The following is a 46,467-nucleotide window of genomic DNA, read 5'->3' on the forward strand; positions in this document are numbered from 1 at the left end:
GTTGTCGGTGTTGACCTGTACATCCTCAAAAAAGGCGTCGATCGGCCCGCGCAGGGCGGCCATGGCCGCCATCGCCGCGGGGAAATCCTCGGCCTGCAGCGCCGGGGTGATCCTGGCCTGAGCGGCGTCGAGCGCGGCGAAGAGCGCGCGTTCGCTCTCGGCCTCGGCGAACTTGGGATCGGCGCCGAAGGAATATTCCACCCCGTCCTTTTCCTCGGCCTGGGTCAGGATGTTGTGGGCGCGCTTGAAGCCCTGGATCAGGTTCTCGCCGTCCTCGGTGCCCAGCACCGCGCCGAGCGAGGTGGCGCGTTTGACCAGCAGATTCAGATCGTCGTGGCCGGGCATGGCGATGCAGGCGTCGATCACGTCGTGGCGCAGGCCCTGGTCGCGCAGGTAGACCTTGAGCCGGTCCTGCAGGAAGGCCATCAGGTCGGTCGAGAGATCCGGCACCAGGCCGCCGATGCTGCGCAGCAGCGACTGCTCGGAGGTGTCGACCTCGGGGTCGCCCGTGAGCCGGGCCAGCACGGCGCGGAAGGCGGCGCCGAAGACCCCGTGCTCGGCGATCTCGTCGTTGACGTCGCGCAGCGCGGCAAGCTGGCTTTCGTCCGCGTCGCGGTTGAGGTGGATCTTGTGGCGCAGGATCTGGGCGTCGATGTAGCGGTCGAGCGGCAGCCGCAGGTCATTGGCCAGCACCAGCCGGATCACGCCCAGCGCGGCGCGGCGCAGGGCGAAGGGGTCCTTGGAGCCGGTGGGTTTCTCGTCGATGGCCCAGAAGCCGGTCAGCGTGTCGAGCTTGTCGGCCAGCGCCACGGTGACCGAGAGCGGCGCGGTGGGCACGTCGTCGGAGGGGCCCAGCGGCGAGTAATGCTCTTCGGCAACGGCGGCGATGTCCGGGCCGTGACCGGCGGCGGCGATGTAATAGCGGCCCATAACCCCCTGAAGTTCGGGGAATTCATAGACCATTTCCGAGGACAGGTCGGCCTTGGCCAGATCGGCGGCCAGCTGCGCGGCGCCCTTGTCGGCGCCCACGGCAGAGGCCAGTTCGCGGGCCAGCGCGGCGATCCGGCGGATGCGTTCGCCCTGGCTGCCGAGGCGGTTGTGGAAGGTCACGTTTTCCAGCGCGCCGGTCCAGCTGCCAAGATCCGATTTCGCAACGCGCAGATCGTTTTCCCAGAAGAACTTGGCGTCCGACAGCCGCGCCGCCAGCACCTTTTGATTGCCGGCAAGGATGGTCTGCCCGTGATCGGCGGTCTCGCGGTTGGCGACGGTGACGAATTTCACGATGCGCCCCGACTTCGGATCGCGCACCGAGAAGAATTTCTGATGCTCGCGCATCGAGGTCTGCAACACCTCGGGCGGCAGGTCGAGGAAATCCGCGCCAATCTCGCCCATCAGGACCACGGGCCATTCCACCAGCCCCGCCACCTCGGACAGGAGGGCGGCATCCTCGACCACCTCGAGCCCGGCGGCAAAGGCGCCATTGGTGGCGTCGGCCCAGATGTGATCGGCGCGCTCAGCAGGCGAAAGCACCACGTTCGCACGCTTGAGCTTTGCCTCGTAATCATCGAAGGAGGTGACAGAAAACCGGCCCGGCGCCATGAAGCGGTGACCCTCTGTGCTGCCGCCGGCCCTGATCCCGTCCACATCCATCGGCACCACCTGCGCGCCGCTCTCGTCGGTCAGAATGCACAGGATCGAATGCAGCGGACGCACCCAGCGCAGGCTGCCCGCGCCCCAGCGCATCGCCTTGGGCCAGGGGAAATTGCGAATCGTCGCCTCCAGCACCTCGGCGACAATTTCGGCGGCCGGGCGGCCGGGTTTCTCGATGGTGGCGAAATAGACCGCGCCCTTGGGGGTGTCGCGTTCTTCCAGTGCCGCGCGGTCAATCCCCGCGCCGCGCAGGAACCCCTCGACCGCCTTGTCCGGGGCACCGACCTTGGGGCCCTTGCGCTCCTCGCGCAGGGCGGGCGATTCGGCGAGCAGCCCCTCGATGGCCAGCGCCAGCCGGCGCGGGGTCGAGAAGGCGGTGGCGCCGCGATAGGTGAGGCCCGCCTCGACCAGCCCGTCGGTCATCCGCTTTTTCAGATCCTCGCCGGCGCGGACCTGCATACGGGCCGGGATTTCCTCGGAAAACAGTTCGATCAGAAGGTCGGGCATCGGGGATCCTCGGGGGTTCGAGAGAGGCGGTCGGTCAGCGGATACAGGCGGAGGGGCGCGATTGGCAAGGGCGGGTCATCCGCCGGGTTCGGGCCGGGGCGGGCATTCCTCGCCCACCGGGGTGCCGTCATAGGCCTTGTGGCCGCAATCGTTCAGCTCTTCCCAGGCCCAGCCGTGGCCGTCGGGCGCGATGGCGGTGACGCGGTCGACACCGTAGGCGATGTTCTTGCGGGCGAGAAAGACGCGGATCTCTCCGGCCTCGATCCCCTTGCCGATGGCCTCGGCGTCGAAGCAATCGAACCAGCCGGGGGCGACGCGCGGCTCTCCGCCGTCAAGCTCGATGTAGGTGGCCGCGAGATCATCGGCGGACAGACCGGTAGTGAAGCAGGACCGGTAGCGGATCGGCGAACTGTCGGCGTCGATGGCCTGGAAATCGGCATAGGCGATGGGTTCGGACGCCCCGGTCGCGGTGGCGACAAGCTGCACGTCCTGCCCCGGCGTCGGGGTGACGCGGTAGTAATAGCCGTAGACCTGCAGGTAATAGATCGCCCCGCCCGCAATCAGCGCGCAGAGGACGATCAGGGAGGCGATGATCTTGCCGTTCATGAATGGATCTCCGCGCCGGGCGACCTCACGCCGCCGCGCCCCCTGCCTCGGTCAGCACGAAGGCATCGGCGCATTTCGTGGCCAGCGCCCGGACCCGGCCGATATAGGCCTGGCGTTCGGTGACCGAGATCACGCCGCGCGCATCGAGCAGATTAAAGAGGTGGCTGGCCTTGATGCACTGGTCATAGGCCGGGTGCGCCATGATGATCGTCTTGCCGGTCTTGGGATCCTCGTGCGGATGCGAAAGTATCGCCTCGCATTCGGCCTCGGCATCCTCGAAATGGCGCAGGAGCATCTCGGTCTCGGCCACGTCGAAGTTGAAGCGCGAGTATTCCTGTTCGGTCTGGCGGAACACGTCGCCGTATTTCATCGCGATCGGCGCTTGCGGGTCGTTGTAGGGCATGTCCATCACGTGGTCGATGCCCAGCACATACATCGCCAGCCGTTCGAGCCCATAGGTCAGCTCGCCCGAGACCGGCTTGCAGTCATGGCCGCCGACCTGCTGGAAATAGGTGAACTGCGACACTTCCATACCGTCGCACCAGACCTCCCATCCAAGACCCCAGGCGCCCAGTGTCGGGCTTTCCCAGTCATCCTCGACAAAGCGGATGTCGTGCAGGTCCATGTCAATGCCGATCGCCTCGAGGCTGCCGAGATAGAGCGCCTGAAGGTCCGGCGGGCTGGGTTTGATCAGCACCTGGAACTGGTAATAATGCTGCAGCCGATTGGGGTTCTCGCCATAGCGGCCGTCGGTGGGCCGGCGCGAGGGCTGCACATAGGCCGCCGCCCAGGATTTCGAGCCCAGCGCGCGCAGCGTGGTGGCGGGGTGAAAGGTGCCCGCGCCCACCTCCATGTCATAGGGTTGCAGCACGGCGCAGCCCTTGCCCGCCCAGTAGGTTTGCAGGCGCAGGATGATCTCCTGGAAGGAACGCGGGGGCGCGGGTTTGTCAATCATGGCGTGGGTCTTTCCTGTACCGTGCGAGGCGCGCCTTTCCTAGGCCCCCGGCGAACGGGGGTCAACGCGCAACAGGGGGAAATCGGCGGGTTTAAAGGCATGGCCAACGGGCATGTTTCCTGATTATGTGCCAGAAATATTCGAGTTTGCCAGAATAAGAGAGCGATAATGCAACGAGTGTTTGCCGCGTTTGTTTTCCTCACCTTTGCCCTGCTGCGCCCGGCGCTGGCGCAGGAGGCGGCCTGGGTCCAGGTCGAGGCCCATCCCAGCCTGCTCACCGCGCAGCAGCGCGCCAGCCAGTTCGCCGGCCGTCTTGCGGACGTGAACGGGTTCGCCCTGGGCGGCGGCTGGTACGGCATCGCCCTGGGGCCCTATACCCGCCCCGACGCGGAACGGGTGCTGCGGGTCTACCGGCTTCAGGGGCAGATCCCGCAGGACAGTTATGTCGTGGATTCGGGGAATTTCGGCCAGCAGTTCTGGCCGGTCGGCGACAATGCGCTGACCACCCAGGCGCCGCAGACGCAACTGGCGCAGGCCGAGCCGCGGCCCGAACCGGAGCCCGCCGACGAGACCCCGGCGGAGGCGCGGCGTGGCGAGCGGCTGTTGAACGCGGATGAGCGGCGCGCGTTGCAGGTGGCGCTGAAGGCGGCGGGCTTTTATGCCTCGTCGATCGACGGCGCCTTTGGCCGGGGCACGCGGGCGGCGATGTCGGACTGGCAGAGCGCGCGCGGGTATGAGCCCACCGGGGTTCTGACGACGCGCCAGCGGCAGGCGTTGATGGATGAATACAACGCGCCGCTGATCAGTGTCGGCATGCGCGCCCATACCGACGACCGCGCCGGGATCGCGCTGCAGATGCCGATGGGCGCGGTGCGCTTCACAAAATACGAATCCCCCTTTGCCCATTACGACGCCACCGGCGACCTGGGGGTGCGGGTGCTGCTGATCAGCCAGCCAGGCGACCGGGCCACGCTCTATGGTCTGTACGACATCATGCAGACGCTGGAGATCGTCCCCTTGGAGGGGCCACGGTCGCGCGACGGCGACAGCTTTACCCTCGAGGGGCGCGGCCGGGGCATCGTCTCTTACACCCAGGCGGAGCTGAAGGCGGGGCAGATCAAGGGCTTTACCCTGATCTGGCCGGCGGGCGACGAGGATCGCCGCAACCGGGTTCTGACCGAGATGAAGGCCAGTTTCGAGCGGCTGGAAGGGGTGCTCGACCCCGCCGCCGGGGCCGATGCCCCGCAAAGCGTCGATCTGATCTCGGGGCTGACGGTGCGCAAGCCGAAGATGTCCCGCTCGGGCTTCTATATCGACGCCGCCGGCACCGTGCTGACCGCGGCCGAAGCGGTGCAGGGCTGCACACGGATCACGCTGGACCACGATTATCCGGCGCGGGTGGTGGCGCTGGACGAGGGCGCCGGGCTGGCGGTGCTGCGCCCCGAGGTGCCGCTGGCGCCGATGGCGGTGGCGCGGCTGCGTCCGGGCGCGCCGCGGCTGCAAGCGGATGTCGCGGTTTCGGGCTATTCCTATGGCGGGGTGCTGGGCGCGCCGACGCTGACCTTTGGCACCGTGGCCGACCTCAAGGGGTTGCAGGGTGAGGAAGGGCTGACACGGCTGGCGCTTGCGCCGCTGCCGGGGGATGCCGGCGGGCCGGTACTGGACATTGGCGGCGGGGTTCTGGGCCTGCTGCTGCCTGTGCCCGCCGACGGCCAGCGCCTGCCCGACGACGTGAGCTTTGCCGCCGATACCGGGGTGATCCGCGCCATGCTGGCCGAGGCCGGGGTGATGATCGCGGAAGAGGCACTGGCGGGCGCGCCGCTGCCGCCGGACGATTTGAGCAAGCTGGCGCTGGGCATGACCGTGCTGGTGGGCTGCTGGGAGTGAGCACCGCGAAAAGATGACGACCAGACGCCCGGGCGGTTGTGAACGGCCCGGGCGTTTTCATTTCCGCCACCCGGTGCCCGCCCCGTTGCCCTGACGCCGTGGCGCGGCGCAAAGCCCCCTTTTCCCCGCGCGGCAAGCTGTTAGATTGACGCCGATCATCGAAGGGAACCCAATGCCCCGCTATGAATACAAGGTGGTTCCGGCCCCCGCCAAGGGCCGCAAGGCCAAGGGTGTGAAGACGCCCGAGGCGCGCTTTGCGCTGTCGGTCGAGACCGTTCTGAACCAGATGGGCGCCGACGGGTGGGAGTACCTGCGCGCCGAGCTGCTGCCCAGCGACGAGCGCAGCGGGCTGACCGGATCGACCACCCATTGGCGCAACGTTCTGGTGTTCCGGCGCCCGGTGGACCGCGTGGAAGAGTCGTTCCAACCGCGGCTGATCGAGGCGCCGGACCCGGCCGCCGCACCGCTGGTCGCCGCCCCCGACCCCACCGCGCCCGCGCCGCCCGAACCCGGCGCACCGGCGCCCTGGCCGGCCGATCCGGGCGAGCCGCCGCTGCAGGAAACACCGGCGGTGCGGGCGGATGACGACAACGGAGCAGAGGACAACGGGGTAGAGGATACCGAAGACAGCACCGGGCTTGGTGCGGCGCTGACCGCACGGGCCAGGAAGGCGCGGAACGAGGACGGCGGCGGGGACGGCAGCAGCGAAAGCTGAAGCGCCGCCGGATTCCAGCCGTTCCGGGTTCTAGCCGTCGATGTCGAGCGCCAGCGCGTGGATGCGCCCGACCAGATCGGCGCCCAGCGCCGCATGCACCGCGCGGTGCCGTTGCAGCCGGCTTTGCCCGGCAAAGCCCGGCGCGCGGATCGCGACGCGAAAGTGGCTCTCGCCGCCATCGCGATACCCGGCATGGCCGCGATGGCTCTCGCTTTCGTCGATCACCTCCAGCGCGGTCGGCGCGAATGCCTCCCGCAACCGGGTTTCAATTTCGTCACTTACACCCATATTCCGCTCATCCGGCAAAAAAACCGCCGCCCCCTCTTCTATCTCCCGCCACTTAGATTAAACTCTGGCGTCCGAGTCCAGAACGCCCCGTCGCAAAGGAGCAGCGCGATGTCAAAACCGGATCCGTTTGGCTTCGATATGTCCGTATCTTCCGCCAAGAAGCGCAATCCCCGCGGGCGGCGCGGCATGTCGGGGGCGTCGGAAACCTCAACCCGTGTCTGCGCTCACGAAGGGTGCAAGGAGGCCGGTAAGTTCCGCGCGCCCAAGGCGCCGGACGTGTTGGACGACTACCTGTGGTTCTGCCAGCAGCATGTGCGCGAGTATAACCAGAAGTGGAACTTCTTCGAGGGCACCACCGAGGCCGAGCTGAACGCGCAGCAGAGCAAGGACAAGGTGTGGGAGCGCGCCACCCGCCCGATGGGCGACCCGGAGGCGCGGGCCTGGGCCCGGCTGGGGATCGAGGACCCGCACCAGGTGCTGGGCCAGAACGCCACCCAGAACCCCGGACGCGGACAGGCCAAGAGCCGCCGCCTGCCGCCGACCGAACGCCGTGCGATCGAGATCCTGGAGGCCAAGGACGGCTGGACCAAGACCGAGGTGCGGCGCGCCTACAAGAAGCTGATCAAGGTGCTGCACCCGGACATGAACGGCGGCGACCGCAGCCAGGAAGAGCAGCTGCAGGAGGTGGTCTGGGCCTGGGACCAGATCAAGGAAAGCCGCAACTTCAAGGACTGAGGGCGGCGCGGAGCGCGGGCGTCAGGCCGGTTTGAACACCAGGCTCACCCCGTTGATGCAGTGGCGTTTGCCGGTGGGCGCGGGGCCGTCGTTGAAGACATGGCCCAGGTGGCTGCCGCAGCGGCGGCAGTGGCATTCGGTGCGCACCATCAGAAGCCTGCGGTCGCGCCGGGTGCCGATGGCGTCGGGCAGGCCTTGATAGAAGCTGGGCCAGCCGGTGCCGCTGTCGAACTTGTGATCGGAGGAATAGAGCGGCAGGTCGCAGCCCCGGCAGTGGTAGAGGCCGGGGTCGTAGGTCTTGTCGAGCGGCGAGGTGAAGGCGCGTTCGGTGGCCTCCTCGCGCATCACCGCATATTGCAGATCGGTGAGCATGGCGCGCCATTCGGCCTCGGTCCGGGTGATCTCGAAGACCTCTTCGGCGGCGGGGGCACGATCGGCCCGCAGCAGGGCGAGGCCTCCGGCCGCGGCGGCGGCGGTGACGGTCAGGAAGGTTCGGCGGTGCATGGCGGGTTCCTTTCGGCCTGCGGGATGGCGGCGCGTTAGGCCAAACATAGGCCATTCCGCCCCGCCCCGCGCATCAAACCGGCGTGAGCACCGCCCCCGCGCATCCCCCCGGCGCGCGCGGCGGGGGGACGCGGGGTTTCGCCGCCGCAAGCCTTCCCCTTGCCTCTGCCCGCGATATGATGCACCAGAGTGCGAACACGATGAGGGATCAAGGACTGGCAGATGGCGGACGGCACGATGGATTATGGCACGAAACCCACCGAGAGCATCTCGGTCCGCGATGTGTTCGGCATCGACACGGACATGACGGTAAAGGGCTTTGCCGAACGTGGCGACCGCGTGCCCGAGATCGACACCACCTACAAGTTCGATCCCGATACCACGCTGGCGATCCTGGCCGGGTTCTCCCACAATCGCCGGGTGATGATCCAGGGCTATCACGGGACCGGCAAATCGACCCATATCGAACAGGTCGCCGCCCGGCTGAACTGGCCCGCCGTGCGGGTCAACCTGGACAGCCACATCAGCCGGATCGACCTGATCGGCAAGGATGCGATCAAGCTGCGTGACGGCAAGCAGGTGACCGAGTTTCACGAGGGCATTCTGCCCTGGGCGCTGCGCAACCCGGTGGCCATCGTGTTCGACGAATACGACGCGGGCCGCGCCGACGTGATGTTCGTGATCCAGCGGGTGCTGGAACATGACGGCAAGCTGACCCTTCTGGACCAGAACGAGATCATCACGCCGCATCCCTGTTTCCGCCTGTTCGCCACCGCCAACACGGTCGGTCTGGGCGATACCACGGGCCTTTATCACGGGGTGCAGCAGATCAACCAGGCGCAGATGGACCGCTGGTCGATGGTGGCGACGCTGAACTATCTCAGCCATGACGCCGAAACCATGATCGTGCTGGGCAAGGCGCCGCATTTCAACTCCGAGAAGGGCCGCAAGACCATCGGCCATATGGTGACGGTGGCCGACCTGACGCGGACCGCATTCATGAACGGCGATCTTTCCACGGTGATGAGCCCGCGGACGGTGATCAACTGGGCCTGGAATGCCGAGATCTTCCGCGATGTCGGCTATGCCTTCCGGCTGACCTTCCTCAACAAATGCGACGAGTTGGAGCGCCAGACGGTGGCGGAATTCTACCAGCGCTGCTTTGACGAGGAACTGCCGGAAAGCGCGGCGAGCACCGCTCTGGTGTAACGCCCGGTCGAGGGACACGGACAAGATGGGCGCGGGCCGGGGACGGTCGGCGCCCTTTTTCTGTGCGGCCCTGCGCTTGCGGTTTGGCGTGGGTTGCCCCTAGGCTGGCGCGGCACGAGAAGGAGCTTTCCCATGCATATCGGCCTGATCGGGGGCATCGGCCCGGCGGCGACGGTGGAGTATTATCAGCGGCTGGTGGCGGGGTTCCGCGGGCTGGGAAAACCGCTGGAGCTGACCATCGCGCACGCGGATGTGACCACGCTGGCCGCCAATGCCGGTGCAGACGACCGCGCCGCGCAGGCGCGGGTCTATGCGAACCACCTTGAGCAGTTGAAGGGCGCCGGGGCCGATGTGGGCTCGATCACCTCGCTTGGCGGGCATTTCTGCTATGCCGAAACGCAGGCGATCAGCCCGCTGCCGCTGATCAGCGCGGTGACCCCGGTCGATGGCTATTGCGCCGCGCAGGGGTTGGGCTGTGTCGGGTTGATGGGCACCCGGCAGGTGACCACCAGCGGACTTTACGGGCAGATGCCGACCACCCGCACATTGGCCCCCGCCGACCCCGAGGCGGTGCACGAGGCCTATGTGCAAAGCGCCCTGTCGGGCCTCTGCACCGAGGACCAGCGCGCGCTGTTCTTTGCCGCCGGGCAGGAGATGATGGACCGCGGCGCGCAGGCAGTGGTTCTGGCGGGGACCGATCTCGGCCTTGCGTTTTACGGGTATGAACCGGGATTCCCGGTGGTCGATGGGCTGCAAGTGCATGTGGATCACCTGATCGCGCTCGCGACCGGCTGACGCCGGAATCCGGGTGGTACGGTCGCGGATCGAAGCCCGCCGGGACAGGGTATCGCCCGGCCTGCGGGCCGGAATCCGCCGCCCCCCTATGGTCAAGGCTGGCGAATGGCTCTAGGTTGCGCGGATATGCAAGCGACCGGACAAGACCCCGCATGAGCAAACCCTCCGACAACCCCGCCGATCCGTTCAAGAAGGCGCTGGCCGAGGCCACCAAGGTGATGGCCGACGACCCCGAACTGACCGTGAGCTACACGGTCGATCCCTCGGGGCTGTCGGGCGACTCGATGCGGCTGCCGCAGGTCAGCCGCCGGATGACCCGCGCCGAGGTGCTGCTGGCGCGCGGCACGGCGGATGCGCTGGCGCTGCACCGCAAGTACCATGACGAGGCGGTGCACAGCCGCTATTCCCCGCCCGGCGACATGGCGCGCGATCTCTATGAGGCGATGGAGACCGCCCGGTGCGAGGCGATGGGCGCGCGCGACATGCCCGGCACCGCCGGCAATATCGACGCCAAGATCGGCAATGAGGCGCTGCGGCGCGGCTATGACAGCATGACCGAGGCCTCGGAGGCGCCGCTGCCTGCCGCCGCCGGCTACCTGATCCGGCACCTGGCGACGGGGCGGCCGATGCCCGCCGGCGCGCAGAACGTGATGGAGTTGTGGCGCGGCTTCATCGAACAGCAGGCCGGCGGCACGCTGGAGGATCTGCAGGACAAGCTTTCGGACCAGTCGGAATTCGCCCGTTTTGCCCGCAAGATCATCAGCGACCTGGGCTATGGCGACCAGCTGGGCGAGGATCCCGACCAGCAGGATCAGGACCAGCAGGACGAGGCCGAGGAAGACGCCGAGGAACAGGCCGATCCCGACAGCGCCGGACAGGAGGACGACGACGAACAGGCCGCCGACGCCGACCCCGAGCAGAGCCAGGACGACCAGGACGATCAGGCCCAGGCCCAGGTCAGCATGGACGACAGCGCCGAGGAGGAGATGGGCGACGAGGCCGAGATGCCCGAGGGCGAGGCCCCGCTGGAGCCGCCCGCGCCGCCGCCGCCGTCCGAGGCCGACCCCGATTACCGGGTCTACCTGGCCACCCATGACGAGGAGATCGCCGCCGAGGATCTGGCCGAACCGGTCGAGCTGGAGCGGTTGCGCGCCTATCTCGACCAGCAGCTGGACCCGCTGAAGGGCGCGGTCGGACGGCTGGCCAACAAGCTGCAGCGGCGGCTTCAGGCGCAGCAGAACCGCAGCTGGGAGTTCGACCTGGAGGAAGGCACGCTGGATGCCGGACGGCTGGCCCGCGTGGTGGCCAACCCGACCACCCCGCTGAGTTTCAAGCGCGAGAAGGACACCGAGTTCCGCGACACGGTGGTGACGCTGCTGCTGGACAATTCCGGCTCGATGCGCGGGCGGCCGATCTCGATCGCGGCGATCTGCGCCGACGTGCTCGCACGCACGCTGGAGCGCTGCCAGGTCAAGGTCGAGATCCTCGGCTTCACCACCCGCGCCTGGAAGGGCGGGCAGGCGCGCGAGGCCTGGCTGAACGATGGCCGGCCGCAACAGCCGGGGCGGCTGAACGACCTGCGCCACATCATCTACAAGAGCGCGGATGCGCCCTGGCGCCGGGTGCGCGACAACCTCGGGCTGATGATGAAAGAGGGGCTGCTGAAAGAGAACATCGACGGCGAGGCGCTGGAATGGGCGCATCGGCGCATGGTCGGGCGGCGCGAGCAGCGCAAGATCCTGATGGTGATCTCGGACGGCGCGCCGGTGGATGATTCCACGCTCAGCGTGAACCCGGCCAATTACCTTGAAAAGCACCTGCGCGACGTGATCGCCATGGTCGAGAAGCGCAAGATGGTGGAACTGCTCGCGATCGGCATCGGCCATGACGTGACGCGCTATTACGACCGGGCGGTGACGATCACCGATGTGGATCAGCTGGCCGGCGCAATGACAGAACAACTCGCCGCGTTGTTCGACAGCGATCCGCGCGCGCGGGCGCGGATCATGGGGATCAAGAAGGCCAGCTGAGGCTGGCCTGCCTCCGGCGGGAGTATTTCGCAACGAGAAGAAGGCAAACGGATGCGCCGCGTCCGGCAGGACGTCACGCATCCCTGCCCTGCCCTTGCCAGTCGGGCCGGCTGCGGCCATGATCCGCGCCGCAGGCAGGATGAAACCGGCAGGAGGCCCCATGTTCCAGACATTCGACGTGACCGCGCGCCCGGACCAGGGGCCGCCGCGGCTGGCGCTCTTGCGGGCAGAGCTGGAGACCGAGGGGCTGGACGGGTTCCTTGTCCCCCGCGCCGATGCGCACCAGGGCGAATATGTCGCCGAGCACGACGCGCGGCTGGCCTGGCTGACCGGGTTCACCGGATCCGCCGGGTTCTGCGCCGCGCTGCGGGACGTGGCCGGTGTCTTCATCGACGGGCGCTACCGGACCCAGGTGAAACGGCAGGTGGCGCAGGAGTTCACCCCGGTGCCCTGGCCTGAGGTGCAGCTTTCCGACTGGCTGCGCGAGCAGCTGCCGCAGGGCGGGCGCGTGGGCTTTGACCCCTGGCTGCACACGGTGGCGGAGATCACCCGGACAAGCGAGGCGCTGGAGGGATCGGGCATAGAGCTGGTTCGCTGCGAGAACCTGGTGGACCGGATCTGGGCGGATCAGCCGCCGGCGCCGATGCAGCCGGTGAAACCGCATCCGCTTGAATTTTCGGGCGAATCTTCCGCCTCGAAATGCGCGCGTCTGGCCGAGGGGTTGCGCGCGGCAGGTCACCGGGCCGCCGCGATCACCCTGCCGGATTCGATCATGTGGTTGCTGAACATCCGCGGCGCCGACATCCCGCGCAACCCGGTGGCGCACGGCTTTGCCATCCTGCACGACGATGGGCGGGTGGATCTGTTCATGGCGGCCGGGAAGCTGAAGGATCTGGGCGATCACCTGGGCGAGGGCGTGACGGTGGCGGAGCCGGCGGATTTCCTCGACCGGCTGGCGGCGCTGGAGGGGCCGGTGCGGCTCGACAAATCGACCGCGCCGCAGCGGCCGGCCGATGTGCTGGGCGACAAGGCAGCCTTTGGGGCCGAGCCCTGCGCCCTGCCCAAGGCGCGCAAGAACGCGGCCGAAATCGAGGGCGCGGCCGAGGCACATCTGCGCGACGGGGCGGCGATGGCGGAGCTTTTGTGCTGGCTCGACGCGCAGGCCCCCGGCAGCCTGAGCGAGATCGACGTGGTGACCCGGCTGGAGGACTGCCGCCGCCGCGACAATGCGCTGCAGGACATCTCTTTCGAGACCATCGCGGGCACCGGGCCGAACGGCGCGGTGATGCATTACCGCGTGACCGAGGAGAGCGACAGCCGGTTGGAGGAGGGGCATCTTCTGGTGCTGGACAGCGGCGGGCAGTACCTTGACGGGACAACCGACATCACCCGCACCATCGGAATCGGCACGGTGGGCGCCGAGGAGCGCGCCGCCTTTACCCGCGTGTTGCAGGGCATGATCGCGATGTCGCGGCTGCGCTGGCCCAGGGGGCTCGCCGGGCAGCATATCGAGGCCATCGGGCGGATGCCGCTGTGGCTGGCGCATCAGGATTTCAACCACGGGCTCGGCCATGGCGTCGGCGCCTATCTGAGCGTGCACGAGGGGCCGCAGCGGCTGAGCCGGATCAGCGACGTGCCGCTGGAGCCGGGGATGATCCTGTCGAACGAGCCGGGCTATTACCGCGAGGGCGCCTTTGGCATCCGCATCGAGAACCTGATCGTGGTGCAGCAGGCCGCCCCCCTGCCCGGCGGCGATCCCGAACGCGAGATGCTGTGCTGGCGCACGCTGACCTTTGCGCCGATCGACCGGCGGCTGATTGTCGCGGAGATGCTGACAGGGGAGGAACGGGCCTGGCTGAACGCCTATCATGCGCAGGTCGCCAAAAAGATCGGCCCGAGGGTAAGCCCGGCGGCGCGGGCCTGGCTGGAGGAGGCCACCGCCCCTTTTTGACGCTTGCGAGAGAGGACGTAACGGACCCTTCGCGTGCAAGGCGTGGCGGGAGTGACACCGGCATGTTACAAAGCGCGGCCAATCAAAGAGACGAACGGGAACACAGGGGAAGGACGACAGATGGCTGAGCATATCAGGATTCGCAGGGCACCGGGGCTCTGGACGGTGCGCTCCGGCGGGGCGGTGCTGGGCGAGACGAGCAACGCGCTGGAGCTGAGCGAGGGCGACCTGGCCCCGGTGATCTATTTCCCGCGGGCGGATATCGCAATGGCCTTTCTCGACCGCACCGAGAAAGTGACCCATTGCCCGCACAAGGGCGACGCGCATTACTATTCCATCGTCAACAAATCCTCGGTGGCGGAGAACGTCGCCTGGACCTACGAGGATCCGCTGGAGGCGGTGGCCGAGATCAAGGATCACCTGGCCTTTTACACCGGCGAGAACGTGAAGGTGGAGCAGATCTGAGCCGTCAGGCAGCGCCGCGCAAGGTTTCAACGCCCCGGCCATCGCCGGGGCGTCATCGTTTGCCGGGGCGGCGTCAGGCGCTCAGGAATAGGGCAGCAGCCAGCCGGTGGCGGCCTCGAGCGCGACGACGGTGATGTCGTGGAGTTGGACCAGATCTTCGCCACCGGTGGCGAGGATCGTTCCGGTACCGGCGCCATCGGCCCTCAGCGTCAGCGCGTCGGAGAGATCCTCGGTCCGCCAGAAGATATGCTCCAACTGGTCGCGATCCCCGAGGTGGGCGGATCCCTCCTCCACCGGGTTGCCGGGGGTAAGGTTCGAAAACAGCGACAGCGTATCGCCCTCGCCCGGGTTGAAATCGAGGATCTCGGCGATGCCCTTGCCGGGCTGCATCCCCAGCACGAATGCGTCGGCGCCGGAACCGCCGGTCAGCTCGTCGTGATTGTCGGCCAGGAAACTGTCGTCGCCGGTGCCGCCGAACAGGCGGTCGGAGGGCGCGGCGGAGGACACGACGACCCCTGAGAAAAGGAAATCGTCGCCGCCGCCACCGCGCAAGACGGTATCGTTGCCCCACCGGTCGTATAGCTCGTCGCCGCCGCTGCCGCCCCTGAGGATTCCGCCGCCGATCAGCAGGTCCGCGCCGTGGCCGCCCAGCAACCGATCCTCGCTGTTGCCGGACAGACTGTCCTTGCCGCCGTCGCCGCGCAGCAGGTTGATCCCCTCGCCGCCGACCAGCTCATCGCGGCCGGCGCCGCCCCGGATCACGTCATCGCCGCGCATGCCATGGATGTAATCGTTCCCGGCTCCGCCCCAGAGGCTGTCGTTGCCATCACCCCCGCGCAGATCGCCGTCGCCGGCCTGCCCACGCAGGCGGTCGTCGCCCTGGCCGCCATCGAGGGCATCGGCCCCCTTTCCACCGAGTAGGCGATCGGTGCCGTCGTCGCCCGCCAGACTGTCGGCGCCGATGCCGCCCTTGAGAAGGTCGTCGCCCAGGTCGCCGGTGAGGACATCGGCGCCGTCGTCGCCAAACAGCCGGTCGGCGCCGTCATGGCCCCAGATCGTGTCGTTGCCATAGCCGCCCTCGGCGTAATCGTCGCCGGGACCGGAGGACAGGATATCGGCGCCCAGGTGACCGCGCAGCGTGTCGTTCCCGCCGGCGCCGTTCAGGAAATCGTCGCCAGCCCAGCCACGCAGGCTGTCGTCCCCGCCGTAGCCGCGCAGCTCGTCGTCGCCGTCCCGGCCACTCAGCTCATCCTCGCCGCCGGTGCCGTTAAGCAGGTCGTCCGCATCGGTTCCGATCCCCACGTAGGGGCCCGCGGCGGGGACGGGAAACAAGTCAAGATCAATGATCGGCGCGCGGCGGGACAACAGCGGCATGGGCAGGGTCCTTTTGCCGGATGTGACGGTTGAGCCGGCCGACGCCAAGCAGGCCCGTTTTGCACATCTTTAGGGTGATTTTCAAAAAATTCCCCTCAATGCCAGGATGAGTGCGCCGAGACACGTGTCCAAATAGAAACAATCCCGACCATTGGACGGGATTGTTTCTGTCTGTCATCAATGTCGCGGAAATGTCGCCGCGCGGGGTCAGGCGCTGGGCAGGAGCCAGTCGCTGGCGGCGTCCAGCTCCACCACGGTGACGCCGGTGATCAGCGCCACCGCCGTGCCGTCGTAGGACACCACGGCGCCGTCCGCGCTGTCGGCCAGGGTCACGTCATCGGCCAGGTCTGTCGCGGTGAAGCCCTTGCCGGCGGTATCGAAGAGGCTCAGGGTCTCGTCGCGGTCGAGGTTGAAATCGGCGATCTCCAACACTGCGCCGCCGGTTTTCACGTAGACGAAGAAGTCATCGCTGCCAGCGCCGCCGATCAGCCTGTCGCCGTCGTCGCCGCTCAGCGCATCGTTGCCGCGGTTGCCGCGCAGTACGTCCGAGGCACCGAGGACTGTATCCACCGCGTTCAGGTCGTCGCGCCCCTTGCCGCCGAACAGCTTGTCGACGCCGTAGCGGTCGCTGAGAATATCGGCCCCGTTGTCACCGCGCAGGGTGTCATTGCCCACGCCGCCGCGCAGGGTGTCGTCGCCCTGCCCACCGCTCAGGGTGTCGTTTCCGTCGTCCCCGGAGAGCGTGTCGTTGCCAGTATTGCCGTTCAACTCGTCATCGCCGTCGCGGCCCGACAGCGTGTCGTTGTCGGCATTGCCGAACAGGCGATCGTTGCCCGGACCGCCGTCGAGAATATCGTTGGCGTCACCGCCGGACAGGAAATCGTCGCCGTCGTTGCCAAACAGCTGGTCGGCGAAGAACTCGCCATAGAGCCGGTCGTTGCCGCCATGGCCGACCAGCCGGTCCTGCCCGTAGCCGCCCCAGAGGATGTCGTCGCCGGGCCCGGCAAGCAGGGTGTCGTCGCCCAGGTGCCCGCGCAGCTCGTCGTCGCCGCCGGCGCTGCGCAGCACGTCGTCGCCATTGCCGCCGCGCAGGCTGTCGTTGCCGCCGAAACTGCGGATCTCGTCGTCTCCGTCGCCACCGTTCATCTGGTCATCGGCGCCGGTTCCGATCATCTCGTCGTCACCGTCCGTACCGGTGAACTTGGCTGCGGCCTCTTCCCCGAAGGTAAAGGTAACGGACTGGGGGAGCGGGGAAAAAACGGGATTGGTCATGAAATCTCTCCTGAGTTGCGTCATCGGGACGTCGCTCTCGTTAACCGAATGCTAACTTCTTGGTAACAAATCATTAACGATTATTAACGGATTCGCCGGGGTCAGCTAGGAAATTCGCCCGGGGCGCGGGAAACCGCCGGATCGCATGGCGACATTGCCGGGTCCGTGGAAACGGTCCCTGACAGGGGTGTCCATTGTTTCTGAATTTTCAGGAATGCTCTTCCGCCGCCGTCGTCGCCAGGGCGCGGTTGTACGCCTTGAGCGCATCGACCTGGTACAGCGCACCGAGAATCTCGGGCGGCGTCTCGCCCGCGCTGCGCAGGATCACCGGCAGGAAGTCCACCTCGGCGCGGTCGAAGATCGGCATCGCCGCCTCCAGCGTGGCGCTGGCCTCGATGCAGAGCCCCTGCTCGACCATCTCGCGGCATGGCCCCTCGTCGGCGCAGCGGGGGTCGGAGGCCGGGCGCATCACCGCGCCGGCGCGCAGCATCGCCAGGAGGTAGGCCTGGGGCCCGGCAGCCAGGTGGATGCCGCGCCGCTCCAGCTGGGTCAGAAAGAAGGAACGGTCGACCAGCCGGGAGGCCAGCGCGGTCGAGAGGCTGACCGAGGCCATCACCGCGATCCCGGTCTGCCAGTCGCCGGTCAGTTCGAACACGATCATGGTGGTCGAGATCGGCGCCCCCAGAACCGCCGCCGCCACCGCCCCCATGCCGGCGAGCGCATAGAGCGTGTGGGTGCCCGAAACCTCGGGCAGCAACCCGGTGGCGACCAGCCCGAAGGCCAGCCCGGTCAGCGCGCCGACCATCAGTGACGGCGAGAATACCCCTCCACCCATGCGCCCGCCAAAGGTGATCGAGACCGCAACTGCCTTGATCACCGCGAAGACCACCGCGTCGCGCAGGGTGAAGACCCCGGAAAGCGCCAGGCTGGTGGTCTCGTAGCCGACGCCGATGATATGCGGAAAGAAGATCGCCAGCGCCCCCAGCAGCCCCCCGGCCACCGCCGGGCGCAGCCAGCGCGGCAGGCCGATGCGGGCCTGAAGGTGGCAGCCGATGTCCTCGGCAAAGAAGATGCCGCGCATCAACATCGCCGCGACCCCCCCGCAGATCAGGCCCAGGATCAGGAAGGCGGGCAGCTCGACATAGAATTGCAGCGCGCCAGGTGAGGCCAGGACAAACTCGGTGACATTACCATATTCCAGCCGATTGATTACCGTGCCCGCGATCGAGGCGATGACGATCGGGGCAAAGGCGTGCACCGCGAAATGGCGCAGCACCACCTCGAGCGCAAAGAGCGCCCCGGCGATGGGCGCGTTGAAACTGGCCGAGACGGCGGCGGCCACGGCGCAGCCCAGCAGATCGCGCCCGGTGATGCCGTCGGCGTCGATGCGGGTGCAGATCCAGGTCGAGATCACGCCCGCCAGATGCACCACCGGCCCCTCGCGCCCCGAGGAGCCGCCGGAGCTGAGGGTGATCAGCGAGGCCGCCATCGAGGCCAGCCCGGCCCGGGTTTCGACCCGCCCGTCACTGGTCGCGGCCCCTTCGATCACATCGGCGACCGCGCGCACCCGCCCGTCAGGGGTGAAACGGTGCAAGATGAGCCCCACGATCAACCCCCCGGCAACCGGAATCAGCAGGATCCAGTACCACGGCAGGTGTTCGGCATAGGTGTGCAGGCGCTGCACGTCCTCGGTGCCATAAAGCCAGGCCTGCAGCAGCTCGATCCCCTTGCGGAACCCCAGGGCGGCAAATCCGGCGGCGACGCCGATGGCCAGGGCGATGAACCAGAACTGGATCTGGCTGGGGCCGCGATGACGCAGCACATGCCAGCCGTCGCGGCAGGCGGTCACGGCCTGGTCGAACTGCTGGACGAGGATCGGGCGGCGGGGTTGGACCATCATGTGCCTTCGCTGGCGTCCCCCCCTGTTTAGGACAATGCGCGCGCGGCGAAAAGGCATCTGCAGACGGCACCGGGGCGGCTGCTGTGGAAAAACCCGGATTCGCGTGCCGGGCCGACAGGTTGCGCTGTGGAAATGATCCGATCTTTGAGGCGACGGCGGGCGACCCCGCGGCCTCAGGCCTCGAGCAGCGCCCGGGCCGCCGCCCGCGCCTCGTCGGTGATGGTATCGCCAGCCACCATGCGCGCGATCTCGTCGATGCGCGCGGCACGGGGCAGCGGGGTCACGGTGGAGAGCGTCACCCCCTCGGCGACCCGTTTCTCGACCCGCCAGTGATGCGCGCCGCGGGCGGCCACCTGCGGCGAATGGGTGACCACCAGGACCTGCCCGCCCGAGGCCAGCGCAGCCAGCCTGCGGCCGACCGCATCGGCGGTCGCGCCGCCGACACCGCGGTCGATCTCGTCGAAGATCATGGTCACGCCGCTGTCGCTGCCGCGCAGGCAGACCTTGAGCGCCAGCAGAAAGCGGCTGAGCTCGCCGCCGGAGGCGATCTTGTTCAGCGGGCCCGCAGGCGCACCGGGGTTGGTGGCCACGGTAAAGGCGACCGCATCGGTGCCCTCCGGCCCCGGTTCGGCGGGCGACAGGTGGGTTTCGAACACCGCGCGCTCCATCTTCAGCGGCGCCAGTTCCGCCATCACCGCCGCGTCGAGCCTTTGCGCGGCCTCTCTGCGGGCCGCACCAAGTGCCCCGGCGGCGGCGTCATAGGCCGCCTGCGCCGCCTCAAGCGCGGCGCGCTTGTCCTCCAGGTCGCTCTCGCCGGCATCCAGCGCCGCCAGCCGCGCGCGCAACGTGTCGGCAAATCCCGCCAGATCATCCGGTTGCACCCCGTGCTTGCGCGCCTGCGCGCGGATCTCAAAGAGCCGCTCCTCGGCCTGTTCCAGATCGGCCGGGCTGAACTCCAGCGCCGACAGGCAGCGCTCCACCCCGTCCTGCGCCTCGCCCAGTTCGATCATCGCCCGGCCAAGCGCGGCGATCGGCGCCTCCAGCGCCTCGCCCGCCTCTTGCGTCACCCCTTCGAGCCAGCGCAGCGCCTCGGCCATCGTGCCCTCGGCCCCGTTACCGCCCAGCAGCGCAAAGGCGCGGGCCACGTCGTCGCGGATCCGCTCGGCGCCCTGCATCCGGCGGCGGGCGGCGTCGAGATCGGCGTCCTCGCCCGGCTGCGGTGCAAGCTGGTCCAGTTCCTCGACCGAATGGCGTAGGAAATCCTCTTCCGCGCGCACCGCCTCCAGCGCCGCCCGGGTTTCCTCCACCGCCTTTCTCACCGCCTGGAGCGCACGCCAGGCGGCGCGCACGCCGGCCACGTCGAGACCGGCGAAGGCGTCCAGCATGGCGCGGTGGCCGCGCGGGTTCAGCAAACCGCGATCATCCTGCTGGCCGTGCAGTTCCACCAGCGTGTCGGACAGCGCGCGCAGCACCTCGCCGGAGCAGCGCCGGTCGTTGACCCAGGCGGTCTTGCGGCCATCCACCGTGTTGATCCGGCGCAGGATCAACTCGTCCGCCACCGGCAGACCGGCCTCATCCAGCACCGCGCGGGCGGCATGGCCGGGGGCCAGTTCGAACACCGCCGTCACTTCGCCCTGATCGGCGCCCTGGCGCACCAGCGCGGCGCGGCCGCGCCAGCCCAGCACGAAGCCCAGCGAATCGAGCAGGATCGACTTGCCCGCGCCAGTTTCGCCGGTCAGCACGTTCAGCCCCGGCTGGAACGCAAGCTCCAGCCGGTCGATGATCAGCATGTCTCGGATGTCAAGCGAGCGCAGCATCGCCCCTGCCCCATTTCCGGATGGACCGCATCGGGCTCAGAGCCATTGCCCCTTGACCGACTGGCGGTAGATCTGGCTGAGCCAGTTGTTGCCGATGCTGCGCATCTTCAGACCGCGTTCGGTCAGCAGCTTGTAGCTGTCCTCGTACCACTCCGAGCCCTGGTAGTTGTAGCCCAGGATCGCGCCGGCGGTCTGTGCCTCGTCGGTGAGACCCAGCGACAGATAGGCCTCGACCAGACGATGCAGCGCCTCGGCGGTATGGGTGGTGGTCTGGAAATCCTCAACCACAACGCGGAACCGGTTGACCGCCGAGGAAAAATGCTTCTTGCGCAGGTAATAGCGGCCGACCTCCATCTCCTTCGCCGCGAGGTGGTCGAAGGCGAGGTCGAATTTCAGCATCGCGGGCGTCGCGTATTCGCTGTCGGGATAAACCTCGATCACGGTGCGCAGCGCCTGCAGCGCCTGGAACGTCAGGCCCTGGTCGCGGCCGACCTCGTCGATCTGGTCGTAATAGCTCAGTGCCAGCAGGTACTGGGCATAGGCGGCGTCCTCGTCGGTGGGATAGAAATCGATGTAGCGCTGCGCGGCGGCCCGGCTTTCGGGATAATCCTGCCCCTTGTGATTCGAGAAGGCCTGCATGATCAGGGCCCGCTTGGCCCAGGAGGAATAGGGATACATCCGCTCGATCTCGGAAAAATACCAGGCCGCGTCGCCGGTGCGTCCGCGGGTCAGTTCGAATTCTCCGCGTTCGTAGATCTGGTCCGGCGTGAACCCGTCGAGGTTCTGCGACCTGTCCACAGGTCCGCTGCCGCAAGCGGCCAGAACCGCCATCAGAATGAACGCCCCGATGACTCTGATTCCCGACCTGCCGCCGATCATGCTTGCCAATCCTCACCGATCTTGCCGGGCATTCCGCCCGTTTGGGCATCGGTCTAGCACAATAATTTCCGGTGCAAAACGCCTTAAAACGCCCCCGGTCAATGGCCCTGGCGGCAGGCCGCGCGCTCAGGCGACCTGGGGGATCTCGTGCAACGCCAGCCCCTTGCCGGGCAGCCGCGCGGAGATGCTCGGATCGCACAGGACCGGGCGCACCGCATCGGGCGCGGCAAAGAGCGCGCGCAGCAGCGCGTTGGTCAGCGTGTGGCCCGCACGCTCGCCGGTGTAGTGGCCCAGCAGCGGCCCCCCGGCCAACGCCAGATCGCCGAGCGCATCGAGCATCTTGTGGCGGACCGCCTCGTCGCGGTGACGCAGCCCGCCCGGAGTCAGGATGGTGTCGCCATCGACAACCACGGCGTTTTCCAGCGTACCGCCAAGCCCGAGCCCGTTCTCGTGCATGCGCTGGACATCGTCGTAGCGGCAGAAGGTGCGGCTGTCGCAAAGCTCGCGCGCGAAAGACCCGTTGCCCATGTCCAGCCGCTTGCTCTGGCGGCCGATGGCGGCATCGGCGAAGTCGATGTGAAATTCGATGATCAGGCGATCGGCCGGGGCCAGGGTCGCGCGGGCGCCGTCGCGTTCGACCGTGACCGGCCGAAGCACCTGGTAAGCGAGGATGGGCTCAAGCTGTCCACGCAGGCCGCGCGCCATGATGCCGCGCACGAAGGGGGCAGCGGAGCCGTCGAGGATCGGAGCCTCGGGCCCGTCGATCTCGATCAGCGCATTGTGCACGCCGCAGCCCGCCAGCGCGGCCATGACATGTTCGACGGTGGAAACCGAAACACCGGCGGCGTTGACCAGCCGGGTACAGAGCGGGGTCTGTTCGGCGGCATGGTAGAGCGCCGGGATCATTGTATCGCCGAGCGCGATATCGATCCGCTTGAACCAGATGCCGCTGCCGGCAGCGGCCGGGCGGATCACCATTCTGACCGGTTTGCCCGAATGCAGGCCGACCCCGGTGAAGGTGACTGGCGTTCTCAGCGTATGTTGCAAAAGCGGCCTCTCAGCGTGGCTCCGGCCATCCCCAGTGCCGGTGCATCCGAAGTAATGTTCCGCCGTCCATGGCTCAACTCAATCTTTGTAACTGAATGAAACATCATTGAAACATTCCGGCAGATCCCCGCCGATCTTATTCCAATCTTTTGTTTTTAAAAGAAAAAGACCACCCCAAGGGGTGGTCTTACGTTGCGGAACTGTGTCCGTATTCAGTTTGCCTGGCGCCGCAGGAAGGCGGGAATCTCGATCCGCTCCTGGTCAGGATCGGCCTCGGGTTGGACGGCGCTTTCCGGTCGCTGCACCGGCGGCTGTTGCCGGGCCGGCTGGGCCCCGCCCGAGGGGGTATCCCCGGCGTGCCCGGTCATCCGGTCGATCAGACGGTTGAAACCAAAGCGGCTTTTCTCCGGCGCCGGTGGCTGTTGGGAAACCGATCCCTGCTGCGGTGCGCGCGGCGCGTTGCGGGCGGCGGCATGCAGCCGGGCCAGCGCCTCCGGCGAGGGGGTGCCGGGCGCGGGCGCCCGGGGCGCGATGAACTGTTCGCTCTCGTCCTCTTCAACCTCGGCGCGCGGCTCGAACACCGGCTCTTCCGGGCGGTAGGCGGGCGGCGGCAATCCGTCGTCCTGCCAGGCTACCTGCTGCTCCTGACGGAGTTCGCCGTGGTCCTGGGGCGCGGCCTCCTGCGCGGCGGTCTCCTCGATACCCTCGAACAGGCTGGGCTCCGGGGCCGGTTCGGCGGCGACCGGTTCGGGTGCCTGAACCGGCTCCTCGGCCTGGGTGACCTCGGCAGCGATCGGCGTATCCAGCTCCAGCGGTGCCTGCGCGCGGCTTTCCTCGGCCGAGACCTTCTGCTTGAGCGGCTGCGACAACGGGCGGCGCGGCACCGGAATGTCGCTGTGCACGTCCGTCGCGTCGATGCCGGTGGCCACGACGCTGACGCGCATCATGCCCTGCATGTCGGTGTCCAGGGTCGAGCCGACGATGATGTTGGCCTCCGGGTCCACCTCTTCGCGGATGCGGTTGGCGGCCTCGTCCAGTTCGAACAGGGTCAGGTCATGGCTGCCGGTGATGTTGATCAGCACACCGCGGGCGCCCTTGAGGCTGATTTCATCCAGCAGCGGGTTGGCGATCGCCTTTTCGGCGGCCTGGATCGCGCGATCCTCGCCCTCGGCCTCGCCGGTGCCCATCATCGCCTTGCCCATCTCGTCCATCACCGCGCGCACGTCGGCGAAATCGAGGTTGATCAGGCCGGGGCGCACCATCAGGTCGGTCACGCCCTTGACGCCCTGGTAAAGCACGTCATCGGCCAGCGAGAAGGCCTCGGTAAAGGTGGTCTTTTCGTTGGCGAGCCGGAACAGGTTCTGGTTCGGGATGATGATCAGCGTATCGACGACCTTTTGCAGCGCCTCGACGCCATCCTCGGCCTGGCGCATCCGCTTGATGCCCTCGAACTGGAACGGCTTGGTCACCACGCCCACAGTCAGCACGCCCAGTTCGCGCGCGGCCTGGGCGATGATCGGCGCGGCGCCGGTGCCGGTGCCGCCACCCATGCCCGCGGTGATGAAGCACATGTGCGAACCGGCCAGGTGATCGACGATCTGCTCGATGCTTTCCTCGGCGGCGGCGGCGCCGACAGAGGCCCGCGCCCCGGCGCCCAGCCCCTCGGTCACCTTGACGCCCAGCTGAACCCGGTTTCCGGCGTGGCTTTGCTGCAGCGCCTGCGCATCGGTGTTGGCGACCACGAACTCAACGCCCGAAAGCGATTTTTCGATCATGTTGTTGACGGCATTGCCGCCCGCGCCCCCGACGCCGAAAACGGTGATCCGCGGTTTCAGTTCGTCCTGTCCGGGCATCGAAAGGTTCAATGTCATGCTCTGTCCGCCTGTTCACAATCGTTTACGTCACGCTCCGCCTCTGCCGGACGGGTCTGCCTAATAAGAACAATAGCGGGATCACAGCCCAAGGTCACCAAGAAAACAAGTGATTCATACCAAATATGGCAAAAAAATTACGTGTACCGGCGTCATATGGCCGAGCCCTCTAGATGTTGCGGGCAATGGCACACGCAACAATAGGGCCCCGGCGATGATCCGGCGCGCATGTTGGGCACACGCAAGATGCGCGGTCCCTGAGTTGTCTTCGCGGGGTCCCTGCTCGACCCTCCCGGTCACCTCTCGTCGGGGTGACTTTCCTGAAGATTAGCATGCGGTTGCCGCGCGGGCCACAAAAAACGCCGGAATCCGCCCTGGCCTCCGCCGGCCGGCAAAGACCTCACCAGTTGTCGCGGAACCATTTGACCGCGCGCTGCAGCGAACGGCCCGGATAGCGATCGACCGGGATCTCGAAATCCCACCATTCGTCCTGCGGATGGGCGGCGAACAGCGCCAACCCGACCGCGCCCGCAAAGCCCGGACCGGTGGCCGATTGCGGCAGCCCGTGCACCCTGAGTGGCCGGCCAAGCCGCACCTGCTGGCCGAGGATGCGGCTGGCCAGCCCGTCGAGTCCCATGATCTGGCTCGACCCGCCGGTCAGCACGATCTGCTGGCTGGGCAGGTGCTCGAACCCCGCCGCGTCGAGCCGCACGCGCACCTCTTCGAGGATCTCCTCGACACGCGGCCGCATGATACCGATCAGCTCGGCGCGGCTTACCGTGCGGCGGTCATGTTCCCAGTCGCCGGTGTCGCCGCCGATGTCGATCATGTCGCGGTCGTCGGCACCGGTGGCATGGACCCCGCCGCAAAAGGTCTTGATCCGCTCGGCATTGGTCATCGGAACACCCAGGCCCATGGAGATATCGCCGGTGATGTGATCGCCGCCCATGCGCACGCAATCGGCATAGATCATGTGCTTTTTCAGAAAGATCGAGATGCTGGTGCTGCCGCCGCCCATGTCGATACAGGCCGACCCGAGTTCCTGCTCGTCCTCGACCAGCGCGGAAATCCCCGAGACATAGGCGGATCCGGCGATGCCCGCCAGTTCCAGGTCGCAGCGCTTGATGCAATGGACCAGGTGCTGGATCGCGGCGGCGTCCACCGTCAGCATGTGCATATCGACGGCCAGGTTGTGCCCGAGCTGGCCGCGCGGGTCGATCAGGCCCGAGCGGTTGTCGAGCGCGAAGTTCACCGGCTGGGCATGCAGCACCTCGCGCCCGGCGCCGTATTCGGGCACCTCGCAGGCCGAGAGCACGCGGGCGATCTCGGCCTCGGTGACCACCTGCCCCTCGAGCTCGACCGTCGCGTCGAGCCCGTAAGAGCGCGGGCTGGCACCGGAGAAGCAGGCGATCACGTGATCGACACGGATCTCGGCCATCTTCTGCGCCGCCTGCAGGGCGGTGCGGATGGCGCGCTCGGTCTCCTGCATGGCGGTGATCTCGCCGAACTGCACCCCGCGCGACCGGGTCGTCGCGGCGCCGACCACGCGGAACCCGCTTTGCCCCGCCAGCGAGCCGATGGAATTGTCCTCGCTCAGCTTGGCGGTGCCGTCGAACCGCAGGATCAGGCAGGCGATCTTGGAGCTGCCCACGTCAAGGACGGCGATCACCCCGCGCTGCATCGCCTGGCGGCGCATTTGCCGCATCGCCCGTTGGGATTGGTAGAGGTCCGTCATCTGTTACTGCCCGTATCCGTTTATTCTTCTTATTTTCCACCAGTCCTCGACCGCGTGCTCGGTCATCCGCACCGTTGGCCGCGCCCGCAGACGCATGTCGACAACGGTCACGTCGCGCTCCAGCAGGTCGCGCACCTCGTTCAGCGCCAGCACCCGTTCAAGCGCCCGCACCGGCCGGTCCGGCGGCAGCAGGATGCGCTGGCCGCGATCCAGGACCACGTCCCAACGCCGCTCGCCGATGCGGACCAGGCCGCGCAGTCGCCCGGCAAGCGGTTGCGCCGCGGCAAACAGCGCCAGCGCCTCGCCGACCGCGCGATCGGCGCCCTGGCCGGCGATCAGTGGCAGCTCGGGCCGCGTGGTCCGGGCCGGCAACTGGTCCACATGGGTGCCGCTTGCGTCCAGCATCGACAGCCCGGCGCGGCTGCGCCAGATCACCGAGGGCTGGCGTTCGACCACGTCGACCTGGAGGATGCCGCCGGGGCGGATGCGCACGCTGGCCGCCTTGACCGGGTCGAGCCCGACGATCCGCTCGCGGATCTGTTGCAGGTCGAGGTCGAAGGAACTGACGGGGAAATCCAGCGCCACAGCCTCGCGGATATCCTCCGACAGGTTGCGTCCGGCGCCGTCGATCGCCATCAGCCCGACCATGAATTCGGGCCGCTCCTGGATCGAGACGCGCAGGTCGGACAGGAACACCGTCAGCGCGTCGCGCCGCCCCTGGTCAGCCATGAAGAGCGAGCCCAGCGCAAAGCACAGGGCGAAGGGCACGAGGGTGCGCAGCCCCAGCCGGATCCCCGGCGTCAGCATCCAGCGCTGCACCCGGTAATTCAGACGCGAGGGCGCCGGATCGGGGCGCGCCTGGGGGCGGGGGCGGATCACCTGTTGCACGCGGCATCCTCCACCATCCGGCAGTCGCCGATCACCATATCGGGAGAAAAACCGCGCAGCCGTTCGCCGAGGTCCGGGCCGGCATCCGGCCCGACCACCTCATAGCCTTCGCCCCGCAGCGCGGTGGCGCATGCGCGCCCACAGGGCAGCGAGACCTCGCGTTCGGCCGAGGCGCCGCCCATCAATACCGCAACAAGGGGGGTCTTTCCGCTCGCGTGACCCACGTTGTGCCTCAATGTCCCCGGGCCTTTGCGACCCGTGTTTGTTCCCGGTTTTCGCGCCCCCTTATGTGCCTGCGGGGTGTCGCGTTCGGGTGTTATTCCGCGGATCGTCAGCTTTCTGCTTCGCCGATCCGCATGATTTCCCATTCTAGCGTTATGCCGCTGGTCTGGTAAACCTTTTTTCGCACCGCCTCGCCCAGTCCCTCCAGATCCGCGGCGCTGGCGCCACCGGCGTTGATCAGGAAATTGGCGTGTTTCTCGCTCATCTGTGCGCCGCCCAGACGGGCGCCGCGCATTCCGGCATCCTCGATCACCTTCCAGGCCTTGAGGTCATGCACGTCGTCGGCCCGCCCGGTGCTGGAGAACCCCGCCGGGTTGCGAAAGGTGGAGCCGGCGCTGCGCTCTTTCGTCGGCTGGCTCTCGTCGCGCCTGCGCAGCTGCTCGTCCATCCGCGCCAGCAGCGCCCTGGGGTCGGCTGACGGCCCCTCGAAGGTTGCCTCGACGATCACCATCCCTTCGGACAGATCGCTCTGCCGGTAGCGGAAGTTCAGATCGCGCGCAGTCAGCGTGACGATTTCGCCGCGCCGTGTCACCGCGCGGGCCGAGACGAGGACATCGGCCACGTAGGAGCCGTAGCAGCCCGCGTTCATCCGCACCGCGCCGCCGATACTGCCCGGGATGGTTCGCAGGAAGGTCAGGTCGACCCCCGCCTGCGCCGCCCGTTTCGCCACATGCGCATCCAGCGCCGCCGCCCCTGCGGTCACCCGGTTGTCCTCGACGACAATCCCGTTGAAGCCGCGCCCCAGCCGGATCACCACCGCGCGCAGCCCGCCGTCGCGCACGATCAGGTTGGACCCGACGCCCATGGGAAACACCGGCACATCCGGGCGCAGCGCCGCCAGGAAGGCCGCGAGATCCTCGATATCGGCGGGCTGGACCAGCACGTCGGCCGGCCCGCCCACGCGCAGCCAGGTCAGCTCGGACAGCGGTTTGTTGCGGGTCAGTCGCCCGCGCAGCTGGGGAAAGTCATGCTCCATGCGCCTCTGCTACCGCCGCCCCGGATCGAGAACAACCCGGCCCCGTCCTCTGACTGCAAATACTCCGGGCCGTGGCCTCACCCGTCGCCGCGCGCCGCCCTGCGCCATCGCCGCCACCAGCCGATACCGCCGCCGATCAGCACGCCCAGGATCGCCGGGGCCGCCATCAGCGCGGCGAAGATGCCATATCCGATCGCATCCCAGCCCTGGTGCTGTCGGCCGGTCCAGATCGCCCAGACCATCAGCATCGCCAGCAGCAGCGCCGCCAGCGGCACCACCCAGCCCACGCGATTTCGCACCGCCACGACCCCCAGGATCAGCGGGATCACAAAGCACAACAGCGGCATGACATAGACCATAGGCAACTCTAGCCCCGTCCGCCTGCATCCGTCCAGCGCGCCGAACGCCTCAGCGTACGCGCCGACGCAGCCAGCGGGCCAGGTAGAGCACCGGCCAGCGCAGCACCGACATCCCCGCCGCGAGCACCAGCAGCCCGATCCACGGCCCGTTCTGATAGGTGACCCAGCCCAGCAGCGGAATGCCCAGCGCGATCAGCCCGTAGGCGCGGCGCCAGTGGTTGTCACGGCTGGGGAGCATGGCGCTCAGATTTGCCGCAACGGCCCAGAGGCAGGCCAGGATCAGCGACGGCGTCATCGCCGCCCCCACGCCCGGCGCAACAGCTCACGCAAGGGCCGGCGGAACATCGACAGCACCGCCAGCAGCGCGGCCAGCGCGATCCAGATCCCGTGCACCGCCCCGAGCCAGACCAGCAGCCCCGGCGCGCAAAGCAGCAGCAGCCCGCCGGGCAGGTACTGGTACCGCAGCGGCAGAAACGCAACCATCGCCCCGGCCAGCACCCAGAGGCTGGCGGCGATCACCGGCGCGCTCATCCCGCCCTCACGCGAAGGAGGCCGCGAAGGCGGCGACGCAGGCGGCCATGCCCAGCCAGGGCACATAGGCGGGCACCACGAAAGGCCCCTCCGGCTCGCGCCGCTTGACGCCCACCAGCGCGGCATTGACGATGGCAAAGACGATCAGCAGCGCCTGGGTGGTGATTTCGGCCAGCACCGCCACCGGCAGGGTCAGCGCCGCCGCCGTCGTCGCCGCGCCGACCACCAGGGTGCCCAGAACCGGCGTGCCGAACCGCTTGTGCGCGTGGCGGAACACCGACAGCCCCGGCGAGCGTTTGCCGAGCCCGAACAGCACCCGCGCCGCCATCACGATCTGCGCCAGCACGCCGTTCATCGCCGCCGCCACCGCGATCGCCGAGAGAAACAGCGCCGAGGTTCCGGTGCCTGCCTCCCAGACCAGCGCCAAGGGCCGCTCCGAAACGCCCAGCAGTTCGCGCGGGACCGAGCGCACAGCGGCCATCGACACCATCGCGTAAAGCAGCGCGGTCAGCGCCAGCGCCCAGAGGATCGCGCGCGGCATCGAGCGTTCGGGGTTCTTGGTCTCCTCGACCACGTTGACCATGTCGTCGAAGCCGATGAAGGCGAAAAAGCCGAAGACGGTGGCGGCGGCCACCCCGCTCCATTCCGGCGGCGGCGGTGCGCTCCAATCGGCCACCGGGGCGGCGGCAAAGCCGGCGCCGGTGACCAGCACCAGGCCGACCACCTCGACCAGCGTGAGGATCGCGGCGAAGGCGAGGCTTTCCAGCACGCCGATCAGGGCGATGACGGTCATCGCCGCGCCGAAACCCACCACGCCCCAGACAAAGGGGACATCGACGATGGCGGTCAGGTAGCCGACCCCGCCGCGCAGCACCGCCGCCGCCGCCACGGTGCCCGCGACAATGTTGATCCAGCCCACCAGCACCGCCAGCCCGTGCCGACGCAATCCGACCTCGATGTAGGAACTGTCACCGGCCGCCTCGGGGATGCGCGCCGACAGCTCGGCAAAGGCCAGCGCCGAGGGCACCGCCACCAGCCCGGCCAGCAGGAACGACAGCGGCGCCCAGACCCCGGCCACCCCGGCGGCGATCCCGGTCAGCACGTAGATCCCCGCACCGACCATGATGCCGACGCCATAGGCGGTCAGCAGCCCGGGTCCGATACGGCGTTTGAGATGGGGTTCGGTCATCCTAGCAACCCGTAGAAATTCCCTGACTCGACCTGTGTCCAGAATTCTGTGACCCAACCTGCCCCTTCTGTCCCGAACTCCTGAACCGCATCGATGCCCTTGTCCAGCTTCGCGAGTTTGTCCGCACCATCGACCACCTTTTGCAGGGTCGACTTAGCCTGTTTCGGCGAGGCTTCTTTCATGTCCGACGCCCGAATCGCGCGTGCCCCGCGCGGAATGGCTGCCGTCATGAAATACCAAGCAGATTTCGTTTCCTCTTCACTGCTCTCCGGATCGAGGATTTTCTGGATCGCAAGCGCAGCCGCGGCATGCAGCACACCTTCACTATCCGCCGCCATCCCGGCGCACAAACGCAGCGCCATTGCGCGTTGTTCGTCCGTGTAGCGGGCGACACGAACCGCCAGCCGGTTGCGCTGGGTCTCCGCCACGTCGGGGACCGCGACGCAAATATCATCCTTCTGGGTTTCCAGTGCATCCACCAGACGCGCGAAGGGGCCATCTGCTGAGAAGCCCTCGTTTTTCGCGATCCGTTCCAGTTCCCGCTGCGCCAAAGACACATGGTCGAACATGGTCAGTGGATCGGATCGGTAGCGCCGGAGATCGCGGCGCAGGTCGGAAATGACCGGCGCGAACATCGTATTCATTTGGATTCCGAGCCGATTGGCCGATTTGTCCTTGCGACAACGGGCGGTGAAGTCTTTCAGCGCCTGCCGGATGGCGGCCTCGATCTGGCTCAGGTCCGGGGCATTCCGCGACGACGCGACAAGCCGCCCGCATTTCGCATCGACCTCGATCTTGTGGGCATAAGGATTCTGGCGGATGATCTCATCGACACTGGCATGCTTTTCGACGATCTCTGCAATCATCGCATTCACATGCGCCGGTCCCTTTGCCCAATCCGCATCCGGGATCAGCGCGATGTCGGTCAGCAGGGCACGGTTTTGCGGACGACCGGCGAGAAGGTTCTCGTACCAATTGATCCAGAAGGACCAGTCTACCAGTAGGCCTTCGCGTCCATCATTCTGAACAAGGCTTGCCATCAACGAAATTGCCACTTCTTTCCAAAACTGTTCAAATTCTGCGCGCCACTCTTCCGGCCAAAGCGGCCGCGCATGGGAAAATTCTCCTTCCCCAGAAAGAAACTTAACGTCATCCGCCAAGGCAGAATTAACGGCGGGATCGATGATTGAATTCGCGGCTCGAACGGCAGCTCGAGTGGCGTCAATGTTGCCGGAAATTGCAGCGTGGGCGTTAATCGCAGCCTCCGTTGAAGCTAAGGAAGCTCCAAAAAAGGAAGCATTGACGCTTCGGGCAACTCCCTCTTGGGCGAATTTCGCAGCGGCGTCCCCGGCGGACTTGAGCTCGGTCGTTGGCCAGATACTCTCAATTCCTGATAGCAACGCCAATCGACAACAATACAAGAATGCGAGATCAAGCTCATGTTTTGGAGAGCTTAAGTTGCGAAACATGTCGGGCAGTTGTCGCGCAGCGATCCGCGACGCGATCCAAGCAGCCTCCTGAACGCGAGCCTTCTCGGGCCGAGAGTTGAGCCAAGCTTCCAACCGCTCTTGCGTCATCTCCTCCCCGGCCATGTCCCTACCCCTTCAGCCGCTCCGGCAGGTTGTTGGCCCAGGCGCTGATGGTGCCGGCGCCAAGGCAGACCACCATGTCGCCCGGCCGGGCCTCGTCGCGCACCATCCGGGTCAGGTCGTCCTCGGACAGGACGGCGCGGGCGTGGCGGTGGCCGTGGCGGATCAGCCCGGCGACCAGGTCGTCGCGGCTGGCGCCGGGGATCGGATCCTCTCCGGCGGCGTAGACCTCGGCGATGCCGACCACGTCGGCCTCGTTGAAACAGCCGCAGAAATCGTCGAACAGCGAATGCAGGCGGGTATAACGGTGCGGCTGGTGCACGGCGATGACGCGGCCCTCGGTGGCCTGTCGCGCCGCCTTGAGCACGGCGGCGATTTCCACCGGGTGATGGCCGTAGTCGTCGATCACGGTGACGCCGTTGACCTCGCCCACCGTGGTGAAGCGCCGGTTGACCCCGCCGAAGGCGGCCAGCGCGGCGCGGATCTCGGCCCGCTTCATGCCCAGGTGCCGCGCCACGGTGACCGCAGCCAGCGCGTTCGAGACGTTGTGATCGCCCGGCATCGGCAGGGTGCAGCCCTCGATCATCTGGCCTTCGGTCTGCAGCGCGATGTCAAAATGCGCCACGCCGGCCTGATACCGCAGGTTCACCGCGCGCACGTCGGCCTGGGCGTTGAAGCCGTAGGTGGCGACGCGGCGGTCGGTGACCCGGCCGACCAGCGCCTGCACCTCGGGATGATCGGTGCAGCAGACCGCCAGCCCGTAGAACGGGATGTTGGAGACGAATTGATAGAACCCGTCGCGCAGCTTATCGAAATCGCCCCAATGCTCCAGGTGCTCGGGGTCGATATTGGTGACGATGGCGATGGTGGCGGGCAGCCGGTTGAAGCTGCCGTCGCTCTCGTCGGCCTCGACCACCATCCATTCGCCCTGCCCCATCCGCGCGTTGGAGCCGTAGGCATGGATGATGCCGCCGTTGACTACGGTGGGATCGAACCGGCCGGCGACCATCATCTCGGCCATCAGCGTGGTGGTGGTGGTCTTGCCGTGGGTGCCGGCGACGGCGACGTTTGATTTCAGCCGCATCAGCTCGCCCAGCATCTCGGCCCGCTTGACGATGGGCAGGCCGCGGCGGCGCGCCTCGTCGAGCTCGGGATTGCCCGGCTTGATCGCCGAGGAGATCACCACCACCTCGGCGCCTTCCAGGTTTTCGGCCCGCTGCCCCTCGAACACCTGCGCGCCCAGACCGGCCAGCCGATCAGTGATCTTCGAGCGTTTCAGGTCCGAGCCCTGCACCCGGTAGCCCAGGTTCAGCAGCACCTCGGCGATGCCCGACATGCCGATACCGCCGATGCCGACGAAATGGATCGGCCCGACATCGGTGGGCAGTTTGGTGGCGGGGGTCATGCGCGCTCCTTCTCGGGCCGGGCTTCGGCCAGCTCTTCGACCAGCGCCGCCAGCCTCTCGGTGGCGTCCGGCATGCCCGCGCCCAGTGCCGCCGCGCTCATCTGCTGGGCGCCGGCGGGGTCGGACAGAACCGCGGTGATCTGCGCGGTCAGGCTGGAAAGGTCAAGCCGCTTTTCCGGGATCAGGATCGCCGCGCCGGCCTCGACCAGGCCACGCGCGTTGGCGGTCTGGTGGTCACCGACGGCGGCGGCATAGGGGATCAGGATCGAGGGCCGCCCGATCACCGTGAGATCGGCGATGGTCGAGGCCCCGGCGCGGCAGATCACCAGCTGCGCCTCGGACATTCGCGCCGGCACGTCGTTGAAGAACGGCTGCACATCGGCGTCGATCCCCTGTTCGGCATAGAACGCCGCCACCCGCGCGCCGTCCTCGTCACGGGCCTGGTGGCTGACCCGGATGTTGCGCAACACCTCGGACGGCAGTGCGGCGATGGCGGCGGGCACCACGTCGGACAGGATGCGCGCGCCCTGGCTGCCACCGATCACCAGGATCGACATCGGGTAATCGCCCGGCGCGATGTATCCCGCGCCCGCCCGCGCCAGCACCGCCGCGCGCACCGGGTTGCCGACAGGCACGCCCTGCGCCCCCTCGGGCAGCTCGGTCGGCCAGACGCCGCAGGCCACCTGCGCCACCCGCTTGGCGAAGACCCTGTTGACCCGGCCCAGCACGCCGTTCTGTTCGTGGATCATCCGCGGCAGGCCCAGCAGCGTCGCCGCCCCCAGCGCCGGGATCGACGGGTAGCCGCCAAAGCCCACCACCGCGTCGGGTCGGTCACGCTTCATCGACCAGGCGGCGGCCAGCACGCCGGCGGCGATCTTCGGGCCTGCCAGCACCTTGGCCAGCGCCCCGCCACGGGCAAAGGTCGCGCTTTGCACCTGGGTGATCTCGGTCGAATGGGGAAAGCCGCCGGTATAGCGCGCGCCGCGCGCATCCGTGCTCAGCTTGACCCGCCAGCCGCGTTTCAGCATCGCCTCGGCCAGGGCCTGGGCCGGGAACATGTGGCCCCCGGTGCCGCCGGCGGCGATCATCAGCAGCTTTTGTGGCATGGGCGTTGTCCTGCGTTTGTCTTCGGTTTCGGGGCGCGGGCCCCGGCCATCGCGCAAATCCCCGCGCACCGCCAGCCCCTCAGGGACGGCCGCGCAGAATCTCGCCGATCTCGCCCTGCGGCCGGGTCCGGGTGAAGGCCAGCAGCATGCCCAGCGCGATGCCCCCCGCGATCAGCGACGAGCCGCCATAGCTGACGAAAGGCAGGGTCATCCCCTTGGCCGGCAACAGCCGCACCGCCACGCCCATGTTGATCATCGCCTGCACCCCGAAGATACAGGCCAACCCGGTGCCGGCCAGCCGGATGAAGGGATCGCGTTCGCGCATCAGCCGCAACAGCGAGCGGACCACGATCGAACAGTAAAGCGCGATGATGATCAGCACCAGGATCAGACCGTATTCCTCGGCCGCGACGGCGATGATGAAATCGGTATGGGCATCGGGCAGCGACCATTTCACCTGCCCCTCGCCAACTCCGACGCCAAACAGCCCGCCCTCGCGGATCGCGTTGGTGGCATAGCCGAGCTGGGTCGTGGGATCGACCTCGGGGCTGAGAAACCCGTCGATGCGGCGCGCGAAATGCTCCGAGCTGGAATAGGCCACGGTACCACCCAGCACCACCGCCAGCACGATCCCCACCAGCAGCGTCATCGGCGCCCCGGCGACGAAATACATCACCCCCCAGCCGAACAGCACCAGGCAGGCCTGGCCGAAATCGGGCTGCATCACCAGCATGCCGACGATGGTCAGGCACAGCAGCGCCGACCACGCCGTGCCCGGCGGGCCGTTGATCTGCTGGCTTGCCGCCAGCATCCAGGCCGCCACCACGATGAAGACCGGTTTCATGAATTCCGAGGGCTGCACGCTGGCGAATCCCAGAGAATACCAGCGCATCGCGCCCTTGCCGAAATCGGTGCCCAGCACCGGCAGCAGCGCCAGCGCGACGAAGGACGCGGCAAACCCCAGCACCGCCAGCCGCCGCACCAGCGTCGGCGTCATCATCGAGGTCAGCAGCATCGCGGTCAGCGCCAGCGTGCCGAACACCGCCTGCCGCTCGACATAGTGAAACGGATCGAGCCCGTTGCGCGAGGCCAAGGGCGGAGAGGCCGCCAGACCCAGCAGCAGCCCGATACCGGCCAGCACCAGCACACAGGTCATCGACCACTTGTCCAGTGTCCGCCACCACTTGGGAAGAATGGGTTCGCCCCGTTGCGCGGAAACCGCGCCATAGACCATCTCGGTCATGGTAATCCTGCCGTTTGCTGCCTCTGTCCGCCCGGTTTTCCGGGTCTGGGTCGAACAGTACCGCGAAACGGGCTTTCATTCCAGCCCGTTCCTCTTGCCATCCGCCGCGATCCGGGCCAAGCGGCGCGGATGGAGTTCGAAACGGTCATCCTGGGCGCCGGAGCCGCCGGCATGATGTGCGCCGCCCACGCGGGTCCGCGCGTGCTGGTGATCGACCATGCGCGCAACCCGGGGGAAAAGATCCGCATCTCGGGCGGCGGACGCTGCAATTTCACCAACCTTCACGCCGCCCCCGAGAACTTCCTGTCGGCAAACTCGCATTTCTGCAAGTCGGCGCTGGCCCGCTATACCCAGTGGGATTTCATCGACCTGGTCGGCCGTCACCGCATCGCCTGGCATGAAAAGACGCTGGGCCAGCTCTTTTGCGACGGCAAGGCGACGCAGATCATCGCCATGCTGCGCGACGAGATGGCCAGGGCGGGCGCCGCGCTGTGGCTCTCCACCGCGCTTGTGGATCTGTCGAAGACCGACGGCGGCTTCGCGCTCACCCTCGACCGTGAGGGCAAGCGGGTCGATCTGACCTGCCGCAATCTTGTGCTGGCCACCGGCGGCAAGTCGATCCCCAGGATGGGGGCGACCGGGCTGGCCTATGACATTGCCCGGCAATTCGGGCTTGATGTGACCGAGACCCGGCCCGCGCTGGTTCCCTTCACCTTTCCCGAGGGGCGCTTTGCCCCGCTGGCCGGGGTCTCGCTACCGGCGCGGTTGTCGAACGCCCGCGCCGGGTTCGACGAGGCGCTGCTCTTTACCCATCGCGGCCTCTCTGGCCCGGCGGTGCTGCAACTGTCGTCCTACTGGCGCGAGGGCGAGGAGATCGCGGTCAACCTGATCCCCGATCTGCCGCTCTACGAGACCCTGAGGGACCAGCGGCAACAGGCCGGACGCCGGGCACTGACCACCGAGTTGGCGCGCCACCTTCCAGCCCGACTGGTGGAGTTCCTCGCCCCGGAGCTGGACCTGAACGGCAATCTCGCCGACCAGTCCGACGCGGCGCTGCAATCGCTTTGCGACCGTCTCGGCGATTGGCGCCTCATCCCCTCGGGGAGCGAAGGCTATCGCACCGCAGAGGTGACGCTGGGCGGCATCGACACCGACGCGCTGTCGTCGAAAACCATGGCGGCAAAAGCGGTGCCCGGGCTCTACGCCATCGGCGAGGCGGTGGATGTCACCGGCTGGCTTGGCGGCTACAACTTCCAATGGGCCTGGGCCTCGGGCCATGCCGCCGGAACGGCCATCGCGGCGAAGGGGTGAAATACCGCCCTCCCCCGCCCGAATAGCGCGCAACGCGCGCCGGGCGAGCGCCTGCCCGTCCCTGCGGGCTGGCGCTTTGGCAACCCGGGCGCTCCGTTCGCAGGAAAGATGAATTTGGCCAGGATAAAGCGCACCGCTCATCGGTTGCAGGCGCCATCCCACGGGCAGGCGCCCGCCCTCTGTCGCGCATGACGGCAACGGCCCTAGTCGAGCCGCTTTTGCACCTCGGCGGTAAAATCCTCGCCGCGCCGCTCGAAATTGTCGTATTGGTCGAAGCTCGCCGCCGCCGGGGCCAGCAGCACGGTATCGCCCGGAACGGCCTCTTCCATCGCACGCGCCACCGCTGCCGCCATCGTGGTGCAGACCTCGGCCTCCACATCGAGCTGCATGGCAAACCCCGCCGCCTCGCGCCCGATGACATAGGCCTTGGCGACAGCTCCGGTCGCGCCCTTCAGCGCGCCCAGACCGCCCTCTTTCTCCAGCCCGCCGCAGATCCAGCGGATACGGGCAAAGGCGCCCAGCGCCTTGGCGGCACTGTCGACGTTGGTGGCCTTGCTGTCGTTGACGAAAACCACCCCGTTCCGCTCGGCGATCACCTGGCTGCGGTGCGGCAAGCCCGGATAGCTGTGCAGCGCCGCCTCGATCATGCGCGGCGGCACCCCCAGCGCGCGGCAGGCGGCATAGGCGGCGCAGGCGTTCTGGTGGTTATGCGCACCGGGCAGCCCGGTGATGCCGCGCAGATCGATCGAGGCGATCTGCTTGCCCTTGCGGGTCTCGGCCAGAAACCCCTTGCGGGCGAAGACCTGCCAGCCCGGCCCGGTCAGCTTTTGCCCCGAGGAGATGCGGATCACCCGATCATCGCTCGGCCCCTCGGACAGCTGCCCGGCCAGGAACCGCCCCTCGACCTCATCGACACCGATCACAGCGCGGTCCGGCCCACCCTCGGCAAACAGCCGCCGCTTGGCCGCGAAATAGCCGCCCGGCCCGCCGTGCCGGTCCAGGTGGTCGGGCGAGAGGTTGGTGAAGACCGCCACATCCGGGGTCAGCGCCCGGGCCAGATCGGTCTGGTAACTCGACAGTTCCAGCACCACCACCGCGCCCTCGCCCGGGGGATCGAGATCCAGCACCCCGCGGCCGATGTTGCCGGCCAATTGCACCGGCCGCCCGGCCTCTTGCAGGATATGGTCGATCAAGGCCGCCGTGGTCGATTTCCCGTTCGATCCGGTCACCGCCACCACCCGCGGCAACCTGTCCAGCGCATCCCAATCCGCCGTCGCCAGCGAGCGAAAGAACAGCCCGATGTCATTGTCCACCGGCACCCCGGCCGCCAGCGCGGCGGCAACCACCGGGTTGGGCGCGGGATAAAGATGCGGGATTCCGGGCGAGACGATCAGCGCCGCGATGCCGTCGAATCCGCCCGACCGGGACGGATCGGCACAGGTGAACCCCTCGCCCTCGGCCCGCGCCCGCGCCTCGGGGTTGTCGTCCCAGCAGAGAGGCTCCGCGCCGCCCGCGCGCAAGGCCCGCGCCGCCGACACACCTGTGCGCCCCAGTCCCAGAACGGCAACCTTGGCGCCCTCGTATCCGCGTACCGGTATCACCAGCCCAGCTCCTTCTTGTCGCGGAAAAATCCGCCCGTCGGCCCCTCCGCGCCCAGCCGTGCCAGCCAGAGCGCGGTTTCCGCCCCCTGCGCCGGGCTGCGCGGCGCAGCCTCGCCGCCCATCCGCGTCGCCACCCAGCCGGGGCACATCGCGTTGACCTTGACGCCCTCGGGCAGATCGCGCGGCAGCGCGTGGGTCAGCGCGTTCAGCGCCGCCTTGGCGACGCCATAGGCGCCCGGCCCCGCCAGCCCCTCGGAAAAACTGCCCCAGTCCGAGGACAGGTTGACGATCCGCCCCCAGCCCCGCGCCGCCATATGCGGCAGGCAAAGGCGGATCAACTCGTAGGGCGCATGGAACATCACCTGCATCGAGCGCGCCACGCCCTGCGGATCGGCGATCATGTTGCTGTCGATCAGGATGCCCGCGTTGTTGACCAGCACATCGATCCCGCCGATCCGCTCCAGCGCCGGGGCGAACCCCTCGGGCGCCTCCAGGTCCAGATGCACCCAGCCACAGCCCAGCGCCTCGGCCGCCTCGCGGCCCGCCTGCCGGTCGCGCACCCCGATCACCACCCGGTGATCGCGCACAAGCCCGGCCGCGATGGCCCGCCCGATGCCGCGGTTGCCGCCTGTCACCAATGCCGTTTTCATCGCGCCCTTGTTCGTCTGCAAATGCCCGCGCACCCTGCACCCGGGGCGCGGCGTTTTGCAAGCCGGCTCAGCGCACCTTGAGCGTCGCCAGTCCGATCATCGCCAGGATCAGCGAGATGATCCAGAACCGGATCACGATGGTGGGTTCGGCCCAGCCCTTTTTCTCGTAGTGGTGATGGATCGGCGCCATCAGGAACACCCGTCGCCCGGTGCGCTTGAAATAGAGCACCTGGATGATGACCGACAGCGCCTCGACCACGAACAGGCCGCCGACGATGGCCAGCACCAGTTCGTGCTTGGTCGCCACCGCGATGGCGCCCAGCGCGCCGCCCAGCGCGAGGCTGCCGGTATCGCCCATGAACACCGCCGCCGGCGGCGCGTTGTACCACAAAAACCCCAGCCCCCCGCCGAAGAGCGCGGCGGTAAAGACCAGGATCTCGCCGGTGCCCGGCACGTAATGCACGTCGAGGTATTCAGTAAAGTCGGTGCGCCCCACCGCATAGGCGATGATGCCCAGCGTGGTCGCCGCGATCATCACCGGCATGATCGCCAGTCCGTCCAGCCCGTCGGTCAGGTTCACCGCGTTGGCCGCCCCCACGATCACGCAGACCGAGAACGGCACGTAGAAAAACCCTAGATTGACCAGCGTGTCCTTGAACACCGGCAGCGCCAGCTGGTTCTGCAGGTCTGCCGGGTGGTTCCACGCCGCCCAGAGCGCGGCCACCACCGCGATCACGATGCCCAGCCCCAGCCGCAGCTTGCCCGGCACCCCCTTGGTGTTCTGCTTGGAGACCTTGGCGTAATCGTCGGCAAAGCCGATGGCGCCGAAGGCCAGCGTCACGAAGAGCACCAGCCAGACAAAGGGATTGTCCAGCCGCGCCCAGAGCGCCGTTGCGGTCACCAGCGCGCCGACGATCAGCAGCCCGCCCATGGTCGGCGTTCCGGCCTTGGACAGGTGCCCCTCTGGTCCGTCGTCGCGGATCGGCTGGCCCTTGCCCTGGCGGCGGCGCAAGACGTTGATCAGCGGCGGTCCGAACAGGAACCCGAACAGCAGCGCGGTCAGAAAGGCCCCACCGGCACGGAACGTGATGTAGCGGAACAGGTTGAAAAAATCCCCCCCGTCCGACAGCGCGGTCAACCAATAGAGCATGTCAGCCGGTCCTATTCTTCATCTTGTGAATTGGCCCCTTTCGCGGTGTACCGGGGCGCGCCTGCCTTGGCCGATTTCGCGCAGGGCGTCAACGCTCTTTGCCGGGCTCATGCCGGGCGCCCGTCCAGCGCGGCGACCGACACGCTGGCCTGTTCGGCATCGTCAAAGGGCAATATGTCGTCGCCGACGATCTGCCCGGTCTCATGCCCCTTGCCCGCGATCAGCAGCGCATCGCCCGGTCCCAGCGCATCGACCCCGCGCAGGATCGCCTCGGCGCGGTCGCCGACCTCGATCGCCTCCGGCGCCCCTTCCATCACGGCGGCGCGGATGCTGGCCGGGTCCTCGCTGCGGGGGTTGTCGTCGGTGACAAAGACCAGATCGGCATGGTCCTGCGCCGCCGCCCCCATCAGCGGCCGTTTGGCGCGGTCGCGGTCGCCGCCGGCGCCGACGATGGCCACCAGCCGACCCATCACATGCGGGCGCAAGGCCCGCAGTGCGGTCGCCACCGCGTCGGGGGTATGGGCGTAATCGACGAAGACCGCCGCGCCGTTACCGCGAGTCGCGGCCAGCTGCATCCGCCCGCGCACCGTGGTCAGCTCCGGCAGGGTGCGGAACACCGCCTCCGCCTCGGCGCCGCAGGCGATGGCGAGCCCGGCGGCAATCAGGACGTTTTCGGCCTGAAACCCCCCGATCAGGTCGAGCCGCGCCTGATGGCTCTGGCCTTCCCATGTGAACCGCAGATCCTGTCCGGTGGCGTCGAACCGCTGTGCCAGGAGACACAGGTCGCAGCCGCCACGGCCCACGCTCAGCACCGTCTGCCCGCGCGCGGCGGCGATGGCGCGCATCTCGGGTCCGCGCGGATCCTCGATGTTGATCACCGCGGTGCCGTCGGGCGGCAGCACCCGGCGGAACAGCCCGGCCTTGGCGGCGAAATAGGCTTCGAAACTCTCATGATAATCCAGGTGATCCTGGGTGAAATTGGTGAAAGCCGCCGCCGCAAGCTGAACCCCGTCCAGCCGCCGCTGCTCCAGCCCGTGTGAGGAGGCCTCCATCGCCGCGTGAGTGATGCCATGCCCGGCCGCCTCGGCCAGAACCCGGTGCAGGGTAATCGGCTCCGGCGTGGTATGCTGAAGCGGCGCGCTCCAGGCCCCCTCGACCCCGGTGGTGCCGAGGTTGATCGCCGCGTGCCCCAGCCCGGCCCAGATCTGGCGCAGAAATGTGGCGACCGAGGTCTTGCCATTGGTTCCGGTCACCGCCGCCATCACCCCGGGCTGGGCGCCGAACCACAGCGCGGCGGTGCAGGCCAGCGCCTGGCGCGGATCCTCCACCACCACCAGCGCGGCCTGCGATGCGGCCAGTTCCGCCTCGGCCAGCGCCGCGCCCGTCGCGTCGGTCAGCACCGCCGCCGCGCCCATGCGCAAGGCATACTGGATGAATTCGCCGCCATGCACCCTTGTGCCCGGCAGCGCCGCGAACAGGAAACCATCGCGGACCTGGCGGCTGTCCACCGCCAGCCCGGTGATCTGCGGATCGCGCCCGCCCCGGGCGGTCAGGGCCAGCTGGCTGAGTGATTTGGCCAAGATGCCCATGATGCCCCGCCCCTGCGCCCCCGTGATCAATGCGTTCTCAATTCGACGTGAGCGTTATAGCAGCGCGCGGGCCGGGTTCAACGTCGGGCCGCAGCCCCAGAAGCGGCGCCAGGCGCCCGATCATCTCAGCCGCCACCGGCACCGCGGTCCAGCCGGCGGTGCGCCGTTCTTCCTGGTAGGCCTGGACCGAGGGTTCGTCCAGCGTGACCACCAGCACGTATTTCGGATCATGCGCGGGAAAGATCGACGCGAAGGTGGCGATCACCTTGTCGTCATAGTATCCGCCGCGCGGCTTGGGCTTGTCGGCGGTCCCGGTCTTGCCGCCCACCGCATAGCCCGGCACCTCGCCGAAACTGGCGGTGCCGTCGGTGACCACCTTGCGCAGCATCCGCCGCGCATCGGCGGCGGCCCGTTCGGACAGCACTCGCGGCCCGTGCTGCGGACCGTCCTGGCGCAGCACCGTGGGGCTCACGTAATGACCGCCGTTGGCAATAGTGGCATAGCCGGCGGCAAGGTGCATCGGGCTGATCGACAGCCCGTGACCATAGGAAATCGTCACCGTGCTCAGCTCGGTCCAGCGCTCCGGCACCAGCGGCTGACCGCCGTGCGCCTCGACGATCTCGAACGGGGTGGGGTCGAACATGCCCAGCGCGCCCATAAACGCCTTTTGCCGCTCCGGCCCGATCTCCAGCGCCAGCCGCCCGGTGCCCCGGTTGGAGCTGTGCACGATCACGTCGGCGACGCTGAGCTTGCCGTAGTTCTTGTTGTGAAACTCGCCAATGGGATAGCCCGACACCTTCATCGGCCCCGAGGTGTCCACGATGGTCTCCGCCGACACCAGCCCGAGATCGATGGCCTGCGCGGCGGTGAAGATCTTGAAGGTCGAACCCAGCTCGTACACCCCCTGGACCGCCCGGTTGAACAGCGGGCTGTCGCTGGGGTCGCCCGAGACCGGCGGCCGCGGCCGGTCGTTGGGGTCGAAATCGGGCAGGCTGACCACCGAGACCACCTCGCCGCTGTGCACGTCCATCAGGATCGACGAGGCGCCCTTGGCATTCATCAGCTTCATGCCCCCGGCCAGCACCTGCTCGGCCGCCGCCTGCACCGTCAGATCCAGCGACAGCGCCAGCGGCTGGGCGCCGTTGGCCGGGTCGCGCAAATAATCGTCGAACTGCTTTTCCACCCCCGCCACGCCGATCACCTCGGCCGCGTTCACCCCCTCGCGGCCGAACCCGGCGCCGCCCAGCACATGCGCGGCCAGCTTGCCATTGGGATAAAGCCGCATCTCGCGCGGGCCGAACAGCAGCCCCGGATCGCCCAGGTCGTGCACCGCCTGTTTCTGCTCCGGGCTGATCCGCTTTTTGATCCAGACGAATTTCCGCTTGCCGGAAAAATCCCTGATCAGCCGCGCCTCGTCCAGATCGGGAAAGATCCGCACCAGACCCCTGGCCGCCGCCTCGGGATCGACCAGCTCGGGCGGCTGGGCATAGAGCGAATGGGTCTCGAAATTGGTCGCCAGGATGCGGCCCTTGCGATCCACGATGTCGGCCCGCTGCGCCGCGATCGAGGCGCCGTGGGCACTGGCCACCGGCTCCTGCGGCTCCGAGGTCGCCATCACCGCCATGCGCCCGCCCACCACAAGGAAGGCACAGAAAAAGAACAGCCCCAGCACCAGCAGCCGGCCCTCGGCGCGCACCCGCGCCCGGTCCTGCATCTCGGCATGGCGCTGGCGGATGTTCTCGCGCTCGATGACCGCGGGGTTCTCGCCCTTGGCGCGGGCCGGCAGGATGCGCGCCAGCGGGCGCAGCGGCGTGCGCGTCATGGCTGCTCTCCCTCGGCCATGGTCGAGACATCGACGGGATTGGTGATCGGCAGCAGCGGCTCGGGCGGGTAGCTGACCTCGTCGATCAGGCCGAACTGGTCCGGGCGCAGCGGCAAGAGCCCCAGCCGGTCGAAGTTCAGCCCGGCCAGCTCGGACAGGCGATCAGGACGGTTGAGATAGGCCCATTCGGCCCTGAGCACGCCGATCCGCAGCTGCGCCGCACCGATCTGCTGTTGCAGCGCGCGGGTTTCCTTCAGCACCTGCTGGGTCGCGTAATTCTCGCGGTAGGCCCAGAACGCCAGTCCGAACACCGCCAGCGCGGTCAGAACATAGGCTATGCCCCTCATCGCCCCCTCCCCTTCGCCGTGTCTTTGGGTTGCGGCATCCCGATCTCGCGCGGATCGACGCTGCCGGCGGGCGCCTCGGTGCGCACCGCCACCCGCAGCCGGGCCGAGCGCGCGCGGGGGTTCTCGGCCAGCTCCGCGTCATCCGGCGCGATCGCCTTGCGCGGCCGCAGGATGAACTGCGGATCGACCTGCGCCACCTCCGGTGCATGGCGGCTGCCGCGCCCGGTCTGCCCGGCCCGCGATTGCAGGAAACGCTTGACCATCCGGTCCTCGATGGAATGAAAACTGACCACGGCCAGCTTGCCACCCGGCCTCAACGCCCGTTCGGCAGCCATCAGCCCGCGAAACAGCTCTCCGAACTCGTCGTTCACCGCGATGCGCAGCGCCTGGAATGTGCGGGTCGCGGGGTGTGACTGGCCCGGCTTGGCGCGCGGCAGGCAGGATTCGACGATCCCGGCCAGCCGCAGGGTGGTCTCGATCGGTGCCTCGCCGCGCGCCCGGACGATGGCGCGCGCGATGCGGCGGCTGGCGCGCTCCTCGCCGTAGAGATAGAGAATGTCGGCAAGCTCTGCCTCCTCCGCCGAATTGACCAGATCGGCGGCGCTGGGGCCCTCTTGCGACATACGCATGTCCAGCGGCCCCTCCTTCATGAAGGAAAAGCCGCGCTCGGCCATGTCCAGCTGCATCGAGGACACGCCGAGATCGAGCACGACACCGTCGAGGTCGCTGGCATATTCATCCATACGCGAGAACACGCCCGGCTGCATCACCAGCCGCTCGCCGTAGTCCGCCGCCCAGTCCTGTGCCAGTTCGAAGGCCAGCGGATCGCGGTCCACCGCGATCACGCGGGCGGCGCCGGCCTCCAGCAGCCCACGGGTATAGCCGCCGGCGCCGAAGGTGCCATCCAGCCAGGTGCCGGTGACAGGCGCGACCGCCTCAAGCAGCGCGCGCAGCAGAACCGGGATATGGGGTTTCTTCGATGGCGGGACGGACGCGGCAGCGGCGGCCATGGCTCAGCCCCCCTCGCCGTCTTGCGCCTGCCTGGCCAAGGCCATGTCCAGCGCGTCGAGCGGGTTGGTCCCCTCGGGAATGTCGAACCCCAGCCCCTCGTCCTCTTCCTCGGCCAGAAGCGCCTCGTAGGTCTCGGGATTCCAGATCTGGAAGGTGCCGGAGGTGCCGACGAAGAACGCCTCCTTCTCCAGCGCGATCTTGTCGCGGTGGCGCAGCGGCAGCACCAGCCGCCCGTCGGGGTCGACCTCGGTATGATGCGAGCGCGAGGTGATGTCGCGCACCAGCTTGCGTTTCAGCGGTGAATTGGGCAGCCGCTCGATCTTGGCTTCGAGTTTCTCGATCTCGGCGATGGTGTAGGCCTCGAGATAGGGTTGATCGGGCGGGCCGTAGACGATGACGAGCTGCGGCCTCAGCCCCTCGGTGAAGTCGGGATCGCCGGCCTCGAGCACACGGCGAAACAGGGCCGGGATCGACACCCTGCCCTTTGCATCCACCTTGAAGGTGTATTCGCCTCTGAACCGTCGGCTCACGCCCCGCCGTCCCTCTGCCTGTGCCCCCGCGAAAATCGTGCCCCCGGATGGAAAAACGGCGGGTTGATCTGCTGCCACTGATCAACCCGCCGCCCTTGTCCCGCTCTGCGGGGTGTCCGACTGCGCGCGCCACCTGGGGGGATGTCTGCTCGCCCGCGCGCCGGATCTCTTGGTTAGATGAAAGCGAAGTGCCTGTATGAAACCTGCTTTATTATTCTGGTCCGGGGTCTTCCGCCCCTGTGTCCTCGTCTTCATCCGATGAACAAGAGATGCCACGGGAATTGATGGAAATCAATTGGAATTTGAGGGATCCGCTGGAATTTAGGCCTGATAAGCCTCTCGAAGCTTGGCAAAAACCCCGGCATTCGTCAGAATTTTCCCACCACCTAGCCACCCTTCAGGTCATAGACACAACATATAGACTTTTCCGTTACCCCCAGATTTCTCCCAGAAAATCCCGTATGTTTTTCAATATTCGGTAGCCTCAGACATATGTTCTTTTTATGTTCTTCGCTTTCCTGTTCGAATCAACGCCGACCACACCGTTTTTTCCAATCCTCTGGGAAGGTCTCGGGCGCGCGTCCATGATCCACGCCATCGGTCCCGCGATTTCCCGTGGCCGTCCACGGCGCGGTATGTGCCGCCGCCTTGCACGTCCCCACCCTGAACCGGCACGGGCAATGCGTTGGGCCATTT

General features: G+C 67.7%; 40 protein-coding genes and 1 pseudogene. 9 read left to right on the forward strand and 32 right to left on the reverse strand.

The features are described 5' to 3' along the window. From glyS to P1U75_RS02790, 3 genes are all read right to left on the reverse strand, one after another. On the reverse strand, window positions 1–2,157 hold a 2,157-nt coding region (gene glyS, locus P1U75_RS02780), incomplete at its 3' end, for a glycine--tRNA ligase subunit beta (RefSeq protein ID WP_300239531.1). 75 nt (window positions 2,158–2,232) lie between these two features. Next, the gene (locus tag P1U75_RS02785; protein WP_300239533.1) at window positions 2,233–2,763 is read right to left on the reverse strand and encodes a DUF6446 family protein; all 531 of its coding nucleotides are present in this window, start codon (window positions 2,761–2,763) and stop codon (window positions 2,233–2,235) included. A gap of 25 nt (window positions 2,764–2,788) precedes the next feature. After that, window positions 2,789–3,718, reverse strand: a complete 930-nt coding sequence (locus P1U75_RS02790; protein ID WP_300239536.1) for a glycine--tRNA ligase subunit alpha — start codon at window positions 3,716–3,718, stop codon at window positions 2,789–2,791. Between the two features lie 168 nt (window positions 3,719–3,886). Here P1U75_RS02790 and P1U75_RS02795 point away from each other — a divergent pair, with 168 nt between their 5' ends. After that, a complete protein-coding gene (locus P1U75_RS02795; RefSeq protein ID WP_300239539.1) occupies window positions 3,887–5,605 on the forward strand; it encodes a serine protease in 1,719 nt (572 codons plus the stop codon). A 172-nt stretch (window positions 5,606–5,777) separates the two neighbouring features. After that, on the forward strand, window positions 5,778–6,320 hold the full coding sequence (locus P1U75_RS02800; protein ID WP_300239541.1) for a DUF4177 domain-containing protein: 543 nt from the start codon (window positions 5,778–5,780) through the stop codon (window positions 6,318–6,320). Between the two features lie 30 nt (window positions 6,321–6,350). Here the strand turns inward: P1U75_RS02800 and P1U75_RS02805 are convergent, their stop codons facing one another. Further along, window positions 6,351–6,608: a BolA family protein gene (locus P1U75_RS02805; protein ID WP_300239544.1), complete on the reverse strand. Its 258-nt coding sequence runs from the start codon at window positions 6,606–6,608 to the stop codon at window positions 6,351–6,353. Between the two features lie 108 nt (window positions 6,609–6,716). Here P1U75_RS02805 and P1U75_RS02810 point away from each other — a divergent pair, with 108 nt between their 5' ends. Further along, window positions 6,717–7,343: a DnaJ domain-containing protein gene (locus P1U75_RS02810; protein WP_300239547.1), complete on the forward strand. Its 627-nt coding sequence runs from the start codon at window positions 6,717–6,719 to the stop codon at window positions 7,341–7,343. Window positions 7,344–7,364: 21 nt separating this feature from the next. On the opposite strand, the gene msrB is transcribed toward P1U75_RS02810, so the two are convergent. Next, window positions 7,365–7,847, reverse strand: a complete 483-nt coding sequence (gene msrB / locus P1U75_RS02815; protein ID WP_300239548.1) for a peptide-methionine (R)-S-oxide reductase MsrB — start codon at window positions 7,845–7,847, stop codon at window positions 7,365–7,367. A gap of 222 nt (window positions 7,848–8,069) precedes the next feature. On the opposite strand from msrB, the gene cobS reads away from it, so the two are divergent. From cobS to P1U75_RS02840, 5 genes are all read left to right on the forward strand, one after another. Beyond that, window positions 8,070–9,056, forward strand: coding sequence for a cobaltochelatase subunit CobS (gene cobS / locus P1U75_RS02820; RefSeq protein ID WP_300239551.1), 987 nt, complete (start codon window positions 8,070–8,072; stop codon window positions 9,054–9,056). Between the two features lie 132 nt (window positions 9,057–9,188). Then, entirely contained in the window at window positions 9,189–9,851 is a 663-nt protein-coding gene (locus P1U75_RS02825) for an aspartate/glutamate racemase family protein (protein WP_300239553.1), read from the forward strand. Window positions 9,852–10,003: 152 nt separating this feature from the next. Then, on the forward strand, window positions 10,004–11,881 hold the full coding sequence (gene cobT, locus P1U75_RS02830; protein ID WP_300239556.1) for a cobaltochelatase subunit CobT: 1,878 nt from the start codon (window positions 10,004–10,006) through the stop codon (window positions 11,879–11,881). A gap of 160 nt (window positions 11,882–12,041) precedes the next feature. Then, window positions 12,042–13,832 carry an aminopeptidase P family protein gene (locus tag P1U75_RS02835; RefSeq protein WP_300239558.1) on the forward strand — a complete coding sequence of 597 codons (1,791 nt, stop codon included), beginning with the start codon at window positions 12,042–12,044 and terminating at the stop codon, window positions 13,830–13,832. 120 nt (window positions 13,833–13,952) lie between these two features. Then, window positions 13,953–14,297, forward strand: coding sequence for a DUF427 domain-containing protein (locus P1U75_RS02840; protein WP_300239560.1), 345 nt, complete (start codon window positions 13,953–13,955; stop codon window positions 14,295–14,297). 81 nt (window positions 14,298–14,378) lie between these two features. Here P1U75_RS02840 and P1U75_RS02845 read toward each other — a convergent pair whose 3' ends face one another. From P1U75_RS02845 to ftsW, 19 genes and pseudogenes are all read right to left on the reverse strand, one after another. Beyond that, the gene (locus P1U75_RS02845) at window positions 14,379–15,671 is read right to left on the reverse strand and encodes a hypothetical protein (protein WP_300239562.1); all 1,293 of its coding nucleotides are present in this window, start codon (window positions 15,669–15,671) and stop codon (window positions 14,379–14,381) included. Between the two features lie 207 nt (window positions 15,672–15,878). After that, window positions 15,879–16,943, reverse strand: coding sequence for a calcium-binding protein (locus P1U75_RS02850; protein WP_300239564.1), 1,065 nt, complete (start codon window positions 16,941–16,943; stop codon window positions 15,879–15,881). A gap of 208 nt (window positions 16,944–17,151) precedes the next feature. Further along, a complete protein-coding gene (locus P1U75_RS02855) occupies window positions 17,152–18,840 on the reverse strand; it encodes a chloride channel protein (RefSeq protein WP_300239629.1) in 1,689 nt (562 codons plus the stop codon). 176 nt (window positions 18,841–19,016) lie between these two features. Further along, window positions 19,017–20,660 (reverse strand): DNA repair protein RecN, encoded by a 1,644-nt coding sequence (gene recN / locus P1U75_RS02860; RefSeq protein ID WP_300239567.1) that lies wholly within the window; start codon window positions 20,658–20,660, stop codon window positions 19,017–19,019. 36 nt (window positions 20,661–20,696) lie between these two features. Next, entirely contained in the window at window positions 20,697–21,539 is an 843-nt protein-coding gene (locus P1U75_RS02865) for an outer membrane protein assembly factor BamD (RefSeq protein ID WP_300239570.1), read from the reverse strand. A gap of 126 nt (window positions 21,540–21,665) precedes the next feature. Continuing rightward, entirely contained in the window at window positions 21,666–22,586 is a 921-nt protein-coding gene (lpxC, locus tag P1U75_RS02870) for a UDP-3-O-acyl-N-acetylglucosamine deacetylase (RefSeq protein ID WP_300239572.1), read from the reverse strand. Between the two features lie 212 nt (window positions 22,587–22,798). Then, complete coding sequence (gene ftsZ, locus P1U75_RS02875) at window positions 22,799–24,457, reverse strand: cell division protein FtsZ (RefSeq protein ID WP_300239575.1); 1,659 nt, start codon at window positions 24,455–24,457, stop codon at window positions 22,799–22,801. A gap of 400 nt (window positions 24,458–24,857) precedes the next feature. After that, window positions 24,858–26,192, reverse strand: a complete 1,335-nt coding sequence (ftsA, locus tag P1U75_RS02880; protein ID WP_300239578.1) for a cell division protein FtsA — start codon at window positions 26,190–26,192, stop codon at window positions 24,858–24,860. Between the two features lie 3 nt (window positions 26,193–26,195). Next, the gene (locus tag P1U75_RS02885) at window positions 26,196–27,080 is read right to left on the reverse strand and encodes a cell division protein FtsQ/DivIB (RefSeq protein WP_300239581.1); all 885 of its coding nucleotides are present in this window, start codon (window positions 27,078–27,080) and stop codon (window positions 26,196–26,198) included. Window positions 27,081–27,112: 32 nt separating this feature from the next. Continuing rightward, window positions 27,113–27,262: pseudogene (locus P1U75_RS02890) on the reverse strand (D-alanine--D-alanine ligase); the annotation flags it as partial. Window positions 27,263–27,411: 149 nt separating this feature from the next. After that, window positions 27,412–28,338 (reverse strand): UDP-N-acetylmuramate dehydrogenase, encoded by a 927-nt coding sequence (murB, locus tag P1U75_RS02895; RefSeq protein WP_300239584.1) that lies wholly within the window; start codon window positions 28,336–28,338, stop codon window positions 27,412–27,414. Window positions 28,339–28,415: 77 nt separating this feature from the next. Next, window positions 28,416–28,697, reverse strand: coding sequence for a hypothetical protein (locus P1U75_RS02900; RefSeq protein ID WP_300239586.1), 282 nt, complete (start codon window positions 28,695–28,697; stop codon window positions 28,416–28,418). A 49-nt stretch (window positions 28,698–28,746) separates the two neighbouring features. Then, window positions 28,747–28,992, reverse strand: a complete 246-nt coding sequence (locus P1U75_RS02905; RefSeq protein ID WP_300239589.1) for a DUF2484 family protein — start codon at window positions 28,990–28,992, stop codon at window positions 28,747–28,749. Beyond that, window positions 28,989–29,228 (reverse strand): DUF2484 family protein, encoded by a 240-nt coding sequence (locus P1U75_RS02910; RefSeq protein WP_300239592.1) that lies wholly within the window; start codon window positions 29,226–29,228, stop codon window positions 28,989–28,991. Before P1U75_RS02910 ends, P1U75_RS02905 begins: the two co-directional genes overlap by 4 nt. Window positions 29,229–29,235: 7 nt before the next feature. Beyond that, window positions 29,236–30,417, reverse strand: a complete 1,182-nt coding sequence (locus tag P1U75_RS02915) for an APC family permease (protein WP_300239595.1) — start codon at window positions 30,415–30,417, stop codon at window positions 29,236–29,238. Beyond that, window positions 30,414–32,009 carry a hypothetical protein gene (locus tag P1U75_RS02920; protein ID WP_300239597.1) on the reverse strand — a complete coding sequence of 532 codons (1,596 nt, stop codon included), beginning with the start codon at window positions 32,007–32,009 and terminating at the stop codon, window positions 30,414–30,416. The genes P1U75_RS02915 and P1U75_RS02920 overlap by 4 nt, the downstream gene beginning before the upstream one ends. A gap of 4 nt (window positions 32,010–32,013) precedes the next feature. Continuing rightward, window positions 32,014–33,411, reverse strand: coding sequence for a UDP-N-acetylmuramate--L-alanine ligase (gene murC, locus P1U75_RS02925; protein ID WP_300239600.1), 1,398 nt, complete (start codon window positions 33,409–33,411; stop codon window positions 32,014–32,016). Next, a complete protein-coding gene (gene murG / locus P1U75_RS02930) occupies window positions 33,408–34,517 on the reverse strand; it encodes an undecaprenyldiphospho-muramoylpentapeptide beta-N-acetylglucosaminyltransferase (RefSeq protein ID WP_300239603.1) in 1,110 nt (369 codons plus the stop codon). Before murG ends, murC begins: the two co-directional genes overlap by 4 nt. Window positions 34,518–34,596: 79 nt before the next feature. Continuing rightward, window positions 34,597–35,760 carry a putative lipid II flippase FtsW gene (ftsW, locus tag P1U75_RS02935; RefSeq protein ID WP_300239605.1) on the reverse strand — a complete coding sequence of 388 codons (1,164 nt, stop codon included), beginning with the start codon at window positions 35,758–35,760 and terminating at the stop codon, window positions 34,597–34,599. Between the two features lie 129 nt (window positions 35,761–35,889). Between ftsW and P1U75_RS02940 the strand changes: the two genes are divergently transcribed. After that, the gene (locus tag P1U75_RS02940; RefSeq protein WP_300239608.1) at window positions 35,890–37,071 is read left to right on the forward strand and encodes an NAD(P)/FAD-dependent oxidoreductase; all 1,182 of its coding nucleotides are present in this window, start codon (window positions 35,890–35,892) and stop codon (window positions 37,069–37,071) included. A gap of 203 nt (window positions 37,072–37,274) precedes the next feature. Here P1U75_RS02940 and murD read toward each other — a convergent pair whose 3' ends face one another. From murD to mraZ, 8 genes are all read right to left on the reverse strand, one after another. Continuing rightward, on the reverse strand, window positions 37,275–38,672 hold the full coding sequence (gene murD / locus P1U75_RS02945) for a UDP-N-acetylmuramoyl-L-alanine--D-glutamate ligase (RefSeq protein ID WP_300239610.1): 1,398 nt from the start codon (window positions 38,670–38,672) through the stop codon (window positions 37,275–37,277). Continuing rightward, window positions 38,669–39,322 carry an SDR family NAD(P)-dependent oxidoreductase gene (locus P1U75_RS02950; protein ID WP_300239614.1) on the reverse strand — a complete coding sequence of 218 codons (654 nt, stop codon included), beginning with the start codon at window positions 39,320–39,322 and terminating at the stop codon, window positions 38,669–38,671. The genes murD and P1U75_RS02950 overlap by 4 nt, the downstream gene beginning before the upstream one ends. Window positions 39,323–39,389: 67 nt before the next feature. Further along, on the reverse strand, window positions 39,390–40,472 hold the full coding sequence (gene mraY / locus P1U75_RS02955) for a phospho-N-acetylmuramoyl-pentapeptide-transferase (protein WP_300239616.1): 1,083 nt from the start codon (window positions 40,470–40,472) through the stop codon (window positions 39,390–39,392). A gap of 107 nt (window positions 40,473–40,579) precedes the next feature. Continuing rightward, window positions 40,580–42,061: a UDP-N-acetylmuramoyl-L-alanyl-D-glutamate--2,6-diaminopimelate ligase gene (locus P1U75_RS02960; protein ID WP_300239618.1), complete on the reverse strand. Its 1,482-nt coding sequence runs from the start codon at window positions 42,059–42,061 to the stop codon at window positions 40,580–40,582. A 37-nt stretch (window positions 42,062–42,098) separates the two neighbouring features. Continuing rightward, on the reverse strand, window positions 42,099–43,883 hold the full coding sequence (locus P1U75_RS02965; protein WP_300239620.1) for a penicillin-binding protein 2: 1,785 nt from the start codon (window positions 43,881–43,883) through the stop codon (window positions 42,099–42,101). Next, on the reverse strand, window positions 43,880–44,230 hold the full coding sequence (locus P1U75_RS02970; RefSeq protein ID WP_300239622.1) for a cell division protein FtsL: 351 nt from the start codon (window positions 44,228–44,230) through the stop codon (window positions 43,880–43,882). Before P1U75_RS02970 ends, P1U75_RS02965 begins: the two co-directional genes overlap by 4 nt. After that, window positions 44,227–45,240, reverse strand: a complete 1,014-nt coding sequence (gene rsmH, locus P1U75_RS02975; protein WP_300239625.1) for a 16S rRNA (cytosine(1402)-N(4))-methyltransferase RsmH — start codon at window positions 45,238–45,240, stop codon at window positions 44,227–44,229. The genes P1U75_RS02970 and rsmH overlap by 4 nt, the downstream gene beginning before the upstream one ends. A gap of 3 nt (window positions 45,241–45,243) precedes the next feature. Further along, window positions 45,244–45,771, reverse strand: a complete 528-nt coding sequence (gene mraZ, locus P1U75_RS02980; RefSeq protein WP_300239627.1) for a division/cell wall cluster transcriptional repressor MraZ — start codon at window positions 45,769–45,771, stop codon at window positions 45,244–45,246. Between the last annotated feature and the right edge of the window lie 696 nt (window positions 45,772–46,467).

The sequence above is a fragment of the Antarcticimicrobium sp. genome, from assembly GCF_029212575.1.
In the GTDB taxonomy this organism is placed as follows: domain Bacteria; phylum Pseudomonadota; class Alphaproteobacteria; order Rhodobacterales; family Rhodobacteraceae; genus Antarcticimicrobium.

Bases quoted from the DNA above. Each gene is read 5' to 3' on its own strand.
- P1U75_RS02970 (WP_300239622.1), bottom strand. From the start codon at position 44,230: ATGAGGGGCATAGCCTATGTTCTGACCGCGCTGGCGGTGTTCGGACTG.
- murB (WP_300239584.1), bottom strand. From the start codon at position 28,338: ATGGAGCATGACTTTCCCCAGCTGCGCGGGCGACTGACCCGCAACAAA.
- P1U75_RS02790 (WP_300239536.1), bottom strand. From the start codon at position 3,718: ATGATTGACAAACCCGCGCCCCCGCGTTCCTTCCAGGAGATCATCCTG.
- mraY (WP_300239616.1), bottom strand. From the start codon at position 40,472: ATGCTCTATTGGTTGACCGCGCTGTCGGACGGGGGGGATTTTTTCAAC.
- ftsA (WP_300239578.1), bottom strand. From the start codon at position 26,192: ATGACGGACCTCTACCAATCCCAACGGGCGATGCGGCAAATGCGCCGC.
- ftsZ (WP_300239575.1), bottom strand. From the start codon at position 24,457: ATGACATTGAACCTTTCGATGCCCGGACAGGACGAACTGAAACCGCGG.
- P1U75_RS02920 (WP_300239597.1), bottom strand. From the start codon at position 32,009: ATGGCCGGGGAGGAGATGACGCAAGAGCGGTTGGAAGCTTGGCTCAAC.
- P1U75_RS02905 (WP_300239589.1), bottom strand. From the start codon at position 28,992: ATGACGCCGTCGCTGATCCTGGCCTGCCTCTGGGCCGTTGCGGCAAAT.
- msrB (WP_300239548.1), bottom strand. From the start codon at position 7,847: ATGCACCGCCGAACCTTCCTGACCGTCACCGCCGCCGCCGCGGCCGGA.
- P1U75_RS02805 (WP_300239544.1), bottom strand. From the start codon at position 6,608: ATGGGTGTAAGTGACGAAATTGAAACCCGGTTGCGGGAGGCATTCGCG.
- P1U75_RS02910 (WP_300239592.1), bottom strand. From the start codon at position 29,228: ATGAGCGCGCCGGTGATCGCCGCCAGCCTCTGGGTGCTGGCCGGGGCG.
- P1U75_RS02865 (WP_300239570.1), bottom strand. From the start codon at position 21,539: ATGATCGGCGGCAGGTCGGGAATCAGAGTCATCGGGGCGTTCATTCTG.
- P1U75_RS02845 (WP_300239562.1), bottom strand. From the start codon at position 15,671: ATGCCGCTGTTGTCCCGCCGCGCGCCGATCATTGATCTTGACTTGTTT.
- P1U75_RS02835 (WP_300239558.1), top strand. From the start codon at position 12,042: ATGTTCCAGACATTCGACGTGACCGCGCGCCCGGACCAGGGGCCGCCG.
- P1U75_RS02840 (WP_300239560.1), top strand. From the start codon at position 13,953: ATGGCTGAGCATATCAGGATTCGCAGGGCACCGGGGCTCTGGACGGTG.
- P1U75_RS02810 (WP_300239547.1), top strand. From the start codon at position 6,717: ATGTCAAAACCGGATCCGTTTGGCTTCGATATGTCCGTATCTTCCGCC.
- cobS (WP_300239551.1), top strand. From the start codon at position 8,070: ATGGCGGACGGCACGATGGATTATGGCACGAAACCCACCGAGAGCATC.
- P1U75_RS02915 (WP_300239595.1), bottom strand. From the start codon at position 30,417: ATGACCGAACCCCATCTCAAACGCCGTATCGGACCCGGGCTGCTGACC.
- P1U75_RS02800 (WP_300239541.1), top strand. From the start codon at position 5,778: ATGCCCCGCTATGAATACAAGGTGGTTCCGGCCCCCGCCAAGGGCCGC.
- P1U75_RS02855 (WP_300239629.1), bottom strand. From the start codon at position 18,840: ATGGTCCAACCCCGCCGCCCGATCCTCGTCCAGCAGTTCGACCAGGCC.
- recN (WP_300239567.1), bottom strand. From the start codon at position 20,660: ATGCTGCGCTCGCTTGACATCCGAGACATGCTGATCATCGACCGGCTG.
- P1U75_RS02940 (WP_300239608.1), top strand. From the start codon at position 35,890: ATGGAGTTCGAAACGGTCATCCTGGGCGCCGGAGCCGCCGGCATGATG.
- P1U75_RS02900 (WP_300239586.1), bottom strand. From the start codon at position 28,697: ATGGTCTATGTCATGCCGCTGTTGTGCTTTGTGATCCCGCTGATCCTG.
- P1U75_RS02785 (WP_300239533.1), bottom strand. From the start codon at position 2,763: ATGAACGGCAAGATCATCGCCTCCCTGATCGTCCTCTGCGCGCTGATT.
- P1U75_RS02965 (WP_300239620.1), bottom strand. From the start codon at position 43,883: ATGACGCGCACGCCGCTGCGCCCGCTGGCGCGCATCCTGCCGGCCCGC.
- P1U75_RS02950 (WP_300239614.1), bottom strand. From the start codon at position 39,322: ATGAAAACGGCATTGGTGACAGGCGGCAACCGCGGCATCGGGCGGGCC.
- P1U75_RS02850 (WP_300239564.1), bottom strand. From the start codon at position 16,943: ATGACCAATCCCGTTTTTTCCCCGCTCCCCCAGTCCGTTACCTTTACC.
- P1U75_RS02795 (WP_300239539.1), top strand. From the start codon at position 3,887: ATGCAACGAGTGTTTGCCGCGTTTGTTTTCCTCACCTTTGCCCTGCTG.
- P1U75_RS02825 (WP_300239553.1), top strand. From the start codon at position 9,189: ATGCATATCGGCCTGATCGGGGGCATCGGCCCGGCGGCGACGGTGGAG.
- rsmH (WP_300239625.1), bottom strand. From the start codon at position 45,240: ATGGCCGCCGCTGCCGCGTCCGTCCCGCCATCGAAGAAACCCCATATC.
- P1U75_RS02960 (WP_300239618.1), bottom strand. From the start codon at position 42,061: ATGGGCATCTTGGCCAAATCACTCAGCCAGCTGGCCCTGACCGCCCGG.
- murC (WP_300239600.1), bottom strand. From the start codon at position 33,411: ATGACCCCCGCCACCAAACTGCCCACCGATGTCGGGCCGATCCATTTC.
- murG (WP_300239603.1), bottom strand. From the start codon at position 34,517: ATGCCACAAAAGCTGCTGATGATCGCCGCCGGCGGCACCGGGGGCCAC.
- ftsW (WP_300239605.1), bottom strand. From the start codon at position 35,760: ATGACCGAGATGGTCTATGGCGCGGTTTCCGCGCAACGGGGCGAACCC.
- cobT (WP_300239556.1), top strand. From the start codon at position 10,004: ATGAGCAAACCCTCCGACAACCCCGCCGATCCGTTCAAGAAGGCGCTG.